This window comes from Trinickia violacea (genome assembly GCF_005280735.1).
Lineage (GTDB): Bacteria > Pseudomonadota > Gammaproteobacteria > Burkholderiales > Burkholderiaceae > Trinickia_A > Trinickia_A violacea.
In genome coordinates, this window is sequence record NZ_CP040078.1 from 3,426,978 (window position 1) to 3,484,648 (window position 57,671).

The window sequence follows — 57,671 nt, forward strand, 5'->3', positions numbered from 1 at the left end:
TGCAGGTTACGGCAGCTCTGACATAATTAACAGATATCAATGCTGATTTCATCCATTTCAATCAGAAATGAAAGTGCTCGATCTCGACGCGGTTCGCGCGTTCGTGCTGGTCGCGGATTTGCGCAGCTTCACGCGCGCCGCCGATTCGCTCGATACGACCCAGTCGGCCGTCAGTCTGAAGCTGAAGCGGTTGGAGGCGCATCTCGGCAAGCCGTTGCTGGAGCGCACGCCGCGCTCGGTGCGCCTGTCGGCGGAAGGCAGCGCGTTTCTCGACGCCGCGCGCGATTTGCTGAGCGCGCACGAGCGCGCGCTCGGGTCGCTCGCCATCGAATCGCGGCGACTGACGCTCGGATTGAGCGAGCATGTCGCGGGCCCCGAGCTGCCGGCGTTGCTCGCCACGCTGCACCGGCACGATCCCGGGCTGGTGATCGAAATGCATCTGGGCACGTCGTCCGTCTTGCTCGATCAGTTCGACGCGCGGCAGCTCGACGCGATCATCGTGCGCTTCGAGCCCGACGAGGAACGTCCGCGCGACGGCGGGCAATGGCTCTTCACCGAGCCGATTTCCTGGCTCGCCGCGCCCGGCTGGGAGCCGCGAGCCGGCGAACCACTGCCGCTCGCGGTGCAGACCGAGCCTTGCAAAGTCAGAGCCGTGGCGCTGCGCGCGCTCGAACGCGAGGGCATCGCGTGGAACGAAGTGTTCGTCGGCGGAGGCGTGGCGGCGGCGGGGGCCGCAGTCGCGGCCGGACTTGCCGTGTCGGCGCTCGCCAAGCGCGTGGCGCCGCGCGGGCTCGTCGATGTCGGCAGCCGGCTAGGGCTGCCGGTGTTGCCCGATTCGCACGTCGTGATGTATTCACGGGTGCGCGAGCCGCGCGGCATCGAAACACTGAGAGTGCTGATCAACGCGCTGAAACAGGGCTAGCCAAATGGAAATCGATCCCCGGCAAACGGCCGCCGTGCGCGCGGTCATCGAAACCGGCAGCTTCGAGCAAGCCGCGATCCGTCTGAACGTGACGCCCTCGGCGGTCTCGCAGCGCGTGCGCGCGCTTGAAACGCGGCTTGGCAATCCGCTGATCGTCCGCACCCGTCCGTGCCGCGCCACGCCGATGGGGCAGCGTCTCTTGCAGTACCTGCGCCGCGCGGCGTTGCTCGAAAGCGACTTCGCGAGCGACGTCGCCGGCGCCAACGACGCGCTCTTGCACGTCGTCGCCGCGGTCAACGCCGATACGCTGTCGACGTGGTTCTTCCCCGCGCTGTCCGAAGTGCTGCTCAAGGAGAACGTGCTGCTCGATCTCACCGTCGACGATCAGGACCACACGCACGCGCTGCTCGCGACGGGTCTCGCGATCGGCTGCATCACGACGGAGCCGCGGCCGTTACGCGGCTGCTTCGCCGAACGGCTCGGCGCGATGCGCTATCGGCTGGTGGCGTCGCCGGCATTTGTCGAGCGGTGGTTTGCGAACGGGTTCACTCGCACGCCGGCGCGCGTGACCGTGCGCCGCATGAATCGCCCTACTTCCCCAGTCGGGCGCGCAGCACCCGCCGTCTTTCGAGACTCTCCTCGGGCCAGTACTGTTTGGCGTCGTAATACGCCTCGACCGCAGGCGTGTCCTCCGGCAACACCACCCACGGCTGCTTCGATGCGGTAAAGATATGGATATCGGGCGGCAGGCGATCCGGATTTTCCAGCGTGCCGACGCGGATAAAGCGCACCGCATCGCCGCCGCCTGCGTAGTGGCTCCAGACCGCGATACGGCACGTTGGACAGCGCGCGATCTTCTGCCCTTTCCCACTGTTGGACGGCGTCACGACGATCTCCGGCTCGCCCGCCAGCAGCTCGACGCGCTCCGCTTCGATCATCGCGTTCAGCGCAAACGATGCGCCCGTTTCGCGCTGGCACCAGCGGCAATGGCAACAGTGGACGAACAGCGGGGCGCTCAAAAGCCGGTAGCGAATCGCGCCGCAGGTGCAGCGTCCGTCGATCGGGTAGCCGTTCATACTGGTCTCCGTTGGGTTCATCTCGTTCGAATCATGCGGCCGGGGATCGGCGCATCGTAGGACGCCACATCCCATGACGCAACGCGCGTCGCCGCGTCGCATCCATCCGGCCTTGCTAAAATCCAAAAATGGACTAATATTCACGCATAGTTTATTTAGAGATTACACTATGTCTTCCGCCGCCCACCTGTCGCCGTCCGCGCGAGCCCCGTCGCCGCGCTCCGCGGCGTCGCTCGCCGAGATGTCCGCGGCCGGCCTGCGCGCATTCTTCAACATCGCCCGCGATTGGGATTTGTCGGTCGAGGATCAAATCGTCCTGCTCGGCTCGCCGGGCCGCTCGACGTTCTTCAAGTGGAAGTCCGCGCCGCAAACCGCCCGCCTTGGCCGCGATACGCTCGAGCGGCTGTCGCTTTTGCTCGGCATTTACAAGGCACTGCAGATCCTGCTGCCGCAACCGTCGGCGGCCGATGGCTGGATCAAGCGTCCGAACAGCGCGCCGCCCTTCGGCGGCAAGCGCGCGCTCGACCGCATGCTCGCCGGCAACATCAGCGATCTCGTCGCGGTGCGCCAGTATCTCGATGCGATGCGGGGCGGCTGGGCGTGACGGACACGAACTGGCAGGACCGCTGGCGCGCGTTGCCCAACTCGTTGACGATCACGCCGCTCGACTGGTCGCCCGCGTATCGCGTGATCCCTACGCGCTTTCCGGCTGTGAACCTGTTCGATCGCGTCGCGTCGCCCGAAGATTTCGACGCGCTCTACGCGCTCGAAGCGATGACCAACGACCGCCTGCGCACCGAAGTCGGCGAGCTCGACCTCGTGCCGCTCGAAGAACGCCGCTTCGGGCCGGGCTACGGGCCGATCATGGCTGCCTTCACGCACCTGAATCCGCTCGGCAGCCGCTTTTCGGACGGCTCGTACGGCGTGTTCTATTGCGCGCGCGAACGCCGCACGGCGATCGCCGAAACACGCTTTCACACCGGCAACTTTCTTGCCGCGACCCACGAGGCGCCGATGCGGCAGCAGATGCGGCTCTATACGGTGATCGCGCAAGGCGATGCCGTCGATTTGCGCGGCAACGCGGCGCTCGACCCTGGGGGCGGATTTCCGTCCGTGCTGTCGCCGACCGACTACACGGCTGGCCAAGCGCTCGGGCGCGCGGCGCGGGCGGCGGGTGCGGAAGGGATTGCGTATCCGTCCGTGCGCGATGCCGAGGGCGGCGAATGTCTCGCGGCATTCAAGACGACGATCCTGCGCGATTGCCATCACGCGGCGTATCTGGAATACAACTGGAACGGCAGCGCGATCGACAGCGTGTTCGAATTGAGCCAGGTGGGGTGATCAAGGCAACGCGATCTGCGCTGCGCCTTCGGCCTGCGCGGTATCGACCGACACCGACCACACGCGCGGCGTCAACGCCTCGGTGATCGTCAGCTTGCCCGTCAGCGCAAAGGCGCCGGTATCGACGAACACTTGCGAGCCGATACGCCCCATGTCGCGCATCGGCGTGTGTCCGCAGTAGGTAATCGAGAGCCCGGCCTGCCGGCCTGGGTCGCTATTGCCGAGCGCCAGCTCGCGGCCCCACAGCATTTGCTGTCGCACGTGGTCGGTGAAATCGGCGGAATCGAGCTCCGCATCGCTGCCGAAAAATTCGGCATGCAGAATATTGAAGCGCGCCGCGCCCGCCCCTACCACGCGCACGAGCGGCAACTCCCTCAGACGCTTGGCATACAGGATCAACTGCTCCTCGCTCAACGCGTCGGCCCACGCGCCGCCGATCCCGTACCACCAGTTGCGCCGCATCGTGCCTTCGACAACCGCGCACAGCGCTTCCTCGTGATTGCCGAGCACCGCGTAGAACCAGGGCTTGTCGAGCAGGGCGAGCGCATCCTCCGACTGGCTGCCGCGATCGATCAGATCGCCGACCGAAAACAGACGATCGCGTGTGGGGTCGAACGCGATTTCCCGCAGCAAATAGCGCAGCGCATCGACGCAGCCATGCAGGTCGCCCACCACGAAATCGCGTCCGTTGCTATTGGACGCGTGGCGGCAAACGACAGGGAAGAGTTCGGTATCCATAAGCGCATCATAGTGCGGGCCGCGTGACACGTCTGCGGCGCGCCGAGCGTTCGAAACATCTGGAAACGTTTAAGCGGTGGCGGAAAGCGGTTTGTCGCTTGATTCACGATTTTTGCGCAGGCCATGTAGGCTCTGCGCAACACGTGTGCCTTAAGAAAACCTTAATCGTGCGGCGCGACGCGGCCCCGCAGATTGCGCGGGACCGCGTTGCGGCATGCTCGCCCGAGCCGTCACTGTTGCTGTGCGCGCAGCTTCGCGACTTGATCGACGGTGATCGTCGAGCCCGGGTTGCCGAACTGCCTGGTCACGTAGTTCGAGATAGCGGCCACCTGAGCGTCGGAGAGTTGCGATGCGAACTCCGGCATCAGCACGTCGGCATCCTTCGTCGTCCGCTCGACACCGTGCAGGATCACCATCGCGAGATTGCTCGCATCGGCTGCGCCCGCGACGCTGTTATGGATCAGCGACGGATACGCCCCCGGCGCGCTCGCGCCGACACCCTGCCCGCTCCAGTTGTGACACGTCGCGCAGTTCGCGATGAACAGCTGTGCGCCGTTGACGCCCGCGATCTTCGTGCCGCGCAGGGTCGTCACATCGTCGTGAGCGGGCGCGCCCCATTGGTCGCGGGCACGCGTCTCGCCGCCCGCGACCGGCGGCAACGAACGCAGGTAGGTGCCGATCGAGCGCAGGTCTTCGTCCGTGAGGTACTGCGTGCTGTCCTCGACGACCTGCGCCATCGGCCCTGCCGCGTTCGCGCGGCCCGGCGCGACGCCCGTCGACAGATAGCTTGCGAGGTCCGCGCCCCCCCATGCGCCGATGCCGCTCGTCTTGTCGGGCGTGATGTTGAACGCGTGCCAACCCGATACCGTCGCGCCCGAGAAGCGGTCGGTCGATTTCAGCCCTTGCATGAAATTGCGCGGCGTGTGGCATTCCTCGCAATGCGCGAGACCTTCGACCAGATACGCGCCGCGATTCCACTCCGGGCTTTGCTTCGGGTCGGGCACGAAGCGGCCTTCGTCGAAGTTGAAGAGGTTCCAGACGACCATCAGCCAGCGCAGATTGAACGGGAACGAGAGCGCGTTGCGCGGCGGCGCGTAGTGAATCGGTTCGACCGTCTTCAGATAGGCGCGGATCGCGAGCACGTCGCGCTCGGTTACGCGCGTGTATTCGGGGTACGGAAACGCCGGATACAAACGCTCCCCGCTCTTGCCGATGCCTTCGTGCATCGCGCGCACGAAGTCGGCGTCGGTCCAGCGGCCGATGCCGGTATTGGGGTCCGGCGTGATGTTCGGCGTGTAGATCGTGCCGAACGGCGTCGAGATCGGCACGCCGCCCGCGAACGGGCGCGCCTTGTCCGCGGTGTGGCAGGCAATGCAATCGCCCGCGCGCGCGAGATATTCGCCGCGCTTCACGAGGCTCGCGCCCGCCGCGTCGCTTGGCAACGCGGCCTCGGTGCCCGATGCCGGCGAGCCGCTCGCGGGGCCCTCGGCGGCCGCGAGCGCGATCGGCGATTCGTCGGCCGGCGACGGGTCCGGCTCGGCCGACGCGTGCCACGCGAGATACAGCGCAAACAGCGAAAACGCCGCGGCGAGGCCGCCCATGCGCTTGGGCCAGCGGCGAGGGTCAGCGGGCTTGCCGCGAGACCTGGGGTTCGTCATCGAGTGTCTCCGTCAAGTCTCACAGTTCGCGCTTGAGCTTGTCGGCGAGCTTCAGCGACAGCGCCGCAATCGTCAGCGTGCAGTTGACGGACGCAGCGGACGGCATCACGCCGCTGCTCGCGATAAAGAGGTTCTGATGATCGTGCGTGCGGCAATCGGCGTCGACGACCGAATCGCCCGCGTCGTTGCCCATGATCGTCGTGCCCATGATGTGATTGTTCGGCGCGAAGGTATCGTCGAACGCGACCTCGGTGCCGCCGAACAGCGCCGCGATCTGCGCGTAGAGCTCGTGCGTGTTCGCCGCGCTCTTCGTCACGTAGTCGTTGATCGAGTAGTAGATCTCGGGTTGCGGAATGCCGAGCGCGTCTTTGTGATCGGCCGACGGCACGATGCGGTTCCCGGGCTCCGGCAGGTGCTCGTGGAAGCTGTTGATCGTGAGCAGGCGCGCGGCGCGGTCGCGGATCTGACGGTCCAGTTCGGCGCCCGTCAGGCCCTGTTGCAGCAGCGCGGCGGTGATCGCCATCGTCGGTACGCCGTTCGACAGATGCAGCTTCTTCGCCGCGTAATCGGAGCGGAACGCGCCGTCGCGGAAGCTCACGATCGATGTCATCTCCATCGGCCCGCGCCCCGGCCACAGCGCCTCGTTCGCCAGAAAGCTCACACCGGTGCCGGGATGGTCCATCAGATTGCGGCCCACTTGATCGGAGCTGTTGCCGATGCCGTGCGGGAATGTGTCAGTGGTCGACATCAGCATCAGCTTGGGGGTTTCGATGCCGTTCGCGGCCAGCACGAAGAGCTTGCCTGTGATGCGTGTCGTCGCGCCGCTGGGGTCCTTGTAGTGGACCGCGGTGATGAGCCCCTTGTCGTCGGCCTCGACGCGGTAGACCACCGCCTGCGCAATCAGCTTGGCGCCGGCCTGCTCGGCCTTCTCGGCGTGAATCGCGCCGTTGTACATCGCCGCGATCGGGCAGATTGGCATGCAATTGTTGTTGCCGCAGCAGGTCGGGCGAGCGTCGTAGGGACGGCTGTTGCGCGCGACCGGCTCGGGCACGACCTTGAAATTCTGCGCGTTGAGGACATCGGAGAAGCGCTGATCCATGTACGACAGCGGCAGCGCTTTCATCGGGTATGGCTTGCTGCGCGGCGAACCCAAGTCGATCGACGCATCGGGACCGGAAACGCCCAACTGCACTTCAGCCGCGTAGTACCAGGGCTCCAGCGTCTCGTACGGATAGGGCCAGTCGCGGCCGACGCCGTACATCGTCTTCAGCTTGAAATCCGACGGCAGCAGACGCCAAGTCGCCGCCGCCCAATGCCACGTCGTGCCGCCGACGAGCCGGATGTACTGCGAGTTGTACGGATACACGCCCTTCTGAATCAGATAGCCGTTCGGCGGCGAGTACTCGGGATGCGGTGCGTAAGGCGCCGAAGGATACGGCGTCGCGAAATCGGCCTTGGCGGGCGAGTTGCGGAAATTTTCGACGATCTGCCAGCGCGGGATGCGCGGCCCCGCTTCGAGCAGGATCACCGACGCGCCCGCGAGTGCGAGCTGATGCGCGATCAAACTGCCTGCGACGCCCGAGCCGACTACGACGACATCGGCTGAATTGTTGACTGCCATGTTAGCTTTCACCCGATCGACGGTTTCTGCGCCCAATAGAACGGCACGTCTCTGCAGTACGAGGGGATCGTCAGCACGTCCTTGACCGGATCGAACATCAGCGCCCGCTCGTAGGCGACGACCTGCACCTTCGGCATGTCGCCGACGAGGCCCAGATACCACGCGCGCATGACCTGGCCGACCGTCTTCGCGAGATTCGGCTGGTCGACCGCGAGCGCCTGCGTGACGGTATCGCTGGGCACCGAGGCGTGCCCTTGCAGCCACGTGTTGAGGGCGGCGACGTTCTGCGTGAATTGGCTGTCGGCTTTCGAGAGCGCGTCGTAGACGCGCTTGCCGAGAATCGAATCGAAGCTCGTGCGGCCGGTCAGTTGCTGCGAGAGCGCGAGGAAGGCGTCGAGGCCGCCGCCCGCGGGCGGCGTGTACGCAAACGCGGGCGAAACGCCGAACGGCAACCCGATGCTTGCCGCCGCGCCGAAGGCGAGCGCAACCGCCGACGCGCATGTTCCGAGCACGAACTGCCTGCGAGAGACCGCGGATGACGCCGTCTCTGGCGCGTCGTCCGCTTGGGGATCTGTCATGTGGGCTCCAGATGATGTCTGGTGTGATTCAGCCGGCCTGGTCCGGCTGTCCGCCCCCGAGTTGGTCTTGTCGCCGCCGTATGGCGGTCTTGTGCACTCTGGCGGTAGCAACGGCCCCACATCGGCCGCCGTTTCGCTGGCTGAAACTATAGCGGTGATGGGGTCATTTCACAATTCTTGACCTTCGCGGTTTTTTCCCGCTCGGCCGTCACAGCGCCGGCTTCATCGATCTTGTCGTTCTATTTCGACGTGGCCGCGCTGGGTATTACCGGGCCGCGAGGCGCATGCAATCGTCGGTTTCCGGTGACGCACAGGCCATCGTGTACTCGCCGGTCCAGCGCAGTGCGTCCTTGCCGTACTGCAGGCCGTTTTGGAACGCGTCAGGGTGGTCTTCGTACGCGATCAGCAAGGTGCAGCCGAGCGCGAACATCACGACCAGCGTGAACGCGATCCGCTCGAAAACTCGAAAACGATAAGGCATGGCTCGTCCGTCCGCTCGAGCATCACCACTGGCGGCGCGACTCGACGCGCACGCGGCGCTCATGCGCCTCGGCCACGATGGCGCACGTTTCCAGATGCAGCGTCAGCGCACGGCGCGCTTCGCGACGGAGCGCAGCGGCAAATTCGGCCAGGGCTTTGGAGAGCGAGGATTCCACGACGAAGGAGGTCAGGGCTTTCATGGCGATTAGGGTTTTGTCCTAGGTGATAACCCTAATTATAGAGATAGGGCTGCTGCGTCGCAACAATCCAATATTCGTTGTTGCCAATTTGCGTCGATGCGTCGCGCGGGTCGCCGTCTCGCACCGGCCACACAAGGAAAACGAGGCAGCCGTGGCGAAAATAAATGGGGTCACCTTTTTTATCCGCCTGTCGCCGCCCGCCATGTAAAAAAGCGGTGCCGCCGGATGTCACTTTTACAGACCCATGCCATCGATTCGCGGGCCGCGCAATCATCCGATCAAATCCCTGGCGTAACGGAGTGCAATCCTCTCCTCACCTTTCCCGCATCACGCGCATACACTTCTCTGAGATACCGAAATCCGCCGCGCCAAGTCAGGCGCAATCGATCGTTTCGATCGATTCGATCGATGCATGACGACGCCAACGCGCCCGATCCCGTCGCCCGACGATGAGGATCGGCGCAACGCCTGCCGTCGGGTTTCGTCGAGTACGGCATGCAATCTGCTTGGGCTTCGGGGACTCGCTCCCTGCGCCGCAACGATGCAGCACCGCGCGCGCGGAGGTACCAGCCGGAGGTAACGGCTCTAGAAGCCTGATGTGATCGCACCTTGCCGTGCATCCACACCGCAGGACGAATCTGGAACAGACCGATGGAACTTCGTCACGCGTATGCGCCGCGGATCTATTTCCTTCATCCCCTTCTCGTCGGGCCGCTCGGTGCCTGGCCCGCGCAGTTCGAGCATGCTGCCGCGCTTGGCTTCGATCACGTCCTGATCGGCTCGCCGTTTCTGCCGGGGCATGCGGGCCATCTGCAAGTGATCGCCGATCACGAGCGCCTGCATCCCGCGTTCGAATCGGCATTGCCCGCGCGCGACGCGCTCGGCATGCTCGCCGAAGTCGCGGGCAAGGCCGGGCTCGCGTTGCTGCTCGACGTGATCGTCGATCGCGTGGCGGCCGATAGCGCGCTGCATCTGCACAACCCGCAGTGGTTCCAGCCGTTCGAGCCCGAGGATGCGCGGCTCGATCCGCGGCACGCCCGGCGCGAGGACAACGTCGCGTATGCCAACTTCAACGGCGGAGAAGCGTCGTCACGCTTGACCGAATGGTGGGCGAACCAGTTGCTCGCGCTCGCCGATGCGGGCGTCGCGGGCTTTCGCTTCGATTCGCCGCATCGCGTGCCGGCGCACGTGTGGCGCGAGCTCGGTGCAAAGGTGCGCGAGCGGCACGCGGAGGCACGCTTTCTCGCAGCGACGCCCGGGCTCGCGCGCGGCGATCTTGCGCCGCTCGAAGGCGCGGGGTTCGACAGCGTGTTTTCTTCCGTGCGCTGGTGGGATTTCCGTGCCGATTGGCTGCTCGACGAGCACGCCGCGCTCTCGCGCATTGGCGCGCCGATCGCCTTTCCCGAGGCGCCGTACGGCGCGCGCCTCGCCAGCGACTTTGCCGGCGCGAGCGATGCCGCCATCGTCGAGCGCGGCTATCGGCGCTCGCTATGGACGGCGGCTGCGCTCGGCACCGGCTGGCTCGTGCCGATGGGCTTCGAATACGGCGTCGGAGAAGCACTGTCGTACACGTCGGGCAACGCCGATCGATACGCGGCCGCTTGCACCTCGCCGCGCTTCAATCTCTGCGTCGAACTCGAACACGCGAATGCGCTGCGGCGCGAAACGCCGGCGCTGGCGTCGACCGGCGAGCTGCGCGCGCTGTCGCCCGCAGGAGCAAACGTCGCCGTGCTGCTGCGTGGCGCGTGCGCCGACCTGCGCGATGCCGAAGACGCGGTCCTCTTCGTCGTCAATCCCGAACTGACCACAGCCGCCTTCGTCGACCCCGAGCGCTTCCTCGACGGCGCGCCCGGCAATCTGACGCGCTTCAAGCCGCTGGAAAGCCCCTGCACCGATGCCGCCGTCGCGCTCGAACCGTTCGTGCTCGCGCCCGGCGGCACGCAGCTCTATCGCGCGATGCCCGGCGCGCCGGTCGTCGCCCGGATGGGCAGCGGCAAGCACGCCGCCGCCTTTGCCGCCGCCGCGATTCACGACGCGCTCGAAGCGCCGCGCGTCGCGATCGAGAGCGTGTCGCCGTCGGTCGATCAGGGACGGTTCGTGGTGAAGCGGGTCGTCGGCGAGCGCGTCGAGATCAGCGCCGCGATCTTCGGCGAAGGCCACGACAAGATCGCCGCCGCCGTGATCTGGCGCCCCGCCGACGAGACCGCGTGGCACGAAACGCCGATGGCCCCCGCGCAACCGGCCGGGCTCGACCTGTGGAGCGCGCGCATTCCGCTCGAACGGCTCGGCAGGCACGAATTCACCGTGATCGCGTGGCGCGACGATTTCGCATCGCTCGTCGATCACATGCAGAAGAAGCTGAACGCAAATCAGACGGTCGATCTCGAAGTCGAGGAGGCGCGCCATCTGTTCGCGCGCGTGCTTGCCGAAGTGGAAACAGCGGAAACCGGCGACGGCTCGAAAGACGCAACCGATGCGAGCCAACACCACGCCGCCCACGAGCACCACGACCACGCCTCGCAGCACGCCGCCATCGGCCAACTGAGGCACCTCGTCACGCAGTTCACGCACGCGAGCCCGCAGGGCAGGTTGAGTCTCGTGCTCGCGCCATCGACGGCGGACACGATCGCGGCGGCCCGCCACCGTCCGTTCCTCACGCGCGACGCGACGATCTACCGAATCGACGCCGAGCGCCTCGCCGCGCGCTTCGCGAGCTGGTACGAGATCTTCCCCCGCTCGATGAGCGACGACGCGCACCGCCACGGCACCTTCGACGATGTGATCGCGAAGCTCCCGCGCATCCGCGACATGGGCTTCGACGTGCTCTACTTCCCGCCGATCCACCCAATCGGCCGGATCAACCGCAAGGGCCGCAACAACACGCTCGAGGCGCGGGAGGGCGACGTCGGCAGCCCGTATGCGATCGGCGGCAAGGAAGGCGGCCATACGGCGCTGCATCCGCAGCTCGGCACGCTCGACGACTTCAAGCGCATGCTCGCCGCCGCGCACGATCACGGCCTCGAAATCGCGCTCGACTTCGCGATCCAATGCGCGCCCGATCATCCGTGGCTCACCGAGAACCCTGCGTGGTTCGCATGGCGCCCCGACGGCACGCTGCGCTACGCCGAGAATCCGCCGAAGAAGTACCAGGACATCGTCAACCCGGATTTCTACACGCACGACGCGAAGCCCGCGCTCTGGTTCGCGCTGCGCGACGTCATCCAGTTCTGGATCGACGCGGGCGTGCGCATTTTCCGGGTCGACAATCCGCACACGAAGCCGCTGCCGTTCTGGGAATGGATGATCGCCGACATCCGCTCGCGGCAGCCCGACGTGATCTTTCTCTCCGAAGCGTTCACGCGTCCGCGCCTCATGTACCGGCTCGCGAAGCTCGGCTTCTCGCAGTCGTACACGTATTTCACGTGGCGAGAATCGAAGCGCGATTTCACGGAGTATCTGACCGAGCTGACGACGACCTACGTGCGCGATGTCTTCCGCCCGAACTTCTTCGTCAACACGCCGGACATCAACCCGCGCCATCTGCAAGCGCAGGGACGCGCGGGCTTCATGATCCGCGCGGCGCTGGCGTCGATGCTGTCGGGCCTGTGGGGTATCTATTGCGGCTTCGAGCTGTGCGAGGCGGCGGCGCTGCCCAACAGCGAGGAATATCTCGACTCCGAGAAGTACCAGCTGCGCGTATGGGACTGGAACCGCCCCGGCAACATCGTCGGCACGATCACGGCGCTCAACCGCATCCGCCGCGCGAACCCCGCGCTGCACACGCATCTCGGACTCACGTTCCTGCCCGCGTACAACGACCATATCCTGTGCTTCGAAAAGGCGACCGAAGCGCGCGACAACGTGATTGTCGTCGCGATCAATCTCGATCCGTTCAACGAGCAAGGCGCCGATATCGAGTTGTCGTGGCATACCCACCATCACTGGCGACTCCACGACGGCGATGCGCTTGCCGTCACCGATCTGATGACGGGCGAGCGCTTCGAATGGCATGACCGCCGCCAGCACGTGCGGCTCGATCCGAATACGCGGCCGTTCGCGATTTGGCGGATCGCGCCGGCCGCAGGGCTGCCGCGCGACGAACGCGCCGACACCACCCATACCCATGCCACCGCATCCGGCTCCGCAGAGGTGCACGATGAAGCGTGACGCTCAGCACGAACAGATGAACCCAGCCGCCTCCGAAGCGCACGCGCAGAAAGCCCCGCGCGCGGCGCGCCGCGGGAAACCGGCGCTCTTGTCCGACGACGCGCTCTGGTACAAGGACGCGATCATCTACCAGGTCCACATCAAGTCGTTTTTCGACGCCAACAACGACGGCATCGGCGACTTCCCGGGCCTGCTCGCCAAGCTCGACTACATCGCGGAGCTCGGCGTGACCGCGATCTGGCTGCTGCCGTTCTACCCGTCGCCGCGCCGCGACGACGGCTACGACATCGCCGACTATCGCAGCGTCCATCCCGACTACGGCTCGCTCGCCGACGTGAAGCGCTTTATCCAGGCCGCGCACTCGCGCGGCATCCGCGTGATCACGGAGCTCGTCATCAACCACACCTCGGACCAGCACCCGTGGTTCCAGCGCGCGCGCCGCGCGAAGCCGGGCTCGAACCATCGCAACTACTACGTGTGGTCCGATACCGATACGAAGTACGCGGGCACCCGCATCATCTTCATCGATAGCGAACCGTCGAACTGGACGCACGATCCGGTCGCGGGCGCGTACTTCTGGCACCGGTTCTATTCGCACCAGCCCGACCTGAACTTCGACAACCCCGCCGTGATGCGCGAAGTGCTGCAGGTAATGCGCTTCTGGCTCGACATGGGGATCGACGGCCTGCGGCTCGACGCGGTGCCGTACCTCGTCGAACGCGAAGGCACGATCAACGAAAACCTGCCGGAAACGCACGCGATCCTGAAGAAGATCCGCGCGACGATCGACGCCGAGTATCCGAACCGGATGCTGCTCGCCGAAGCGAACCAATGGCCGGAGGACGTGCAGGAATACTTCGGCGACGAAGACGAATGCCACATGGCGTTCCACTTCCCGCTGATGCCGCGCATCTACATGGCGATCGCGAGCGAAGACCGCTTCCCGATCACCGACATCATGCGGCAGACGCCTGACTTGCTGCCGTCATGCCAATGGGCGATCTTCCTGCGCAACCACGACGAACTGACGCTCGAAATGGTCACCGATTCCGAGCGCGACTACTTGTGGAACACCTACGCGAGCGACCGGCGCGCGCGCCTGAACCTCGGCATCCGCCGCAGGCTCGCGCCGCTCATGGAGCGCGACCGGCGCCGCATCGAGCTGATCAACTCGCTGCTGCTGTCGATGCCGGGCACACCGGTCATCTACTACGGCGACGAACTCGGCATGGGCGACAACATCCACTTGGGCGACCGCGACGGCGTGCGCACGCCGATGCAATGGTCGTCGGACCGCAACGGCGGCTTCTCGCGCGCGGACCCCGAGCAGCTCGTGCTGCCGCCCGTGATGGGCTCGCTCTACGGCTTCGATGCGGTCAACGTCGAAGCGCAGAGCCGCGACCCGCATTCGCTCTTGAACTGGACCCGCCGCATGCTCGCGACGCGCCGCGCGAAGCACGCTTTCGGGCGCGGCACGATCCGCTTCTTGAAGCCGAACAACCGCAAGATCCTCGCGTACCTGCGCGAGATGGAGGGCGAGGCGCCGATTCTGTGCGTGGCGAACCTGTCGCGCGCGCCGCAGGCCGTCGAGCTCGATCTGTCCGAATTCGCGGGACACGTCCCGATCGAAATGACCGCCGATTCCGTGTTCCCGCCGATCGGCCAGCTCACTTATCTGCTGACCTTCCCGCCCTACGGCTTCCTTTGGTTCCTGCTGTGCACGGGCGATGCGCGACCGGCGTGGAGCCAGGCGCCGTCGCAGCAACTGCCCGAGTTCGTGACGATCGTGATCCGCGTCGGGCAGTCGGGGCCGACGCCGGAAAACGTGCGGCTGCTCGAATCGGAAGTGCTGCCGTCGTATCTGAGCCGGCGCCGCTGGTTTGCTTCGAAAGACCTGAAGCTGCACGGCGTGCGCCTCGCCGCGCTGACGACGATCCCCGACGCGGGCTTCGCGTTCACCGAAGTCGAAGCCGACGTCGGCAGGCACACCGAGCGCTACGTGCTGCCGATCGCGATCTCCTGGGGCAGCGACACCACCGTGCCGCTCTACATGCAGCTCGCGCTCGCGCGCGTGCGGCGCGGCCGCCACATCGGCCACCTGACCGATGCGTTCGCGGTGCCGCAATTCGCGCACGGCGTGCTCAAGAAAATGCGCGAGCACGCCGTCGTGCCGACCGTGCAGAAAAGCGAGATCCGCTTCGAGCCTACCGCGCGCTTCAGCGAACTCGACGACCTCGACCTGCACGACGAGCCGCCGGAAATCCGCTGGATCGCGGCCGAGCAAAGCAACAGCTCGCTCGTGATCGCGGATCGCGCGGTATTGAAGCTCGTGCGGCGCGTGGTCGGCGGCGTTCATCCCGAGGTGGAGATCAGCCGCCATCTGACCGAGATCGGCTTCGCGAATACCGCGCCGCTGTTGGGCGTGGTCGTGCGCGTCGATCCGGCCGGCGTGCCGCACACGCTCGCGATCCTGCAAGGCTTCATCGACAACCAGGGCGACGCGTGGAACTGGGCGCTCGACTATCTGCGCCGCACCGTCGACGAGCTGGCGCTTGCGGCCGACGCAGAGGCATTCTCCGACGAAGACGTCGAGAAGATCGCGGGCTATCAGACGATGATCGGCATCATCGGCAAGCGCCTCGGCGAGCTGCACGTCGCGCTCGGCAAGCCTAGCGACGACCCGGCGTTCGCGCCCGAGCGCGCCACGCGCGAGGACGTGAAGGCGTGGATCGGCGGCACGCAAACCATGCTCGCGAGCGCGCTCGACCTGCTCGCCGAGCGCCTCGCCAAATTCGGCGATGACGACCCGCTCGGCGAAGACACGCGCCTGCTCGCGCAAAGCCTGATCGATCGCCGCGCGCTCTTGGTCGAGGCGGTCGAAAAACGCGTGCCGCTCGATGTCGACGCGTGGCGCATCCGCATCCACGGCGACTTCCATCTCGGCCAAGTGCTGATCGCGCAGGGCGACGCCTTCCTGATCGACTTCGAGGGCGAGCCCGCGCGGCCGCTCGACGAACGCCGCCGCAAGGCGAGCCCGCTGCGCGACGTCGCGGGGCTGCTGCGTTCGCTGTCGTATGCGAGCGCCGCCGCGCAATCGACGATGGAAGCCGCGCCGCCGCAAGTGGCCGATCGCAAGCGCGCGCTGTTCGACCGCCTGCGCGGCTATGGCGAGGAGAGCTTCCTGCGCGAATACCAGATCGCCGTCGGCGAGATGGCGCAGCCGCTCGTCGCGCCGGAGGCCGAGGCCGCGCTGCTCGATCTGTTCCTCGTCGAGAAGGCCGCGTACGAGATCCGCTATGAGGCCGCCAACCGGCCATCGTGGCTCGGGCTGCCGGTGCGCGGCCTCGCCTCGATTGCGAGCCGCATGCTCGGCGACACGGGCACCCCGAATGGAGCCCGGCCGGCCGCCGCGTCAGAGGGAGCCCCCGATGAGTGAAAACGAACGGTCCACGCAGACGGCCGGGCAAGCTCAAAGCGACGCGGCTCACGAAGGCCTCGTCAAGCCGATCGCCGGACGCGATCCGCGCGCGGGCTTGAACGAGCTCGACATCGAAGCCATCGTCGACGCGCGCCACCCCGATCCGTTCTCGCAACTCGGCCCGCACCGCACCTCGGACGGCCCCGCGGTGCGCGCGATGCTGCCCGGCGCGGCGCAAGTCGAAGTGATCGAGCGCGAGTCCGGCGCATCGCTCGGGCATCTGACGCAGGTGCATCCCGGCGGCTTGTTCGCGGGCGTGATCGAGCGCGCGGCGCCGTATCGCTTGCGCGTCGATTGGCACGGTGCGCAGCAGGAGATCGAAGATACGTATGCATTCGGCCCGGTGCTGTCCGAAGACGCGCTGCAGCGCCTCGCGCACGCGGACCCCTACGCGGTGCTCGAATGCCTCGGCTCGCGACCATGGGAGATGGACGGTGTGCCGGGCGTGCGCTTCGCGGTGTGGGCGCCGAATGCAAGGCGCGTGTCGGTGGTCGGCGACTTCAACACCTGGGACGGGCGCCGCCATCCGATGCGGCTGCGCCACGTGGCGGGCGTGTGGGAGCTGTTCGTGCCGCGCCTCGCCGCCGGCGCGCGCTACAAGTACGAAATCGTCACGCGCGACGGCCACACGCTGCCGCTCAAGGCCGACCCTTGCACGATGCAGACCGAGCGCCCGCCCGCGACGGGCTCGATCGTCGCCGACGCCGCGCGCATCGAGCAGTTCCCGTGGACCGACGGCGCCTGGATGACAAGCCGCGCCGGCCGGCAGACGCCGCACGTGCCCGTCTCCATCTACGAAGTGCACGCCGAATCGTGGCTGCGCGTGAACGAAGAAGGCCGCCGCAATCTCGATTGGTCCGAACTCGCCGACCGCCTGATTCCGTACGTGCTCAGCATGGGCTTCACGCACGTCGAATTCCTGCCGCTCGCCGAACATCCGTTCGGCGGCTCGTGGGGCTATCAGCCGCTCTCGCAGTTCGCGCCGTCGGCGCGCTTCGGCAATCCCGAAGGCTTCGCCGCGTTCGTGAACCGCGCGCATGAAGAAGGGCTCGGCGTGATTCTCGACTGGGTGCCCGCGCACTTCCCGAACGACGCGCACGGCATGATCGCGTTCGACGGCACGCCGCTCTACGAGCACGCCGATCCGCGCGAGGGGTTCCATCAGGACTGGAACACGATGATCTACAACCTCGGGCGCAACGAGGTGAGCGCGTATCTGATCGCGTCGGCGCTGGCGTGGCTGTTGCGCTATCACGTCGACGGGCTGCGCGTCGACGCGGTGGCGTCGATGCTGTACCGCGACTACTCGCGCGGCGAGGGCGAATGGGTGCCGAACCTCTACGGCGGCCGCGAAAACCTCGAATCGATCGCGTTCTTGAAGCGCATGAATCACGAAGTCGCACACGCGCCGGGCGTGGGCGGCGCGATCACCGTCGCAGAGGAATCGACGGCGTGGCCGGGCGTCACCGCACGGCTCGAAGACGGCGGCCTCGGCTTCACGTTCAAGTGGAACATGGGCTGGATGCACGACACGCTCCACTACATGCACGAAGACCCGATCCATCGCCGCTACCACCATCACACGATGACCTTCGGCATGGTCTACGCGTACTCCGAGCGCTTCGTGCTGCCGCTCTCGCACGACGAGGTGGTGCACGGCAAGGGGTCGCTCCTCGGCAAGATGCCGGGCGACCGCTGGCAGCGCTTCGCGAATCTGCGCGCATATTTCGGCTTCATGTGGACGCATCCCGGCAAGAAGCTCATGTTCATGGGCGGCGAGTTTGGGCAGATGGCCGAGTTCGATCACGACGGCTCGCCGCACTGGCACTTGCTCGACGACCCGATGCACCACGGCGTGCAGACGCTCGTGCGCGACCTGAACCGGATGTATGCGGAGGAGCCCGCGCTCCATGCGCTCGATAGCGACGCCGCCGGCTTCGAATGGATCGTCGGCGACGACACGGCCAACAGCGTATTCGCGTACCGCCGCATGGATGGCGTGGGGCATGAGGTCGTCGTCGTCTGCAATCTGACGCCGGTGCCGCGTCAGGGCTATCGCATCGGCTTCGCGCGCGCGGGCCGCTGGAGCGAGATTCTCAACACCGATGCGAGCGTCTACGGCGGCTCGAACATGGGCAACGCGGGGCAGATTCATACGGAGGGCATCGCAAGCCACGGCAGGCCGCAATCGGCGGCACTGACGCTGCCGCCGCTCGCGACGATCGTGCTGCGCGCGGACTAAAAAAGCCTCCTAACAAATCGAACCAATCACATGGCCAATTCCCTACCCGACAAGCTCGAGCCCGGCATGCCCTACCCGCTCGGCTCGACCTGGGACGGCCTCGGCGTCAACTTCGCCGTGTTCTCCGCGAACGCGCAGAAGATCGAGCTCTGCCTGTTCGATACGATGGGCCGCAAGGAACTCACGCGCCTGCCGCTGCCCGAGTGCACCGACGAGATCTGGCACGGCTACCTCCCAGGCGCGCATCCGGGCGCCGTGTATGGCTTTCGAGCCTACGGCCCGTATCAGCCGCAACACGGCCACCGCTTCAATCCCTACAAGCTGCTGCTCGACCCGTACGCGAAGAAGCTCGTCGGCCATTTCCGCTGGTCCGATCCGCTGTTCGGCTATCGCGTGCATTCGAACCGGCAAGACTTGTCGCTGGACCGTCGCGACTCGGCTCCGGCGCTGCCGAAGTGCGTCGTCATCGACGAAGCGTTCGACTGGTCGCTCGACGTGCGCCCCAACGTGCCGTGGTCCGAAACGATCATCTACGAAGCGCATGTGAAGGGCGTGTCGATGCTGAACCCGGAGTTGCGTCCGCACGAACGCGGCACGTTCTCCGCGCTCTGCTCGCCGCGCTTTCTCGACCACCTCCGCGAACTCGGCATCACCGCGATCGAACTCTTGCCCGTGCATGCGTTTCTCAACGAACGCTTTCTGGTCTCGCGCGGGCTCACCAACTACTGGGGCTACAACACCGCGACGTTCTTCGCGCCGGACCCCAGCTACCTGTCGACCCGCCGCTTGAACGAAATGCGTATCGCCGTGCGGCAACTGCATGCCGCGGGCATCGAAGTGATTCTCGACGTCGTCTACAACCACACCTGCGAAGGCAACGAACTCGGCCCGACGATCGCGTGGCGCGGTCTCGACAACGCGAGCTACTACCGGCTGATTCCCGGCGACGAGCGCCACTACATCAACGACACCGGCTGCGGCAACACGCTGAACCTCTCGCATCCGCGCGTGCTGCAGATGGTGATGGATTCGCTGCGCTACTGGTCGACCGCGTACAACATCGACGGCTTCCGTTTCGACCTCGGCGTCACGCTCGGCCGCGAAGGCTCCGGCTTCGATCCCGGCTCGGGCTTTTTCGACGCGATCCGGCAAGACCCGGTGCTGTCGACGCGCAAGCTGATCTCCGAGCCGTGGGACATCGGCCCGGGCGGCTACCAGGTCGGCCACCATCCGCCCGGCTTCGCCGAATGGAACGACAAGTTCCGCGACAGCGTGCGCCGCTTCTGGCGCGGCGACGCCGGCATGCGGCCCGATCTCGCGGCGCGCGTCACGGGCTCGGCCGAACTCTTCAATCGCCGCTTTAGAAAGCCGTGGGCGTCGGTCAACTATGTCGCATCGCACGACGGCTTCACGCTCGGCGACGTCGTCGCGTTCGAGCACAAGCACAACGACGCGAACGGCGAGGAGAACCGCGACGGCCACAACGAGAACTGGAGCGCGAACTGGGGCGCCGAGGGGCCGACGGACGACGCGGTGGTCAACGCCACGCGTGTGCGCGTCGCGCGCTCGATCCTGGCCACCGTCTTCACATCGCTCGGCACGCCGATGCTCGCGGCCGGCGACGAGTTCCTGCGCACGCAGCAAGGCAATAACAACGCGTACTGCCAGGACAACGAGATTTCGTGGCTCGACTGGAACCAGGCGGCGACACCCGAAGGCCGGACGATGACGGCGTTCACCGCGCGGCTCATTGCGCTGCGCAAGCACCATCCGCTCCTGCGCGAGACGCGTTTTCTGCATGGCGACAAGGAAGTGCTGCCGGGGGTCAAGGACGTCGGCTGGTTCGACGAACGCGGCGAGCCCCTGACGAGCGAAGCGTGGCAGGACCCGGAGCGGCGCGCGCTCACGCTGCGCCGCGCGGGCCCTGGCCTCGACGGCGACATCGAGGTGCTGCTGATGATGCTAAACGGGGCGGCAACGCCGCTCAGCTTCAAGCCCCCCCAGCCGCATTGGCAGTGGACCATGCTGATCGACACGGCCGCGCCGGACGCGCCGCCGCACCCGCTCGGCGCGGCCGAGCTGACCGTCGGCGAACACGCGTTTGTCGTGCTGGCCGCGCGGCCTACCAGCTACGTCGCACGACCAGACGAGCCACCGGCCGCAGCCGGGCACGAAGCGGGCGCCACCGTTTACCCGACCGCGCCCGATGCAAACCGCCCTCGCCGTGGCCCCACGTAAACCTAAACTTCATGTCATCGACCGGTTGGCGCTCTTTCGAGGATAGAGAACCATGTCCGAATCTCCTTTCGATCCGCATGCACGCCACTACGTGCAATGCCTGCCGTTCGGCGCCCAATTGCTCGGCGCACAGGGCGCCTCGCCGCGCACGCGCTTTCGCCTGTGGGCGCCGAGCAAACGCACCGTGCAAGTCGAGATCGTCGGGACGGACGGCGCCCGGCTCGTCGACATGACGCCCACCGGCAACGGCTGGTTCGAAGCCGAGGCCGCATGTGGCGCGGGCACGCACTACCGCTACCGGCTCGATGACACGCTCGCCGTGCCCGACCCGGCCTCGCGCTTCCAGCCCGGCGACGTGCACGGCCCGAGCGAAGTCATCGACGCGCGCGCCTACGAATGGCAGCACACCGGGTGGCGCGGCCGGCCCTGGGAAGAGATGGTGCTCTACGAGCTGCACGTCGGCGCGCTCGGCGGCTATGCGGGCGTGCAAAAGCGGCTGCCGCGCATCGCCGAGCTCGGCGTGACCGGCATCGAGCTGATGCCGCTCGCCGACTTTTCCGGCGCGCGCAACTGGGGCTACGACGGCGTGCTGCCCTACGCGCCCGATTCGTCGTACGGGCGGCCCGACGACCTCAAGGCCATGATCGACTGCGCGCACGGGCTCGGGCTCGCCGTGTTCCTCGACGTCGTCTACAACCACTTCGGCCCCGACGGCAACTATCTGCACGAATACGCGAAGCCATTCTTCCGCGACGACATCGCGACGCCCTGGGGCCCCGCGATCGACTTCTCGCGGCCCGAAGTGCGCGACTTCTTCTGCGACAACGCGCTTTACTGGATCAACGAATATCGCTTCGACGGACTGCGGCTCGACGCGGTCCACGCGATCGGCGACGCCGATTGGCTGCGCGAACTCGCGGATCACGTGCATGGCTCGGTCAAGCACGGGCGGCACGTGCACCTCGTGCTCGAGAACGAGCACAACGAGGCCAATCTGCTCGAGACGCACTTCGACGCGCAATGGAACGACGACGCCCACAACGCGCTGCACGTGCTGCTGACGGCCGAGAAGGAGGGCTACTACCGCGCGTTCGCGGACAAGCCGATCGACAAGCTCGCGCGCGTGCTCGCGGAGGGCTTCGCGTACCAGGGCGACGCGTCGCCGGCCCACGACGGCAAGCCGCGCGGCGAGCCGAGCGCGCATCTGCCGCCGACCGTCTTTGTGATGTTCCTGCAGAACCACGACCAGATCGGCAATCGCGCGTTCGGCGAGCGGCTGCGATCGCTGTGCGCGCCGCAGGCGCTCTTGGCCGCGACCGGCCTTCTGCTGCTCTCGCCGCACATCCCGCTCTTGTTCATGGAGGAGGAATACGGCTCGGCACAGCCGTTCCTGTTCTTCACCGATTACAGGGGCGAGCTCGCCGACGCGGTGCGCGAAGGACGCCGGCGCGAGTTCGCGAAGTTCGCCGCGTTCAGCGACGAATCGATGCGCGCGCGCATCCCCGATCCGAACGATCCGCAGACGTTCGCGCTCTCCTCCCCCGCCGACGACGAAGCAGGCGACACGCGCGGCACGGGCGACCGCGACGCCTGGCGCCACTTCTACAAATCGGCGCTCGCGGTGCGCGCGAAGCTGATCACGCCGCGCCTTGCGCCCGTGCGCGCGCTCGGCGCGACCGTCCTGCCATCGGCGAGCGGCCACCCGATGAACGCACTCGTCGCGCGCTGGCGGCTCGCGGACGGCGAGACGCTCGCCATCGCGCTCAATCTGACGCCCGACGCGCTGCCTTTCACCGAACGCCCCGACGGCATGGTGATCTTCGAAACGCCGCCGCGCGCCCGCGACCGCGTGAACGAGTACGCGCTGCCGCCCTACTCGTTCGTCGCGTGGATGACGGGCGACGTGAACAGCTACGCGCTCAGGCACGACGCGCGCATCGCCGAAGAACGGGAGCGCGAGGCGTGAACCAAGTCAAATCGCCCGCGCCGGCCGGAACGCATGCCGAGCTGATCGAACGCCTCGCGGAGCACGCCGGCTTCGAGATCCAATGGGACGACGCGCACGGCATGTCGCGCCACGTGCCGGCCGGCACGCTCGCCGCGCTGCTCGAGCGCATCGGCCTGCCTTGCGCGACGACCGCCGATGCGAAGCACAGCATGGCCACGCTCGATGCCGAGCTGTCGGGCCGCAAGCTGCCGCCGCTCATGACCGCCGAGTGCGAGCGCGCGATCGCGCTGCCCGCCGCCGCGGTCAAGTCGGGAAGCCGCTACCGGATCGAACTCGAAAGCGGCTCGCTGATCGACGGACGCTTCACCGCGCCCAAAGGCGAAGCCGCGCTGCTCGCGCCGATCAGCGAAGCCGGCTATCACACGCTCGTCATCAACGATCAGCACGTCCGTCTCGCCGTCGCGCCGCACCGCTGCTATACGGTCGACGACGCCTGGCGCGCGTTCGCGGGCGACGCCGCGCCGCCCGCGACGCTGTGGGGCATCGGCGTGCAGGCCTACGGCTTGCGCCGGGACGGCGACGGCGGGATCGGCGATTACTCGGCACTCTCGGCGTTTGCGATCGCGAGTGCGAAGCACGGGGCGCACGCGCTCGCGATCAGCCCGATGCACGCGGCCTTTAGCGCCGATCCGCACAAGTACAGCCCGTATGCGCCGTCGTCGCGTCTCTACCTGAACGTCGCGCATATCGATCCGGGCGCCGTGTTCGGCGCGGCCGCCGCGCGCGCGGCGCTCGACCAGGCCCACATGAACGACGAATGGGCCGCGCTCGAAACGCTGCCGCTCATCGACTGGCCGCGTGCGGTGCCCGCGAAGCTCAAAGTGCTGCGCGTGCTGTTCGAGCAGTTCTGCACGCATGAGCGCGCCCAGGACACGCCGCGCGCACTCGAATTCCACACGTTTTGCGCGAACGGCGGCGCGCCGCTCGAAGACCACGCACGCTTCGAAGCGCTGATGGCCGCGCAGCTCGAAGCCGGCGGCGACGGCCATTGGCGCCACTGGCCCGCGCCTCTCGCCGATCCGCGCAGCGCCGAAGTGGCAGCGTTCGCGCAGGCGCATCGGCACGACGTCGAGTTCCATCTGTTCCTGCAATGGCTCGCGGCGAAAGGGCTCGCGCACGCGCAGCACGCGGCGCGCGATGCGGGCATGGCGATCGGACTCGTCGCCGATCTCGCCGTCGGCTGCGACAGCGCGGGCAGCCACGCCTGGTCGTATCGCGACGACATGCTGCAGAGCGTGTCGGTCGGCGCGCCGCCCGACATCTTCAATCAAGCCGGCCAGTCGTGGGGACTCACGACGTTCTCACCGCGCGCGATGCGCACGCAAGGCTTCGCCGCGTTCATCGACATGCTGCGCGCCGCGTTCGCGCACGCGGGCGGCATCCGCATCGATCACATCCTCGGCTTGCGGCGATTGTGGCTCGTCCCTGACGGGGAACTTGCGATGAACGGCGCCTACTTGCGCTATCCAGCCGAAGACCTGCTGCGGTTGATCGCGCTCGAATCGTCGCGCCATCGCGCGATCGTGATCGGCGAGGACCTCGGCACCATTCCGCCCGGCTTCCGCGAGCGTCTCGCCGATCGCGGCCTGCTCGGCATTCGCGTGCTGTGGTTCGAGCACGCGCATCACGGCGCCGCGTTCAAGCCGCCCGGCGAATGGGGACGCTCCGCACTCGCCACCACGACGACGCACGATCTGCCGACTATCGCCGGCTGGTGGCGCGGCGCCGACATCGACTGGCGCAACCGCATCGGCCAAACCGCCGCGCGCGCCGACGGACGCGACCCGGTCGCGCTCGCGCAAGCCGAGCGCGCGGCCGACCGCGACGCGCTGTGGCATGCGTTTCAGCGCGCGCATCTCGCGCCGCAGAACGTCGGCGCGCCCCCGGTCGATCACGCGCCCGTCGACGAAGCGCTGGCGTTCGTATCGGCAACGCCGGCGCCGATCGTCACGTATCCGCTCGAGGACCTGCTCGGGCTCGTCGATCAGCCGAACCTGCCCGGCTCGATCGACGAACATCCGAATTGGCGGCGGCGCATCGCTCAAGCCGTCGACGAGCTGTTTGCGGACGCGGTCTTCGCCGACCGGCTGCTGGCCGTCGCGCGCGCACGTTCGGACGCATCGTCATCCCACCCACGGCCCAACTCCGCCCGCACGCCATGACCGTCCCGCGCTCCACGCTCAGGCTTCAACTGCATCGAGGCTTCACGTTCGACGACGCCGCAGCGCTTCTGGACTACTTCGCCGCGCTCGGCGTGAGCCACCTGTACTTGTCGCCGATCACGGCGGCAGTGCCCGGCTCGACGCACGGCTACGACACCGTCGACTACTCGCGCGTGAATCCCGAGCTCGGCGGCGAGAGCGCGCTCGTGCGGCTGGCCGATGCCGCCCGCGCGCACCAGATGGGCCTCATCGCCGACATCGTGCCGAACCACATGGGCATCGACGGCGCGCACAACGCGTGGTGGCTCGACATCCTCGAATGGGGACGGCATAGCGCGTACAGCCGCTATTTCGACGTCGACTGGCATTCGCCTGATCCCGCGCTGCGCGGCAAGGTGCTCGCGCCGTGCCTTGGTGCGCCCTACGGCGAGGAGTTGGAAGCGGGACGGATCACGCTTCAGTTCGATCAGGATGCCATACGATTCTTCGCCGGCTACGCGCATCACGTGTTTCCGATTTGTCCGGCGGACTACGCGTCGATCCTGCAAGCCGCGGAGCACCCGGAGCTGGCGGCGCTCGCCCAAGGCTTCACCGCACTCACGCCGCAGCCTGCCGATCAACCTCGCGCGGAGGACGCCCGCAAGACGCTGCGCGAGTTCATCGCGCACGAGCACGGCATGCCGGCCATCGGCGCGCTCTTGGCCACCTACGCTCCGGATACGCCAACGGGACGCGAGCGCCTGCATCGCCTGCTCGAACGGCAGTTCTTCCGCCTCGCGTGGTGGCGCACCGCGGCGGACGAAGTGAACTGGCGGCGCTTCTTCGACGTCAGCACGCTCGCGGCCATGCGCGCGGAACGTCCGGAAGTCTTCGAGGCGACCCACGCGCTGATCTTGAGGCTGTTCTCGCTTGGCGTAATCGACGGGGTTCGCGTCGACCACGTCGACGGTCTCGTCGAGCCGCGCGAATACTGCCAGCGGTTGCGCCAGCGGCTCTCGGAAATCGAAGCGGACAGGCCGCCGCAGCTCGATGGCCAGCGCGCGTATCTGATCGTCGAAAAAATTCTGGGCCGCGGCGAAGCGCTGGCCGACGACTGGGGCGTCGACGGCACGACCGGCTACGACTTCATGAACGACGTCGGCGCGCTGCTGCACGACGCCGACGGTGCCGCGCCGCTCACCGCGGCATGGGCCGAGATCAGCGGCAGCAAGCGTTCGTTCGCCGCCGAAGCGCTCATCGCGCGGCGCAAGATATTGACCGAGCATCTGTCGGCGGAACACGATCGCGCGACGCGCGCGCTCCATCGCATCGCGCGCGAAAACCCGGCGACGCGCGATTTCACGTTCACGGCGATACGCCGCGCGCTCGGCGAATTGGCGGTGCGATTTCCGGTGTACCGGATCTATCCGCAGAGCGGCATCCGCAGCACGACCGATGACGTCTACTTCAACCAAGCGCTTGACGCTGCGCGGCAGGCGCTGCCGCGCGCCGACTATGAAGTGCTCGAGCGCATTGGCGGATGGCTCGGCGGCAAAGCGCCGGATGAAGGGGCCGCGCAAACGCCATCGGGCGCGAACGCCCCCGCCCCTCAGCGGCGCACCGCTCCCGCGCTGTTTGCCCAGCTCACCGCGCCGCTCGCCGCGAAAGCGATCGAGGACACCGCCTGCTATCGCTATGGGCGCTTGCTGTCGCGCAACGAAGTCGGCTCGGACCCGGGCGAGTTCGCGCTATCGCTCGACGACTTTCACGCCGCCAATCTAGCGCGCGCCCAGCATTTCCCACACGCGATGCTCGCGACGGCCACGCACGACCATAAGCGCGGCGAAGACACGCGCGCGCGTCTCGCGGTGCTGAGCGAAATCGCAGCGGAATGGAGCGCCACGCTGCACGCGTGGTCCACCTTGAATACGCCGCAACGGCGCGTGCTGAACGGCAACGATCGCGACTGGGCGCCGGGCCCGGCTGCGGAGGCGATGCTGTATCAGACGCTCGTCGGCTGCTGGCCGCTCGACCTCGACCCGAGCGACGAAGGCGGCGTGAAGGCGCTCGCGGAGCGCGTCGCCGCGTGGCAGGAGAAGGCGCTGCGCGAGGCGAAGCTGCGCACGAGCTGGTACGCGCGCGATGAAGCGTACGAAGCGGCGTCGCGCGCGTTCCTGTTCGACATCCTCGCGCCACAGCGGCGCGACGGCTTTCTGCAAGCGCTGCCCGAGTTCGTTGCGCGCATCGGGCGCGTGGGGGCGCTCAATAGTCTGCTGCAGACGGTGCTGCGATTGACGTCGCCGGGCGTGCCGGACTTGTACCAAGGCACCGAGCTATGGGACTTCAGCCTCGTCGATCCGGACAACCGCCGCGCGGTCGATTTTGCACAGCGTCAGGCGTGGCTTACGGGCTCGCCGCCGAGCGAGCAGCTGGCGAACTGGCGCGATGCGCGCGTCAAGCTCGGCATCGTGCATCGCGCGCTCACGTTGCGCGCGGTGTCGCCCGCGCTGTTTTTGGAAGGTTCGTATATTCCGCTGAGCGTGCGCGGCAAGCTCGCTCGTCACGTGATTGCATTTGCGCGCCGGCATGGCGATGCGTACGCGATCGTGATCGGGACGCGGTTCTCAGCCACGCTCCTCGACGCTGACCGCGATGTGCCGCATGTCGATCCGGTCAAGTGGGAAGACACCGTGGTGACGCTGCCGAAGCCGCTTGGCGCGCGCGCGTTGTTCGACTGGCTGAGCCCGGCCGCGCCGAAAGCGGATGACGCGGGCGAGCTGTTGGTGAGCGATGCGCTGTCGGCGCTGCCGGTGGCGATATTGGTGGAGGAAGGGGTGCCGCGGGGGTGATCGGGCGGTCTACGTCACCCCCCCTCATCCTCAAACGCCTTCGGATACACCCGCACGAGCACGATCCGCGGCCCGTGCATCTTCTTCACGACGACATCGAAGTGTTCGAACTCGACGCGCTGTCCTTCGGACGGCAAATCATTGAGCGCATGAATCACCAGGCCGCCGACCGATTCCGCCGCCCCCTCGTCGATATCGATGCCGAGCACGCGCTCGAGCGACACCACCGGCAAGCTCCCCTTGCCCATCAGCGTGCCGTCGTCCATGCGCGTCCAGTCGGCGTCGCCCTGGCGGAATTCGTCGTGAATCTGGCCGACCAGCGCGCCGAGCAAGTTGTCGAGCGTGAGGAAGCCGATCGGCTTCTGATGCTTGCGGCCGACCAGCGCAAAATGCGGCGCACCGCGGCGAAAGCGGCGAAAGAGCTCGAGCGCGGGCGCATCGGGCCTGACGTATTGAACGGGGCGCACGTAGTCGGACAGATCGTCGAGCGTCGAGCCCGCGTGGCGCGCGAGCAGCAAGTCCTTCAAGTGGATCAGGCCGGCGACGCGCTCGCCCGACGCGTCCTCGAACAACGGATAGCGGCTGAAGCGGTGGCGCGCGACGACCTGCATGTTGTCGCGCAGCGGCACGTCGCGGCGCAGGCCGATCATCTCGTGCGCGGGGCGCATCAAGTCCGACACCGTCATCGACGAGAAGTCGAGCGAATGCGCAAGCGTGTTCCATTCGTCTGCGTTATAGGCGACGCGCGGCGTCGGGCCGCTCGCGCCGCGGCGGCCGCGCAGGATGAGCTTGAGCTCGTCGGTCGAGTAGTGCGAGTCGCCGCCGTGATCCGCCGACAAGCCCGCGATCTTGAGCACCCAGTTCGCGCTCGTGTTGAGCACCCAGATCGCCGGATACATCGCCCAATAGAAGCCATAGAGCGGCACCGCCACCCACAGCGCGACCTGCTCGGACTGCCGGATCGCCATCGACTTCGGCGCCAGCTCGCCGACGACGATGTGCAGGAACGAAATTACGGAAAACGCGAAGAAGAGCGAGATCGCATGCGTCAGATTGGGCGACGTGATGCCAAGGAGGCTGAAGACCGGCGACAGCAGATTCGCGAAGGCCGGCTCGCCGATCCAGCCGAGACCGAGGGAAGCGAGCGTGATGCCGAGCTGGCACGCTGACAGGTAGGCATCGAGCCGCCCATGCACCGTGCCGAGCAGACGGCCGCGGATGCCGTTCTTGCGCGCAAGCGCCTGCACGCGCGTGGACCGCAGTTTGACGAGTCCGAACTCGGCCGCGACGAAAAAGCCGTTGAGGGCAACCAGCAACAACGCGCCGATCAAGGCGACGATCTGAATCAAAGCGAGGGGCTCCGGAAATGAAAGGCTCTCAGTATAGGGCCCGGCAGCCGGAGCCGAAAAAACGGCGACGTCGATGAGATGCGAAGAGTGTGTCGGCCGGCCCCCATCCTCGATGCACGGCTGGCGCGCTCAAGCGGCGAGCGGAACGCGCAGCGTCAGCGTGGATTGTTCGCCGTCGGCGGCTTCGCCCTGTTTAAACAGGCCGCCATGCGCCGTCGCGACGCGTTGCGGCAGCGCAAGCACCCACGCAATACGTCCGGCTTCGCGCGGGTGCGTCGCTTGTTTGCAGGCGAACGGCTCGAAGGCGTGCGGCAGCTCGCCGTTGCCGAGCGCGGCGAAGCTCATGGTGTGCGTGACCTCGACCTGCCAATGCCCCCCCTCGATCACGCTCGCGACCCTCACCGCCGCGGCGGGTGCGCTCGCTTCGACCGCGAACGTCAGCATCGTCCACAACGCCTGCGCTAGACGCTCGCGGTCGCCGTCGAGCGTTTCGCCGTCGAGCGGCGACTCGATCGAAAGCGAGACGCGCCGCGCGTCGGCAAGCATCGCCCGCCCTTCGTAGGCGACGCGCTCGACGAGCGCCCGCAGCGCAAACGGTTCGCGCACGAGCGGGAGCGTCTTGGTCTGCGCGCGCGTGCTGTCGACCACGTCCTCCAGCAGCTTCACCTGCTGATCGACGCCGGAGCGGATCCCCGTAAGCGCGCGCTGCGCGGATGCGTCGCCCGCATCGAGCTTGCGCTCGAGCACATACGCCCAGCTATGGATCGCGTTCAGCGGGCTGCGCACATCGTGCGACACGAGCGACAGCACATGGTCGCGCATGAAGAGCGCCGCCTCGGCGGACAGGCGCGCGAAGCGCTCGTCAAGCGCGGCATCGTCGGCAGGAGAAGGCATCGTCACAGTCGATCCTCGTACGCTCGAAGGAAAGAAAAAACCATTATAGGCACGGCAGCACGCGCGGCGGCCGCGTACTGCGGCCCGAACGCCTACAATGACGGTTTCCAATATTTACGGGAGGAATCCATGTCGATCGTCACCACCGAATCCGGCCTCAAATATGAAGATCTGACCGAAGGCACGGGCGCCGAAGCGGTCGCCGGTAAAACTGTCAGCGTCCACTACACGGGCTGGCTGACCGACGGTCAAAAGTTCGATTCGAGCAAGGACCGCAACGACCCGTTCGCCTTCGTGCTCGGCGGCGGGATGGTGATCAAGGGCTGGGACGAGGGCGTCCAGGGCATGAAGGTAGGCGGCGTGCGACGCCTGACGATTCCGCCCCAACTCGGCTATGGCGTGCGCGGCGCGGGCGGCGTGATTCCGCCGAACGCGACGCTCGTGTTCGAAGTGGAATTGCTCGACGTTTGAAACGCGTGTCATGAATCCCGCCCACTCCCACGAACCGTTGCTGTCGCCGGCCGTTTCGCTGCGCCGCTATGGCGTCGTTGAAGCGTCGGACGTGCACGACTATCACCAGATCGTGCTCGGGCTCGACGGTTCGATGGAGATGGCGGTGGACGGCATCGGGCAACGCATCGATCGCCGTTCCGCGTGGCTCGTGCCGGCCGGCGCGCGCCACGACTATGCGGGCATCGGCGAGAACCGCCAGCTCGTGCTCGACTTGCCGGCGGCATCGCTCGCGGTGCCCGAGCGGCTGTTCGATCGAGCCCGCGCCGTGACGATCGACGCGTCGCTGACCCTGCTCGTGCGCAACGTCGCGGCGAGCGCGGCGGGCCGCGCTCCGACCAGCCACGCGCTCGACGCGCATCGTTTCCACTGGGATGCCGCTGCGCGCCTGTGCGCCGCACTCGTCGCCGATCCGAACACGACGCTGCCCGCCGCCGGGCTCGCGGGGCTGGATTACGCGCGCATCGACCGATGGTTGCGCGCGCATCTAGCGGAGCCGCTGCGCATCGCGGACCTCGCCGCGCATTGCGGCTTTGGCATGCGCCGCTTCCATCAGTTGTTCATCGAGGCGTTCGGCGAGACGCCGCATCGCTACTTGCAGCGCCTGCGGCTCGATACCGCGCTCGCGCTGCTCAACGATCCGCGCAATACGCTCACCGATGTCGCACTGCAAGTCGGGTTCGGCGATCAGAGCGCGTTCACGCATGCGTTCACGCGGCGTTTCGGGCGCGCGCCTGGACAGTGGCGAACCGGGCGGCATTAAAGCGCGCCACCGCCCAGGGCTCCGGTCTCAGCCCTCGAGCCCACGCGCCAGATCACGGCAAATGTCGCCCGCATTCTCCAGCCCGATAGCGAGCCGGATCACGCCTTCGGTGATGCCCGACGCCTCGCGCGCCTCGGGCGTGACGCGGCTGTGCGTCGTCGTCGCGGGGTGCGTGATCGTCGTGCGCGTATCGCCGAGGTTAGCCGTGATCGAGCAGATCTTGGTGCCGTCGATCACGCGCCACGCGTTCTCGCGCTGCTTCTCGGGCGTATCGCCCTTCAATTCGAGCGCGACGACCGCACCGCCCGCGCTCTGCTGACGCTTCGCGATCTCGTACTGCGGATGCGATTCGAGCCCCGGATACCAGACGCGATTGACCGCCGGATGCGACTCGAGGAAACGCGCGACTTCGAGCGCACTCGCCGACTGACGCTCGACGCGCAGCGACAGCGTCTCCATCCCCTTGAGCAGCACCCACGCGTTGAACGCGGAGAGCGTCGGCCCGGCGCTGCGCACGAACGGGAACACCTTCTCCATGATGAATGACTTGGTGCCGACGAGCGCGCCGCCAAGCACACGCCCCTGCCCGTCGAGAAACTTGGTGGCCGAATGCATGACGACATCGGCGCCGAGCTTGATCGGCTGCTGCAGCGCCGGGCTGCAGAACGAGTTGTCGACGACGAAGATCGCGTTCGACGCCTTCGCGATCTTGCCGATCGCTTCGATGTCGGCGAGCTCGCAGAGCGGGTTCGTCGGCGTTTCGAGGAAGAACATCTTCGTCTCGGGACGCACGGCGTTCTTCCATGCGTCGAGGTCGTTCGGATCGACGAAGGTCGTCGTGATGCCGAAGCGCGAGAAGATCTGCGAGAACATGCCGAGCGTCGAGCCGAACAGGCTCTGCGAGCTGACCATGTGATCGCCCGCGTTCATCGCGGCCATCACGACCGACAAAATCGCGCTCATCCCCGAAGCCGTCGCCATGCACGCCTCGCCGCCTTCGAGCGCGGCGAGACGCTCTTCGAACATCGTCACCGTCGGATTCGTGAAGCGCGAGTACGTGTAGTAGTCCTCGGAGTGCTTGAAGCGCTCGGCTGCCTGCGCCGCGCTCGTGAAGCAAAAGCTCGACGTGAGGAAGAGCGCTTCCGAATGCTCGTTGTATTCGGTGCGAAGGGTGCCCGAGCGCACGGCGAGGGTGTCGAAGTTCAGGGAGTCATCCATGTTCGTTGTCTTTCCGCGTTGTGTTTCGTTCGTGAACTGCAAACTGCGCTGCAACTGAGCTGCAAACTGAGCGGCCAACAAAAAGCCCGCTTCGCGTCGGCATAAGCGGGCTTCGGGGGTGTCACGGCGGAAAGCGTCGGGCGGCGGTGCCACCCTTTCGCTTTAGCTGTTTTCGGGTTGCCCCGCGTCCGCAAGCTGAAATCAAATCGACGCTGAATCGCATCCTAGCATGGCGGCGGCATCCTTGCGGTGATGTCGCGCATCGATGCCGCCTCATGCTCGCCTCATGCCGAGGCTCGCGCTTACTCCACCGACAACTGCAAGTGCAATTGCGAGCGCGACGAGCCGCCGTCCACCGCATCGCTTGCCGCGTCGCGGTCCGACAGCGAGTCCGGCGCGAGCCGCGCGCGTTCGATCGCGTCGAGATACTCGGACGTCACGTCGCCGGTGATGTAGTCGCCGTCGAAGCACGACGCCTCGAAGTGCGACAGCGCCGGATTGATGTCGTGCACCGCTTGCTTCAACGCGTCCACGTCCTGATAGACGAGGTAGTCGGCGCCGATGATTTTCGCGACTTCGTCGTCCGTGCGGCCGTGCGCGACGAGCTCGCCACGCGTCGGCATGTCGATGCCGTAGACGTTCGGGAACTTCACAGGCGGCGCCGCCGACGCGAAGATCACCTTGTTCGCGCCCGCATCGCGCGCCATCTGCACGATCTCGTGCGAAGTGGTGCCGCGCACGATCGAATCATCGACGATCAGCACGTTCTTGCCCTTGAACTCGATCGCCATCGCATTGAGCTTCTGGCGCACCGATTTCTTGCGCACCGCCTGGCCCGGCATGATGAACGTCCGGCCCACATAGCGGTTCTTGAAGAAGCCCTCGCGATACTCGACGCCGAGCTTCGCCGCGACCTGCATCGCCGCGGGGCGCGACGAATCGGGAATCGGCATCACGACGTCGATCCCGACGTCCGGCAATTCGCGCTTGATCTTCTCGGCGAGATAGTCGCCCATGCGCAGACGCACGTTGTAAACCGGCACGCCGTCGAGCACCGAGTCCGGCCGCGCCAGATACACGTATTCGAAGATGCAGGGGTTCAGGCTCGGCTTCTCGGCGCATTGCTGGCTATGCAGGTTGCCGTCGATATCGATGAACACCGCTTCGCCCGGCGCCAGGTCGCGCACGAATTCGAAGCCGATGCCTTCGACCGCCACCGATTCCGACGCCACCATCCACTCGACGCCGTGCGCCGTTTCCTGCTTGCCGATGCAAAGGGGGCGGATGCCGAACGGATCGCGGAACGCCAGCAGACCGTAGCCCGCGATCAGCGACACGATCGCGTACGAGCCGCGCACGCGCCGATGCACGCCCGACACCGCCTTGAACACCGCCGCCGGATCGAGCTGCAGGCCCGAGCTGGAGAGCTGCAACTCGTGCGCGAGCACATTCAGCAGCACTTCGGTATCGGAATTGGTGTTGATGTGGCGGCGGTCGATGCGGAACATCTCGTCTTTCAACTGCTGCCAGTTCGTCAGGTTGCCGTTGTGCGCGAGGATGATGCCGAACGGCGCGTTCACGTAGAACGGCTGTGCCTCCTCTTCACTCGACGCGGAACCCGCGGTCGGGTAGCGCACCTGGCCGATGCCGGCCGTGCCTGGCAGGCTGCGCATGTTGCGCGTGCGGAACACGTCGCGCACCATGCCGTTCGCCTTGTACATATGGAAGTTGCTGCCGTTCGCCGTTGCGATGCCGGCGGCGTCCTGACCGCGGTGCTGCAGAAGCAGCAGGCTGTCATAGATCAGCTGATTGACGGGGGACTGGGAAACTACGCCTACGATGCCGCACATGGCATGTCCTTCAAAAATACGAAAAGGGGACTGCGGAATCGCTGCAGGCTGCCGAATCAAACCCGAACGTAATCGGCAAGCGGTTCGGGAAGCAGCGATTTCAATTCGCGCACGCCCTGCTCGGCATAAGGCCGCAGCAGCGCATGGCGCCAGAATTCCTGTTTTGGCAGCTCGGTCAAGCCTGCGAGGGCGACCAGGAGCACCACCAAAATGACCCCGCGCGCGAGGCCGAACATCAGTCCGAGCGAGCGGTCGACGCCGCCCAGGCCGCTCACTTCGACGAGCCGCGCCAGCAGCGCATTCGCGACGCTCGCCACGAGGACAACGCCGATGACGATCAAGGCAAACGCGAGCACCCATTGTGTCAATGCGCCGCCCGGCCAGTTAGCTGGAATATAGGGCACCACGAGCCCAACACAATGGCACGCGATAAAAAAAGCCACGATCCAGCCGATCAATCCGAATACTTCCGACAGCAAGCCGCGCCACGCGCCGCGCAGTGCCGACAAGCCGATCACCGCCATCAGGGCGTAGTCGAACGCGGTGAACATCGGTGCCGTTGCCCTATTGGTCGGAGCCGGCGGCACCACCGCCCGCGTTCGCGGTCAGGCCCGCCTCGCGCACCTTCGCGATGGCTGCCGATGCTGCCGCGCGATCCGCGAACGGTCCGGCGCGCAACAGGATGCGCGTCGAGCCGTCGGCCTGCTTGCGATGTTCGGTGTACGCGGGCACGCCCGCTGCCTTCAGCTTGGTGACCCAATTGCGCGCGCTGGCGTCGTCCGCAAACGAGCCGAGCTGCACCGCGAAACGCGCGCCGGGCGGCGCGGCGGGCGTGCCCAAATCGGCATCGGCCGGGCTCGGCGTCGCGGCTGCCGTGTTGGCAGCCGATTGCTGCGCCGCTTGTGCGGCAGGCGTAGGCGGTTTTGCGGCGGCCGCCAGTGCTGGCTGCGTAGCCGGCTTCTTTGCCTGCGCCTGAGCGGCCGGCGCGGTAGCGGTCTGTTTCGTCGATTGACTGCTGCTTAGTGCGGACGACTGTGCGGACGATGGCGACTTCGCTTGGCTCGAAGCCTGCGGCGTGACCTGGCCGCTTGTCGCTGCCTTATCAGCCGGAGCGCCGCCGGCCACGATCGGCGCGACGCCGGACGCCGCAGCCGTCGCCTCGGGCGCCGGATTGTCGGGCGCGACGCCCGCTTGCGTATCGTCGTCGCGCGCGGCTTGCGTATCGTGCGCCGGGCGGTTCGGAATATCGATCGAGATGTCGTCGGTAACGGGCTTCGGGTGCGAGTCAAGCACCATCGGAAGCACCACGACCGCGGCAATCACCAGCGCGATCGCACCGACGAGCCGCCGCCGCGCACGCTGTTTTTCCGGAAGGGTGGGATCGAGCATCATCGCATCGACATCGCCCGCGCGCTCCGTGCGCCGGGTTCGCCGCTCAACACGCTCTGTGCGCTCCGCACGCGTATTACGTCCTGCGCGGGTATTCGCGCCGCGCCGGGTAGGCGCGTCGTCGTCTTTTTTGCCGAACGAGAAAAGTCCCATGAATCCTGGCTGTGTTCGAGGCTGACGCGTCAGTGTTGCTGCGATTTTCGGTAGGCCATGACGCCCGCTACCGTATAGAAACTGCCGAAAACCACGATTCTATCATTGTCGGATGCCCGTTTTAGTGCATCTTGAAATGCGTCCGCAGGCGTTGAAAAGCGCGTCACGCTGCTGTCGGAGGAGTCGGCGACGCCCGCTTCGCGCAGCGCGGCTTCGAGATCCGCCGCCGCTGCCGCGCGCGGCAGCGGCAGGTCGGTCACGCACCAGTGGTCGATCTCGCCCTTCAGATGCGCGAGCACGCCGGCGATGTCCTTGTCGTGCATCGCGCCGAATACCGCGTACGTATAGGGGAAATAGCCCATGTTGCCGAGATTCTGCGCGAGGACCGCTGCCGCATGCGGGTTATGGGCCACATCGAGCACGATCGACGGCTTGCCTGGCAGCACCTGGAAGCGCCCCGGCAATTCGACGTTCGCGAGCCCGAGGCGGATGTCCTGCGCCGACACCGGCAGGCGCTCGCGCAGCGCCTCGAGGGCCGCCAGCGCCGCCGACGTGTTGATCAGTTGATTCGCGCCGCGCAACGCCGGATACGCGAGCGCCGAGCGCCGCAGCGTGCGGCCGACGTAGCTCCACTGCTGGCGCTCGCTGCCCGCCTGCCCTTCGTAGCGGAAGTCGCGCCCGAAGAGCCACAGATCGGCGCCGATGCTCTCGGCGTGATCGATCAGCGTCTGGGGCGCGCTCGGATCGCCGCACACGGCGGGCTTGCCCGGCCGGAAAATGCCGGCTTTTTCGAAGGCGATTTCCTCGCGCGTATCGCCGAGGTACTCGGTGTGATCGATATCGATGCTCGTGACGATCGCGCAGTCGGTATCGATGATGTTGACCGCGTCGAGCCGCCCGCCCAAGCCCACTTCGAGAATCACGGCGTCGAGCCCGCGCGATGCGAACCAATGCATGATCGCCAGCGTCGTGAATTCGAAGTACGTCAGCGAAACCGGCTCGGGAAAGCGCGTGCGCGCCGCCTCGACGGCTTCGAAATGCGGCAGCAGGTCGGCATCGGTCGCGATCTGGCCGTTCACGCGCGCGCGCTCGTTGAACGCGAGCAGATGCGGCGACGTATGGCAGCCGACGCTATACCCCGCGCGCAGCAGGATCGATTCGAGGATCGCGCAGGTCGAGCCCTTGCCGTTCGTGCCGCCGACCGTGATGACCGGACACTCGAACGACAGCCCGAGCGCCTCCTTGACCTTGCCGATGCGGGTGAGCCCCATGTCGATGCCGACCGGGTGCGCGGTCTCGAGATGCGCCAGCCAGGCGTCCAAGGTAGGGAATGTGGTCATGGGATAAATCGGCATACGGCTTTTCACAAGGCCGTAATTATCGCGGAAATGACAGCGCGCCGCTTGAATTCGCTTCAAGCGGCGCGCGGGGTTTGCTCGGGTTTTGCCGCTAGCGTCTGCGCGTTTTCCGAGTGACAGATCGCCACAGCCGGCGACCAGGCGAGATGGCTCGCTCAGGCCACCGCGTCTGCAGGCTGGCGCGTCAGCAGCGCGATCAACTGCGCGATTTCTTCGCGCAGCTTGCGACGGTCGACGATCATGTCGATCGCGCCCTTTTGCAGCAGGAATTCGGCGCGCTGGAAGCCTTCCGGCAGCTTCTCTCGCACCGTCTGCTCGATCACGCGCGGGCCGGCAAAACCGATCAGCGCCTTCGGCTCGGCGATCACGACGTCACCCAGGAACGCGAAGCTCGCGGACACCCCGCCCATCGTCGGATCGGTCAGCACCGAAATGAACGGCAGCTTGGCATCGGACAGCTTCGTGAGCATCGACGTGGTCTTCGCCATCTGCATCAGCGACAGCAGGCTCTCCTGCATGCGCGCGCCGCCCGAGGCCGTGAAGCAGATAAACGGCACTTGCTGCTCGAGCGCGTTCTGCGCGCCGCGCACGAAGCGCTCGCCGACCACCGAGCCCATCGACCCGCCCATGAACGCGAACTCGAAGCACGCGACCACGACCGGCAGCGTGTGAATCGCGCCGCCCATCACGACCATCGCGTCGGTCTCGTCGGTTTCGTCCATCGCTTCTTTGATGCGATCGGGGTACTTGCGAAGGTCCTTGAACTTGAGCGAATCGACCGGGACGATTTCCTGGCCGATCTCATAGCGGCCTTCCGCGTCGAGCAGGCCGTCGAGGCGCTCGCGCGCGCCGATACGCATGTGATGGCTGCACTTCGGGCAGACATGCAGATTGGCCTCGACGTCGTTGCGGTACAGCACCGCTTCGCACGACGGGCACTTGACCCACAGGCCCTCGGGAATCCCCTTGCGGCTCTTCGGGTCGGTCTGCTTGATTTTCGGCGGCAACAGTTTGTCGAGCCAGCTCATCGTTTGTCCTTTCTGTGTGTTACTTACGCGGCAGTTGCGCCGATGCTGTCCAGAGCACGCCGGACTTCGGCAATGAACTGGGTCAGCTTTTCGACGGCGGCTTCCGGCGCCGTTTCCTCGAGCAACTGCACGATACGGCTGCCGATCACGACGGCATCGGACACTTCGGCCACCGCGCGCGCCGTCTGGGCGTCGCGAATGCCGAAGCCGACGCCGACCGGCAGCGGTACGCGCGACTTGATGGCCGGGATTTTACTCGCGATATTGGAAACGTCCAGATTTGCGGCGCCGGTCACGCCCTTTAGCGACACGTAATAGACGTAGCCGCTCGCGATCTTGCCGACTTCGGCGATGCGCTCGTCGGTCGATGTCGGCGCGAGCAAAAATATAGGATCGATACCGGCAGATCGCATCTGTTCAGCGAAATTAGCCGATTCTTCAGGCGGATAATCGACGACCAGCACGCCATCGACGCCCGCTTCCTTGGCCGCCGCAGCGAACGCTTCAGCGCCCATCCGCTCGATCGGGTTCGCGTAACCCATCAGCACGACGGGCGTCTTGTCGTCGCGCTCGCGAAAGCGCTTCACGTCGGCGAGCACCTGGCGCAGCGAGACGCCGCGCGCCAGCGCCCGTTCCGACGAGCGCTGGATGACCGGGCCGTCCGCCATCGGGTCGGAGAACGGCACGCCCAATTCGATGACGTCCGCGCCGCCGGCGGCGAGCGCGTGCATGAAATCGACGGTTTTCGCCGGGTCCGGGTCGCCCGCGGTGATGAACGGGATCAGCCCTTTCTTGCCTTGCGCGGCGAGCGCCGCGAGTGTGTTCTTGATTCGGGACATGGAATGTTCTCTGGATTCGTTGGCTGCGCGGTTCGGGTCGGGGGCCTAGTCCTCGACGGCCGCGGGTGCGAGCGGCGCGCCGAGCCTGCCGGAGACGGCGCTGACGCGTTCTCGCGCTATCGCGCAGTAACTTTCATTGATCTCATAGCCGACAAACTCGCGCGCGTGGCGCGCGCAGGCGACTGCCGTGGTGCCGCTGCCCATGAACGGATCGAGGACTCGACCGCCCGGCGGACAACTCGCGAGCACCATGCGCTCGACGATCTCCAACGGTTTTTGCGTCGGATGGTCGACGCGCTCCGCATGCTGACGATGCAGGCGCGAGACCGACCAGACATCCTTTGGATTGTAGCCAAGCTCCAGCCACTTGCTGCCCTCGAACAGCTTGCGCGAGCGGGCCTTCTTGGTGACGGCGTCGTATGGGATGCGGACCGGGTCGAGATCGAAGTAGTAGTCCTTCGATACCGCGAAATAACCGATGTTGTCGTGCACCGACGTGAAGCGGCGCGTCGTGCCGCCCATGCTCGGCACGCGCCGGTCCCAGATGATCTCGTTGACCATCGTGAGCTTCGTCTTCAGGAACGAGAAGATTTCGGGCGCGTATTGCCAGGTGCAGAAGATGTAGAGCGAGCCGGACGGTTTCAGCTTCGGGACAGCGAGGTCGAGCCAGCCGCGCGTCCACGCGAGGAAGGCTTCGCCCGTGAGCATGTCCGAATCGTTGCCGTAATCCTTGCCGAGCCCATACGGCGGGTCGGCGACGATCAGGTCGATCGAAGCATCCGGCACGTTCTCCATGTCGGCCAGGAAATCGCGGTTGCGGATATCGATGCCGCGCGGCACAGCGGGCAGCCTGGATACCGCCGACGGCCGCACCACAGCCTCGGGCTCCGCGGCCAAGGCCGATTGCAGGATCGGCTCTGGTTCCGCGGCGAGAACCGGCGCCGAAGGCGGCTCAACGGCTAGGGCTGCCGCCTTCGGTTTGGCCATCGCTTTCGCCGACGGCCGCTCGGCCGCCCCAGCGGCGGCCGGTTGCGGCTCGTCGAATTCGTCGAACAGGTCGCGCATCGTGGCGGCGCTCAGAACTGGATGCCCGATCGCTCGGCGACCGTGTGCATGTCCTTGTCGCCGCGACCGGACAGGTTGACGAGCAGATGCTTGTCACGGCCGAGCGTGGGCGCCAGTTTCGCCGCGTACGCGAGCGCATGGCTCGACTCGAGCGCCGGGATGATCCCTTCGATCCGGCAGCAGTCGTGGAACGCCTTGAGCGCTTCGTCGTCGGTGATCGTCACGTACTGGGCGCGGCCGCTGTCCTTGAGCCACGCGTGCTCGGGGCCGACGCCCGGGTAGTCGAGGCCCGCCGACACCGAATGCGTCTCGATGATCTGACCGTTCTCGTCCTGCATCAGATACGTGCGGTTGCCGTGCAGCACGCCGGGGCTGCCCGCCGTCAGCGACGCCGCGTGGCGGCCCGTTTCGATGCCGTCACCCGCCGCTTCGACGCCGATCAGCTTGACCGACGTGTCGTCGATATACGGATAGAAGATGCCCATCGCGTTCGATCCGCCGCCGACGCACGCGATCACCGCGTCCGGCTGCCGCCCGGTCAACTCGGGCATCTGGACCTTGCATTCGTCGCCGATCACCCGCTGGAAGTCGCGCACCATCATCGGGTACGGGTGCGGGCCCGCCACCGTGCCGATGATGTAGAAGGTGTTTTCAACGTTCGTGACCCAGTCTCGCATCGCTTCGTTGAGCGCGTCCTTGAGCGTGCGCGAGCCGGACTCGACCGGCACGACCGTCGCGCCGAGCAGCTTCATCCGGTAGACGTTCGCGGCTTGGCGGCGCACATCCTCGGCGCCCATGTACACGACGCATTCCATGCCGAAGCGCGCGGCAATCGTCGCCGTGGCCACGCCGTGCTGGCCCGCGCCCGTCTCGGCGATCACGCGCGGCTTGCCCATGCGCTTCGCGAGCAGCGCCTGGCCGATCACGTTGTTCACCTTGTGCGCGCCGGTATGGTTCAGGTCTTCGCGCTTCAGGAACACCTGCGCGCCGCCGAGCAGCTCGCTCCAGCGCTGCGCGTGATAAATCGGCGACGGACGGCCGACAAAATACTTCAACTCGCGCTGATATTCGGCGATAAAGTCGGGATCTTTCTGGAATTTCTCGTAGGCGAGACGCAGCTCGTCGATTGCCTTAACCAGTGTTTCGGCGACGAACGTGCCGCCATAAGGGCCGAAATGGCCGCGTTGATCGGGTAAGTTGTACATGTTGTCACTCTCGCAGGGGCGGCGCGGCGACGTGTTCGAAACGTTCAAGCCGTGCCGCTTCAATCATCCGGCGTCCGCTTCGCGCACTGCGCGTACGAACGCCGCCATCCGGGCGTGATCCTTCACGCCCTTGGCGCCCGGCACTTCGATGCCGCTCGAGACATCGACCGCGAACGGGCGCACGCGATGGATCGCATCACTGACGTTTTGCGCGTTCAACCCACCACTCAAAACGGCCCGATGCCCGAGCTCTGCTGGAATAAGTGACCAATCGAAAATCTTCCCGCCGCCGCCGTAGCCCTCGACGTGTGCGTCGAGCAGCAGGCCGCTGGCTGATGAATAGTTAAGTGCAGATTCTACCAAATCGGCTTGCCGAGTATCGGCGGCAACGCGGATTGCGCGCAACCATGGCAAACCCGCGAGATTGGCGAGCTTCTCGCACTCTTCTGGCGTTTCGTCGCCGTGAAATTGCAGCATCGTGAGCGGAACGTTGCTCGTGACCTCGCTGAACCAGTCGGGGGTCGGATTCACGAAGAGCCCCACTACGGAGACGAAAGGCGGGATATCGTGCGTTAAATCAACCGCATCGGCCACGCCGACCGCGCGCGGGCTCGGCGGGTAGAACACCAGGCCGATGGCATCCGCGCCCAGATCGATGGCGTACGCGATGTCTTGCTGGCGCGAGAGTCCGCACAGCTTGATACGTGTGCGATGCGGTGCCGCGCCGGTTTGCTGGGATGAGGCTTCGTTCATGGTGTCGGTCGGTCGTTCCATACGTCGCTCCACGGCACGCTGCCGAGATGTGTGGGCGGCACGGCAAAGGTCTCAGGATAGCCGACATGGGCGACGTAGAGCCCCTCCGGCATGAACGTCGGCGCGGCGCGGTTGCGGTCGCGGCTCGCGAGCACCTCGGCAAGCCACTCGACCGGGTACCGGCCGCGGCCGACCGCGACGAGGCAGCCCATCAGGTTGCGCACCATGTGGTGCAGGAACGCATTCGCTCGGAAGCGGAAATGGATCAGATCGCCCTGGGGGCGGATGTCGATCTGATACAGATGCTTGACCGGTGTCTTCGCCTGGCATTCCGACGAGCGGAACGCCGAAAAATCGTGTTCGCCGATCAAGCAGGCGGCGGCGGCGCGCATGGCGTCGACATCGAGCGGCGTGTGAATCCAGCCGGCGCGGCCGGCGAGCATCGGCGAACGCACCGGATTGACGTAGAGCGCGTAGTAATAGGTGCGCTCGAACGCCGAGAAGCGGGCATGGAACGTTTCCGGCATGACCTTCGCCCATTGGACGGCAACCGTCTCGGGCAAAAACGCGTTCGTCCCGCGCACCCATGAGAACTCCGTGCGATCGAGCTCCGTATCGAAGTGCACGACCTGGCCGAGCCCGTGCACGCCGGTATCGGTGCGGCCGGCGACGACCGTCGAGAGCGGCGTCTGCGCGAATTCCCGCAGCGCCCGCTCGAGCTCGTCCTGAACCGTCTTGCCGTGCGGCTGGGACTGCCAGCCGCAAAACGCCATGCCGTCGTACTGGATGCCGAGCGCAATACGCGTCAGGTTAGGCATCGGGCTCGGCATCAGGACAGCGGCGCGAGCGTCGACAGCATGGCGCGGGCGTCGTTGCGCGTGGCGGCGTCGTTCGACTCGATCACTTCGTTGATCAGCGTGCGCGCACCCGCAATGTCGCCGAGCTCGATGTATTCGGCGGCGAGGTCGAGCTTGTTGCGGGCGATCTTCGCAAGCTCCTCCGGCGTGAACGTCGGCAGCGGCGACGTGGAGGCCGGCAGGTCCAGATCGAAGTTGAGATTCAGCGCACCGAAGCGCGCGGCGCCGAGGCCTGCCACCGACGCTGAGCCCGCGATGCCGGCCTCGATCGCATCGGCCGCGTGCGGCGGCTCCGGGACGAACGGCGGCACGGCCTGCTGCTCGGTGATCTCGGGCGCGACGACGGGTTGCGTCGTCAGCGAAACAGGGGACGGCACGGCGATATCGTCATGCGAAGCGCGCAAGGGCTCGGCCGGCTCGGTTTCCAAACGCGGCGGGAGCGACAAATCCAGGCTGTTCAGCGCGGAAATCGCTTCGGACGGGAACGGCGGAGGCGGGGCGAACGCGTCGGTCAGCGCAGGCGGCACCTCGCCCGCATGCGTGTCCGGCTCGTCGTGCGGCCAGGTGAGTTCGGGGGCGGGCGAGGTCGCCGCCTCGCCGTGCGGCGCGGTTTCGCTCTCACGCGATTTGGCTGCCTCGACCTGCGCCGCCATCGCTTCGAGACGCGCCGCAATCGCATGGGTCCGCGACGCGGCATCGTTGGCGCGGGACTCGGCGTCGGCGGCATGCGGCGCGGCATCGGCTGTGGAGGGCGTGCTCTCCTCCGTCGCTGCAGGCGTGGGCTCTTCTGCCTGCGGCGCGGCTTGCGCGTCGTGGGGTATTTCTGCTTCGGCGTGGACGGTAGGCGGTACCGCCTCTTGTTCGCCGGGCGCGGCCTCTTCGGCTTGTGCGGTGGCCGACGGCGGCTCGATTTGCGCACCGTCTGCGCCAGCGTCCGCCTCCTTCGCCTCGGCCAAAGGCTCGCCAGCTTGCGCTGAATCGACCGCACCGGTTACCGGCTTCGCACCGCTTTCGCCGGTAACGCCCGACGCATCGGCTGCAGCCGCGCCATCGTGCGCGTCTGCCGGCGCCTTCTCCGGCACATCGACCGAAGCCATCCCGCCGCCACTCGATTCGAGCGGCGCAAGGTTCGCACCGGGCGCCGCGCCCGCCTCGGCATACAGGGGATTATGAGCATCCAGCTGACGCCCGAGCGACGCCACGTGGCGCCAATTGGGCCCGCGTCCACCGGACAAGTGCCAAACGCGCTGCGCGACATCGGCGAAGCGAGCGACATCGCGCCGCTCGGCGTAAATGCCGACCAGGCCCATCAGCGCGCCCTTGCTGTTCGGGCTCTCCTTGAGGGTGGCGATGTATTCGGCTTCGGCAGCCTCGTCGGATAACGTCGTCGCGGCGTCGTGGGATGCGTCGCGGCCTTGCTGCGAGATCGTGACATCGGTGCTCGCCTCGTCGGCGGCTTGCTCGGCGGCGGGCTTTTCGGCTGGCGCGGAATCGGTCGAATCGGCTGCCGCGCGCACGCGTTTCTCGATCCTCTCTTCTGCCGCTGCGGCCGCGGCCGCAGCTGCAGCTGCGCGCTTGCGGCTGCGCATGAACCAACCGACGATCAGAACGAGCAGCGCCGCGACAGCCGCCGACAGCGCGCCGATATTGATCTCCCAGCCGTTGAAGATCAGTTCGCCCCCTGCCACGTGCGGCGCAGCGACCTCTGCCGGGCGGCTGACCACTTCGGGAGTGACGGCGGCGGCGACAGCACCGGACGCGCCGCTCGCCGCCAACGTTTGCTGGCCAGTCGAAACGCTCGCACCGGCGGCAGGCGCGCGATGGCTCGCTTCCGGATGTGCCGGACCGAAGCCATGCGCTTGCAGCGCCATCAGGACCCGATTCTTGAGCGCGAGCAACTGCTGAAGACTCGAGACATGCGGCTGCGCGGAGGACGCTGCCGGCGCCATCGCGACAGCCGGCACCGACGCCCCGCTCTCGCTCGCCAACGTCTCGCCAGGCACGCTGGCCGATTGCTGGATCGCGCCGGTCCAACCGTGCTGGCCGGTCGCTCCAGCCGATGCGGGAACCGCCGCGCTCGCCGCGCCCGGATTCGACGCCGCCTGCGCGGTAGTGGTAGCCGAAGCCGAAGCGCCGCCCGTTTGCGCAGCGACGCTGCTCGCGGGCACAACGGCGCTCGCGGCGGCCGCCGTCGAAGCCGCCACGCCCGACGCCGCCCCGACAGCCTCCGCACCCGATGCAGCGACATTCCCCGTCGCATCGAGCGACGGCACGTTCAACACCGCTCCGACCCTCATGCGACTCGGATCGCCGCCCATGAACGCTTTCGGATTCGCGTCGAACAGCGCCTTCGCGGCACGCGCCAACACCGACCGGTCATGTGACTGCGTCACGTCGATCGCGACGTCGTTCAGCGACTGCCCCGCCTTGACCGTGTACTGCGTCCCGGAAAGCGGCACCGTCTCACTTGCGGCGGCCGGAGCGCTCGCCGCCGCACTGGCGGACGCAGCGGCATCAATCGTAGCGGCATTCGCTGCCGCGCCAAGCAGCGCGCACGCGATCGCGACCGCAGTCGCTTTGCCGAACGCAAAACGAGCGGACTGGCGCACGAAATCATGCGAGATAAGTCGTACGATCATTGGGTCTTTCGGCGCGCTAAAGCGCGGCCCTGGGTGGCGTTTGGGAGAGGACAAGTTGGAGCCAAATGAAAAAAGCGCCGCGGGACCCGCGACGCTTTTGGTTTTCTACGCGTCTTGAGCGCGTAGTTTACTTTACTTGTCGAGCAGAATGCGAAGCATGCGGCGCAGCGGCTCGGCAGCGCCCCACAGCAGCTGATCGCCGACGGTGAACGCCGACAGATATTCGCCGCCCATCGCAAGCTTGCGCGTGCGGCCGACCGGCACCGTCAGCGTGCCCGTCACGACGGCCGGCGACAGATCGCGCATCGACGCTTCACGCGTGTTCGGCACGACCTTCACCCAATCGTTCGCCGACGCAAGGATGCTGTCGACTTCGTCGAGCGGCACGTCCTTCTTCAGCTTGATCGTGAGCGCCTGGGAGTGGCAGCGCATGGCGCCGATCCGCACGCACAGACCATCCACCGGCACGCAACCGGGCGTACCCATCGCCGGCTTGCCGAGGATCTTGTTCGCTTCGGCGCCGCCCTTCCATTCTTCCTTCGACATGCCGTTGCCGAGATCCTTGTCGATCCACGGAATCAGCGAGCCCGCGAGCGGCACGCCGAAGTTGTCGATCGGCATGGTGTCGCCGTTCATGGCGGCGAGCACTTTGCGGTCGATGTCGAGAATCGCCGACGACGGATCAGCCAGCTCCGGCTTCACCGCGCCGTGCAGCGTGCCCATCTGGGAGAGCAGTTCGCGCATGTTCTGCGCGCCCGCGCCCGATGCGGCCTGATACGTCATCGCCGTGATCCAGTCGACGAGGTTTTCGCGGAACAGGCCACCCAGCGCCATCAACATCAGGCTGACCGTGCAATTGCCGCCGATGAAATTCTTCGTGCCCTTGACGAGCGCGTCCTTGATCACGTTCAGGTTCACCGGATCGAGAACGATGACCGCATCGTCCTTCATGCGCAGCGACGAAGCGGCATCGATCCAGTAGCCGTTCCAGCCCGCCGCGCGCAGCTTCGGGAAGACTTCGTTGGTGTAGTCGCCGCCCTGGCACGTGATGATGACGTCGCACTTCTTGAGGTCGTCGATGCTCGACGCGTCTTTGAGCTTGGTCTCGTTCTTCGCGAACGACGGCGCATTGCCGCCTGCGTTGCTGGTGCTGAAGAACACCGGTTCGATCAGATCGAAATCGCGTTCCTCTTGCATACGTTGCATCAGGACGCTGCCGACCATGCCGCGCCAACCTACGAGACCTACGTTCATGACTAACCCTTGGAGTGGACGCTTCCCCGCAACTTTGCCCGGCGTGACCGCGCGGGGAAGACGAGCGGGCACGACGGACGATCAGCTTTTCGTGATCGTTTTACGGGTAATCGATTTAATGACGGTAATGGCGAATGCGCTCGCACGGGCCGTTTCGCCGTGGAGTTTTGCAATCGAAGAGATTTTGGAAATCTGCGCCATCGCGACAATATACACGAAAACCTGGATTGGGCGACCCATCGCAAAACATGACGTTTGCGTAAAGTCACACCCTGTATAGCGTATTTCGTGCGAACGGACCGCTTTGCCGGGCGGTCCGTTCGCGGTTTGATGCGCCGCCCTTTGCGCGTCTGGCGACGCTTTCGGGACTACGGGCCGGGCGCCCAGGGCTAGGCGCCCCAGCTTGGCGCCCCCCGAAAAACTTACAGCGCCGCGACCACCGCGTCGCCCATCGCCGCCGTGCCGACCTGCTTGCCGCCCGGCGTCGCGATATCGCCGGTGCGGTAGCCCTGCTCCAGCACCTTCTTCACCGCGTTCTCGATGCGATCGGCCTGCTCGGCGCGGTTCAGCGAATAGCGCAGCATCATCGCGGCCGACAGAATGGTCGCGAGCGGATTGGCCACGCCCTTGCCCGCGATGTCCGGCGCCGAGCCGTGCGACGGCTCGTACAAGCCCTTGTTGTTCGCATCGAGCGAAGCGGACGGCAGCATGCCGATCGAGCCCGTGAGCATCGCGGCCTCGTCCGACAGGATGTCGCCGAACATATTGCCCGTGACGATCACGTCGAATGCCTTCGGCGCCTTCACGAGCTGCATGGCCGCGTTGTCGACATACATGTGCGAGAGCTCGACGTCCGCATATTCCTTCGACACGTCGATCATCACGTCACGCCAAAACTGCGACGTTTCGAGCACGTTGGCCTTATCGACCGACGTCAGCTTCTTGCCGCGCTTCTGTGCCGCCTGGAACGCGACGTGCGCGATGCGGCGCACTTCAGGCTCGGAATAGCGCATCGTGTCGAAGCCTTCCTTTGCGCCTTCGAACGCGCCGTCCGGCGACGAGCGAACGCCGCGCGGCTGGCCGAAGTAAATGTCGCCGTTCAGTTCGCGCACGATCAGGATGTCGAGGCCCGACACGATCTCGGGTTTCAGCGACGACGCATCCGTCAACTGCGGATAGCAGATCGCCGGGCGGAAGTTCGCGAACAACTGCAGATGCTTGCGCAAACCGAGAATCGCCTGCTCGGGACGCAGCGCGCGCTCGAGCGAGTCGTACTTCCAGTCGCCCACCGCGCCGAACAGGATCGCGTCCGCTTCCTTCGCGAGCGCGAGCGTCGATTCCGGCAGCGGATGCCCCTTCGCCTCGTAACCCGCGCCGCCGACGGGCGCCTCTTCCATTTCGAACTTCTCGCCAAGGGCGTTGAGCACCTTGACCGCTTCGTTGACGATTTCCGGGCCGATGCCGTCGCCGGGCAGCACTGCGATCTTCATGTGCGTTTTCCTTTTGTCTGTAGTGAGTTCGTTGCGGTGAACGTGCCGGGCATCACGGGCCCGGCACGTTCAAGGACGCGGCACGGCGAGCCACGCGGCGCGCCGTGCGCCTGGATGACTTCAGCCGACGATCCGATGGTTGAGCCAAGGCTGCTTGGCGAGCCGCTCGGCTTCGAACTGGCGGATTTCGTCCGCGTGACGCAGCGTGAGGCCGATATCGTCGAAGCCGTTCAGCAGGCAGTACTTGCGGAACGCCGCGACTTCGAACGGATATTCACGGCCGTCCGGCGCGCGCACGACTTGCGCCTCGAGATCGACGGTCAGCTGATAGCCGTTGAACGCATAGGTTTCGTTGAACAGATGATCGACTTGCTGCTCGGTCAGCACGATCGGCAAGACGCCGTTCTTGAAGCAGTTGTTGTAGAAAATATCCGCGAAGCTCGGCGCGATCAGCGCGCGAAAGCCGTATTGCTGGAGCGCCCACGGTGCGTGTTCGCGCGAGCTGCCGCAGCCGAAGTTCTTGCGCGCGAGCAACACGGACGCGCCTTGATAGCGCGGCTGGTTCAGCACGAAGTCCGGGTTGAGCGGACGCTTCGAGTTGTCCTGACCCGGCTCGCCGTGATCCAGATAACGCCACTCGTCGAACGCGTTCGGACCGAAGCCCGTGCGCTTGATCGACTTCAGAAACTGCTTCGGGATGATCGCATCGGTATCGACGTTCTCGCGATCGAGGGGCGCAACGAGGCCCGTGTGCACAACGAATTTATCCATGATCTATCACTCGACTCGTATTGCCATCAACCCAACTTGCGGATATCGACGAAGTGGCCTTCGATCGCCGCTGCCGCGGCCATCGCCGGGCTCACCAAGTGCGTGCGGCCGCCGGCCCCCTGACGCCCCTCGAAATTGCGGTTCGACGTGGACGCGCAGCGCTCGCCCGGCTCGAGCCGGTCGGCGTTCATCGCGAGGCACATCGAGCAGCCCGGCTCGCGCCATTCGAAGCCGGCTTCCGTGAACACCTTGTCGAGCCCTTCGCGCTCGGCCTGCGCCTTCACGAGACCCGAGCCCGGCACGACCATCGCGAGCCGGATGTTCGACGCGACGCGGCGGCCGAGCGTCTTCACGACATAGGCGGCGGCGCGCAAGTCTTCGATGCGCGCGTTCGTGCACGAGCCGATGAAGATCTTGTCCGGCTTGATCGATTCGATCGGCAGATTCGGTTCGAGCGCCATGTATTGCAGCGCGCGCTCCATCGCGTCGCGCTTGACCGGATCTTTCTCTTTCTCCGGGTCCGGCACACGGCCGTCGATCGACGTCACCATTTCCGGCGACGTGCCCCACGTGACTTGCGGCACGATCTCGGCGGCGTTCAGCTCGACCACGCGATCGAACGTCGCGCCCGGGTCGGTTGCGAACTGCTTCCAGTACGTGACCGCCTGATCCCACTCGACGCCTGTCGGCGAGAACGGACGGCCCTTCAAGTATTCGACCGTGGTGTCGTCGACGGCCACCATGCCCGCGCGCGCGCCCGCTTCGATCGCCATGTTGCAGACCGTCATGCGGCCTTCCATCGACAGCGCGCGAATCGTCGAGCCGCCGAATTCGATCGCGTAGCCCGTGCCGCCCGCGGTGCCGATCTTGCCGATGATCGCGAGCACGATGTCTTTCGCCGTGCAGCCGCGCGGCAACTGGCCCTCGACCTTCACGAGCATGTTCTTGCTCTTCTTTTGCAAGAGCGTTTGCGTGGCGAGCACGTGCTCGACTTCCGAGGTGCCGATGCCGTGCGCGAGCGCGCCGAACGCGCCGTGCGTGGACGTGTGCGAATCGCCGCAGACGATCGTCATGCCCGGCAGCGTCGCGCCCTGCTCCGGTCCGATGATGTGAACGATGCCCTGGCGCATGTCGTTCATCTTGAACTGCGTGATGCCGTACGAATCGCAGTTCGCATCGAGCGTATCGACTTGCAGCTTCGAGACGGGATCGGCGATGCCGTGGCTGCGGTCGGTGGTCGGCACGTTGTGGTCCGACACCGCGAGGTTCGCGCTGATGCGCCACACCGGGCGCTGACTCAGCTTCAGACCTTCGAATGCCTGCGGGCTCGTGACTTCATGCAGCAGATGACGGTCGATGTAGAGCAGGGTCGTGCCGTCTTCTTCCGTGTGGACGACGTGCGAATTCCACAATTTGTCGTAGAGAGTCTGTGCCATGGTATGCGGGGTAGTAGTGACATCGGGCAATCCCGGTGCGGTCGATTATGCCACGCATAGTGCCGGCACGGCACCATGGAGTTCGCAAAAAAGCGATTAAAAACAGGGAGTTACAGTGGTAGTTTCGGTACCTGGATCGCGACTGCCAGGCAAGCGGCGCGGCGCTTTTTTCATCGTTTTATTGCGCCTGGATTGGATACGGAGACCACTCCGCATCCAATCGCGGGTCCAACGAACTTACTTGCTATCGCCCTTCAGTTGCGGCAGCGCGGACGCCTCGCCCGGCGTCAGCAGGCCTGCCTTCGCGTAGATGCGCAGCTTGTCGCGCGTATCGGAGATGTCGAGGTTGCGCATCGTCAGCTGGCCGATGCGGTCGGCCGGCGAGAACGTCGAAGCGACCTTCTCCATCGACAGACGCTCCGGCTGATACGTCAGGTTCGGCGAGCTCGTGTTCAGGATCGAATAGTCGTTGCCGCGGCGCAGCTCGACCGTCACTTCGCCAGTCACCGCGCGCGCCACCCAGCGTTGCGCCGTTTCTCGCAGCATGATCGCTTGCGAATCGAACCAGCGGCCCTGATACAGCAAACGCCCGAGGCGGCGGCCATTTTCGCGGTACTGCTCGATCGTGTCTTCGTTATGGATGCCGGTGACGAGGCGCTCATAGGCGATATACAGCAGCGCAAGCCCCGGAGCCTCGTAGATGCCGCGGCTCTTCGCCTCGATGATGCGGTTCTCGATCTGGTCGCTCATGCCGAGGCCATGACGGCCGCCGATACGGTTCGCTTCCAGCAGCAATTCGACCGGATCCGAAAACTCGACGCCGTTCAGCGCGACCGGCTGGCCCGCTTCGAAGCGGATCGTCACTTCCTCGTGCTTGACCGGCACGTCTTCGCGCCAGAACGCGACGCCCATGATCGGCTGCACGATCTTGATGCCGCTGGAGAGGCTTTCGAGGTCCTTGGCTTCGTGCGTCGCGCCGAGCAGGTTCGAATCGGTCGAGTACGCTTTTTCGGCCGACATCTTGTACTCGAAGCCCGAGCGGCGCATGAAGTCCGACATCTCGGCGCGGCCGCCCAGCTCGTCGATGAACGTCTGGTCGAGCCACGGCTTGTAGATCTTGAGGTCCGGGTTCACGAGCAGGCCGTAGCGATAGAAGCGCTCGATGTCGTTGCCCTTGTAGGTGCTGCCGTCACCCCAGATGTTGACGCCGTCCTCCTTCATCGCGGCGACGAGCATCGTGCCCGTGACCGCGCGGCCGATCGGCGTCGTGTTGAAGTACGTGACGCCGGCCGTGGAGATGTGGAACGCGCCGCTTTGCAGCGCCGCAATGCCCTCCGCCACCAGCTGCGCGCGGCAATCGATCAGCCGTGCGCCTTCGGCGCCGTACTGCAGCGCGCGCTTGGGAATCGAATCGTAGTCGTCCTCGTCCGGCTGCCCCAGATTCGCGGTGTAGGCGTACGGGACGGCCCCTTTGAGTTTCATCCAGTGCAGCGCCGCACTGGTGTCGAGGCCGCCGGAGAACGCGATGCCGACCTTTTGACCGGCCGGAAGATTCGGAAGAATGGTGCTCATGAGGAAAACCGTTTAATGGAAGTCAGGAGAAAGTTCGCGTTGAAGTATTCAACACGACCCGGTGTCGAGGCAAGCCCTCATGGAGCCGGGCGCGCCCTTTCGGCAGCGAGCGCACCCTGGGTGACATGCCGGAATTCCCGCCATTTTAACAACCTGGTGAAGCAAGCCCCATTTGTTCGCGGCCGAGCGGGCTCAGGTCGCTCTCCTGCGCGCGTTCTGCGCACCGCACAACTCGGCGCGCTCCACGCGGCGCCCAAAAAACAAAACACCCCAACGGCTCTCGCCATTGGGGTGTTTGCATAAGCCCTGCGTCATCGCCGAGCTTCGCGCGAGCACACGACTCAATCGTGCGCTCTGCGCTCGCTCAGCAGCCCATCAACGCTGTGCCAGCGGCTTCGCCGTGCGCGGCGTTTCGCCGATGAACAGCTGACGCGGACGGCCGATCTTCTGCTCGGCTTCCGAGATCATTTCGTTCCACTGCGCGATCCAGCCCACCGTACGCGCCATCGCGAAGATGCAGGTGAACATCGAGGTCGGGATGCCCAGCGCGCGCTGCACGATGCCCGAGTAGAAGTCGACGTTCGGGTACAGCTTGCGCGACACGAAGTATTCGTCTTCGAGCGCGATCTTTTCGAGCTGCATCGCGAGCTTGAACAGCGGATCGTCGTGCAGGCCCAGCTCTTCGAGCACTTCGTGGCACGTTTCGCGCATCAGCTTCGCGCGCGGATCGTAGTTCTTGTACACGCGGTGACCGAAGCCCATCAGCTTCACGCCCGAATTCTTGTCCTTCACTTGCTTGATGAATTCGGGGATGTTGTCGACCGAGCCGATCTCCTCGAGCATGTTCAGCGCGGCTTCGTTTGCGCCACCGTGCGCCGGGCCCCACAGACATGCGATACCGGCCGCGATACACGCGAACGGGTTCGCGCCCGACGAACCGGCCAAGCGAACCGTCGAAGTCGACGCGTTCTGCTCGTGGTCGGCGTGCAGGATCAGGATACGGTCGAGAGCGCGCACGAGCACGTCGTTGACCTTGTACTCTTCGCACGGGTTCGAGAACATCATGTGCATGAAGTTCGCGCTGTACGACAGTTCGTTGCGCGGGTACACGAACGGCTGGCCGATGCTGTACTTGTACGCCATCGCCACGAGCGTCGGCAGCTTCGCGATCATGCGGATCGCCGAGATATCGCGGTGACGCGGGTTATTGATATCGAGCGAGTCGTGATAGAACGCCGAGAGCGCGCCGACCGATGCGACGAGAATCGCCATCGGGTGCGAATCGCGACGGAAGCCGCGGAAGAAGAACTGCATCTGCTCGTGGACCATCGTGTGCTTGGTGACGGTCCCCACGAATTCCTTCTTCTGCGCGGCGCTCGGCAGCTCGCCGTTCAGCAGCAGGTAGCAGGTTTCGAGGAAGTCGGCGTTTTGCGCCAGGTTGTCGATCGGATAGCCGCGGTATAGCAGCTCACCCTTGTCGCCGTCGATGTAAGTAATCGCCGAGTTGCACGACGCCGTCGACATAAACCCCGGGTCGTACGTGAATTTGCCGGTTTGGCCGTAGAGCTTGCGGATATCGATCACATCCGGGCCCATCGTGCCCTTGTAGATCGGCATCTCGACGCTCGGCGAATTGTCGCTGAACGATAGCGTGGCTTTAACTTCTGACGGGGTCATAGCATCCTCAATCGAAGGTTTTATTACGGGTTTTCGATAAATTGCACGCGGCGCCGCTGACAACCGGCGCTCAAACAGCGCGCAACAGCCCCAAGATCCGGTTCACATCCGGTCCGGCAAGGTCGCCTTCCGGTTCCTTGCGCGAGAGAAGCAAGTCCATCAGGTCGTTATCGCTCAGCTCGAGCAGGCGCGTGAGCGCGCCTACGTCGTCATCGCTGAGATCATGCTCATATCGGCTGAAGAAACGCTCGAAGATGAGGTCGTTTTCCAGCAATCCACGCCGGGCGCGCCATCGAAGGCGCGCCCGGCGAAGCGGGTCGGATTGATGCGAAGTACTGTCCATCTCAGACCGCGCGGCGCACCATCAATTCCTTGATCTTGCCGATCGCCTTCGTCGGGTTCAGGCCCTTCGGGCACACGTCGACGCAGTTCATGATCGTGTGGCAACGGAACAGACGGTACGGATCTTCCAGATTGTCGAGACGCTCGCCGGTCGCCTCGTCGCGGCTGTCCGCGATGAAGCGATAGGCTTGCAGCAGGCCCGCGGGACCCACGAACTTGTCCGGATTCCACCAGAAGCTCGGGCACGACGTGGAGCAGCTAGCGCACAGAATACACTCGTACAGGCCATCCAGTTCGTCGCGCTCTTCCGGCGACTGCAGGCGCTCTTTCTCGGGCGGCGGCGTGTCGTTGATGAGGTACGGCTTGATCGAGTGGTACTGGTTGAAGAACTGCGTGAAGTCGCAGATCAGGTCGCGCACGACGGGCAGGCCCGGCAGCGGACGCAGCACGATCTTCTGCGGCAGGTCGTTCAGGTTCGTCAGGCACGCGAGGCCGTTCTTGCCGTTGATGTTCATCGCGTCCGAACCGCACACGCCTTCGCGGCACGAGCGGCGGAACGACAGCGTTTCGTCGAGCGCCTTCAGCTTGACCAGCGCGTCGAGAAGCATGCGCTCGTGCGAATCGATTTCGATTTCGTACGTCTGCATGCGCGGGGCCGCGTCCTTGTCCGGATCGTAGCGGTAGATTTCAAAAATTCGTTTTGCCATTTCAGAGTCCTTTATTTGGCTCTCTAGGAGTCCGCCGGGCCGCCTCTTGCTGGCGAGCCCCGGCGTCAAGCAACAAGTACGAGGAAAGCGCTTAGAACGTACGCGCCTTCGGCGGCACCGATTCGACCGTCAGCGGCTTCATGTGCACCGGCTTGTAGTCGAGGCGATCGCCCTCGCTGAACCACAGCGTGTGGCGCAGCCAGTTTTCGTCGTCGCGATGCTCATAGTCGTTGTGCGCATGGGCGCCGCGGCTTTCCTTGCGGGCTTCCGCCGACACCATCGTCGCGCGCGCCACCTCGATCAGGTTCGCCAGCTCGAGCGCTTCGACGCGCGCGGTGTTGAACACCTTCGACTTGTCCTTCAGGTGCACGTGATCGACGCGCTCCTTGAGCTCGTTGATCTTCTCGACGCCTTCGGCGAGCAGCTGCGAGTTGCGGAACACGCCGGCATGCGCCTGCATGTTCTTGCGGATGTCGTTGGCGATCACTTGCGTGTACTCGCCCGAGTTCGACTTCTCGAGCTTGGCGAGGCGCGAGAGCGCGAAATCGGCGGCGTCAAGCGGCAGCGGCTTGTGCTCCTTGATTTCCTTGACGTGCTTGACGATGTGGTTGCCGGCCGCGCGGCCGAACACCACCAAGTCGAGCAGCGAGTTCGTGCCCAGGCGGTTCGCGCCGTGCACGGACACGCACGAGCATTCGCCGACCGCGTAGAAGCCGTTGACCGGCTCTTCGTGGCCGCGCGACGTGCCCACGACCTGGCCGTGCATATTCGTCGGAATACCGCCCATCTGATAGTGGATGGTCGGCACGACCGGGATCGGCTCTTTGATGCAGTCGACGTTCGCGAACTTCAGCGCGATTTCGCGGATCGACGGCAGCCGCTTCATGATCGTCTCGGCGCCGATGTGCGACAGGTCGAGCAGCACGTGATCCTTGTTCGGACCCACGCCGCGGCCTTCCTTGATTTCCTGGTCCATCGAACGCGAGACGAAGTCGCGCGGCGCCAGATCCTTCAGCGTCGGCGCGTAGCGCTCCATGAAGCGCTCGCCGTCCGAGTTGCGCAGAATGCCGCCTTCGCCGCGCACGCCTTCGGTGATCAACACGCCCGCGCCGGCCACGCCGGTCGGGTGGAACTGCCAGAACTCCATGTCTTGCAGCGCGATGCCCGCGCGCGCCGCCATGCCGAGGCCGTCGCCCGTGTTGATGAACGCGTTGGTCGACGCCGCGAAGATCCGGCCCGCGCCGCCCGTGGCGAACAGCGTGGTCTTGCCTTCGAGGATGTAGACGTCGCCCGTTTCCATTTCGAGCGCGGTCACGCCGAGCACGTCGCCGTCGGCGTCGCGGATCAGATCCAGCGCCATCCATTCGACGAAGAACTGCGTCTTCGCTGCAACGTTCTGCTGATACAGCGTGTGCAGCAGCGCGTGACCGGTACGGTCAGCCGCCGCGCAAGCACGCTGCACGGGCTTTTCGCCGTAGTTCGCGGTGTGGCCGCCGAACGGGCGCTGATAGATCGTGCCGTCGGCATTGCGGTCGAACGGCATGCCCATGTGCTCCAGTTCGTAGACCGCGTGCGGCGCTTCACGGCACATGAACTCGATCGCGTCCTGGTCGCCGAGCCAGTCGGAGCCCTTGATCGTGTCGTAGAAGTGGTAGTGCCAGTTGTCTTCGCTCATGTTGCCGAGCGAAGCGCCGATGCCGCCTTGTGCGGCGACCGTGTGCGAACGCGTCGGGAACACCTTGGACAGCACGCAGACCGACAGGCCGGCGCGCGCCAATTGCAGCGAGGCGCGCATCCCCGAGCCGCCTGCGCCGACGATGACCACGTCGAAGCGGCGACGCGGCAGAGAATTCTTGATTGCAGCCATTCTTTTACACTCTCCAGAGAATCTGCGCAGCGTAGCCCGCACAGGCGAGCAACCAGACGATCGTCAGCGCTTGAAGGACCAGACGCACACCGACGGGCTTCACATAGTCCATCCAAATGTCGCGGATACCGACCCACGCGTGATAGAAGAGCGAGACCAGCGTGACGAACGTCGCGAGCTTCATCCACTGCGTGGCGAAGATCGACGCCCAGCCGTCATACGAAAACGCCTGTGCGCCGAAGAACCAGGCCAGCAGGATGACGGTGTAGATCGCCATGATCGTGGCGGTGACGCGCTGCGCGAGCCAGTCGCGCAGGCCGTAGTGCGCGCCGACGACCAGGCGCTTCGAGCCGATTCGGTTATTGGCTGACATGTTTTAGAAAGCTCCGAACAGTTTGAGCGCGAAGGCGATGGTGAGGATCGACGACACGACGAAGACGACGACCGAGGTCGACTTGCCCTTTTCCTTCGACACGGCGTTGTGGTTCGTATCCATCACGAGGTGACGGATGCCGGCGCAGAAGTGAAACAGGAAGGCCCACGCGAGAACCAGCGTGATGAGCTTGACGATGACGTTGGAGAGGAAGCCCTTGAAGACTTCGAAGCTGAGCTCGGAAGTGAGGCTTTGATCGAAGAGGTAAAGCAGGAACGGAAGGAATATGAAGAGCAACGCACCGCTGACGCGATGCAAGATCGACACGCGCCCCGCTAGCGGGAGACGATATGCCGTCAATATCTGACCGATACCGATGTTCCGGTACTCCGGCCTCGGTTTTTTTACGGCTTCTGCCATGCTAGACCCCTACTATGTAGTCACACTAATCCGCGATTTTAGCGCCTTTTTATATCGCAACGCAGCGAAAACCTACTCTGAAGTTTTGCACCACGCGCAACAATGGCGCCCCGAGACCCGCCTCCACTAAGGCGCTGCGGGCTCTGTTCAACTCA

General features: G+C 65.8%; 46 protein-coding genes and 1 pseudogene (1 of these 47 only partly in view). 13 read left to right on the forward strand and 34 right to left on the reverse strand.

Annotated elements, in window-relative coordinates; genetic code table 11:
• Window positions 1-67: 67 nt before the first annotated feature.
• Entirely contained in the window at window positions 68-922 is an 855-nt protein-coding gene (locus FAZ95_RS37535) for a LysR family transcriptional regulator (protein ID WP_137337343.1), read from the forward strand.
• Between the two features lie 4 nt (window positions 923-926).
• A pseudogene (locus FAZ95_RS37540) lies at window positions 927-1,466 on the forward strand (ArgP/LysG family DNA-binding transcriptional regulator); the annotation flags it as partial.
• Between the two features lie 46 nt (window positions 1,467-1,512).
• Here the strand turns inward: FAZ95_RS37540 and FAZ95_RS37545 are convergent.
• A complete protein-coding gene (locus FAZ95_RS37545) occupies window positions 1,513-1,998 on the reverse strand; it encodes a GFA family protein (RefSeq protein ID WP_137337344.1) in 486 nt (161 codons plus the stop codon).
• A 169-nt stretch (window positions 1,999-2,167) separates the two neighbouring features.
• Between FAZ95_RS37545 and FAZ95_RS37550 the strand changes: the two genes are divergently transcribed.
• Window positions 2,168-2,602: an MbcA/ParS/Xre antitoxin family protein gene (locus FAZ95_RS37550; RefSeq protein WP_175425872.1), complete on the forward strand. Its 435-nt coding sequence runs from the start codon at window positions 2,168-2,170 to the stop codon at window positions 2,600-2,602.
• On the forward strand, window positions 2,599-3,339 hold the full coding sequence (locus FAZ95_RS37555; protein WP_175425873.1) for an RES family NAD+ phosphorylase: 741 nt from the start codon (window positions 2,599-2,601) through the stop codon (window positions 3,337-3,339). The genes FAZ95_RS37550 and FAZ95_RS37555 overlap by 4 nt, the downstream gene beginning before the upstream one ends.
• On the opposite strand, the gene FAZ95_RS37560 is transcribed toward FAZ95_RS37555, so the two are convergent.
• The 7 genes from FAZ95_RS37560 to FAZ95_RS37585 all read right to left on the reverse strand — a co-directional run bounded on the left by FAZ95_RS37560 (window position 3,340) and on the right by FAZ95_RS37585 (window position 8,888).
• Window positions 3,340-4,077, reverse strand: a complete 738-nt coding sequence (locus FAZ95_RS37560) for a metallophosphoesterase (protein ID WP_137337345.1) — start codon at window positions 4,075-4,077, stop codon at window positions 3,340-3,342.
• 230 nt (window positions 4,078-4,307) lie between these two features.
• Window positions 4,308-5,735, reverse strand: coding sequence for a c-type cytochrome (locus FAZ95_RS37565; RefSeq protein WP_254700199.1), 1,428 nt, complete (start codon window positions 5,733-5,735; stop codon window positions 4,308-4,310).
• A gap of 19 nt (window positions 5,736-5,754) precedes the next feature.
• On the reverse strand, window positions 5,755-7,356 hold the full coding sequence (locus tag FAZ95_RS37570; RefSeq protein WP_137337346.1) for a GMC family oxidoreductase: 1,602 nt from the start codon (window positions 7,354-7,356) through the stop codon (window positions 5,755-5,757).
• An 8-nt stretch (window positions 7,357-7,364) separates the two neighbouring features.
• Window positions 7,365-7,934 (reverse strand): sugar dehydrogenase complex small subunit, encoded by a 570-nt coding sequence (locus FAZ95_RS37575; RefSeq protein WP_137337347.1) that lies wholly within the window; start codon window positions 7,932-7,934, stop codon window positions 7,365-7,367.
• A 265-nt stretch (window positions 7,935-8,199) separates the two neighbouring features.
• Window positions 8,200-8,415 carry a hypothetical protein gene (locus tag FAZ95_RS37580; RefSeq protein WP_137337348.1) on the reverse strand — a complete coding sequence of 72 codons (216 nt, stop codon included), beginning with the start codon at window positions 8,413-8,415 and terminating at the stop codon, window positions 8,200-8,202.
• 22 nt (window positions 8,416-8,437) lie between these two features.
• Window positions 8,438-8,614 carry a hypothetical protein gene (locus tag FAZ95_RS39690; protein ID WP_175425717.1) on the reverse strand — a complete coding sequence of 59 codons (177 nt, stop codon included), beginning with the start codon at window positions 8,612-8,614 and terminating at the stop codon, window positions 8,438-8,440.
• A gap of 31 nt (window positions 8,615-8,645) precedes the next feature.
• Complete coding sequence (locus FAZ95_RS37585) at window positions 8,646-8,888, reverse strand: hypothetical protein (RefSeq protein WP_137337349.1); 243 nt, start codon at window positions 8,886-8,888, stop codon at window positions 8,646-8,648.
• Between the two features lie 377 nt (window positions 8,889-9,265).
• Between FAZ95_RS37585 and FAZ95_RS37590 the strand changes: the two genes are divergently transcribed.
• From FAZ95_RS37590 to treY, 7 genes are read left to right on the forward strand one after another with little or no spacing between them, the layout of a single operon-like run.
• Window positions 9,266-12,781, forward strand: coding sequence for a maltotransferase domain-containing protein (locus FAZ95_RS37590; RefSeq protein ID WP_137337350.1), 3,516 nt, complete (start codon window positions 9,266-9,268; stop codon window positions 12,779-12,781).
• Window positions 12,771-16,217 (forward strand): maltose alpha-D-glucosyltransferase, encoded by a 3,447-nt coding sequence (gene treS, locus FAZ95_RS37595; protein WP_137337351.1) that lies wholly within the window; start codon window positions 12,771-12,773, stop codon window positions 16,215-16,217. The genes FAZ95_RS37590 and treS overlap by 11 nt, the downstream gene beginning before the upstream one ends.
• On the forward strand, window positions 16,210-18,501 hold the full coding sequence (glgB, locus tag FAZ95_RS37600; RefSeq protein ID WP_437437771.1) for a 1,4-alpha-glucan branching protein GlgB: 2,292 nt from the start codon (window positions 16,210-16,212) through the stop codon (window positions 18,499-18,501). Before treS ends, glgB begins: the two co-directional genes overlap by 8 nt.
• Window positions 18,502-18,531: 30 nt before the next feature.
• Window positions 18,532-20,739, forward strand: a complete 2,208-nt coding sequence (gene glgX / locus FAZ95_RS37605) for a glycogen debranching protein GlgX (RefSeq protein ID WP_137337352.1) — start codon at window positions 18,532-18,534, stop codon at window positions 20,737-20,739.
• A gap of 52 nt (window positions 20,740-20,791) precedes the next feature.
• The gene (treZ, locus tag FAZ95_RS37610; RefSeq protein WP_137337353.1) at window positions 20,792-22,705 is read left to right on the forward strand and encodes a malto-oligosyltrehalose trehalohydrolase; all 1,914 of its coding nucleotides are present in this window, start codon (window positions 20,792-20,794) and stop codon (window positions 22,703-22,705) included.
• On the forward strand, window positions 22,702-24,909 hold the full coding sequence (gene malQ / locus FAZ95_RS37615; protein WP_254700201.1) for a 4-alpha-glucanotransferase: 2,208 nt from the start codon (window positions 22,702-22,704) through the stop codon (window positions 24,907-24,909). Before treZ ends, malQ begins: the two co-directional genes overlap by 4 nt.
• Window positions 24,906-27,737 carry a malto-oligosyltrehalose synthase gene (treY, locus tag FAZ95_RS37620; protein WP_137337354.1) on the forward strand — a complete coding sequence of 944 codons (2,832 nt, stop codon included), beginning with the start codon at window positions 24,906-24,908 and terminating at the stop codon, window positions 27,735-27,737. Before malQ ends, treY begins: the two co-directional genes overlap by 4 nt.
• A gap of 14 nt (window positions 27,738-27,751) precedes the next feature.
• Here the strand turns inward: treY and FAZ95_RS37625 are convergent, their stop codons facing one another.
• The gene (locus tag FAZ95_RS37625) at window positions 27,752-29,086 is read right to left on the reverse strand and encodes a hemolysin family protein (RefSeq protein ID WP_137337355.1); all 1,335 of its coding nucleotides are present in this window, start codon (window positions 29,084-29,086) and stop codon (window positions 27,752-27,754) included.
• A gap of 129 nt (window positions 29,087-29,215) precedes the next feature.
• Complete coding sequence (locus tag FAZ95_RS37630) at window positions 29,216-29,980, reverse strand: sensor histidine kinase (protein WP_137337804.1); 765 nt, start codon at window positions 29,978-29,980, stop codon at window positions 29,216-29,218.
• A 129-nt stretch (window positions 29,981-30,109) separates the two neighbouring features.
• Between FAZ95_RS37630 and FAZ95_RS37635 the strand changes: the two genes are divergently transcribed.
• Both FAZ95_RS37635 and FAZ95_RS37640 read left to right on the forward strand, forming a co-directional pair.
• The gene (locus FAZ95_RS37635; RefSeq protein ID WP_137337356.1) at window positions 30,110-30,451 is read left to right on the forward strand and encodes an FKBP-type peptidyl-prolyl cis-trans isomerase; all 342 of its coding nucleotides are present in this window, start codon (window positions 30,110-30,112) and stop codon (window positions 30,449-30,451) included.
• A gap of 10 nt (window positions 30,452-30,461) precedes the next feature.
• Complete coding sequence (locus FAZ95_RS37640) at window positions 30,462-31,253, forward strand: AraC family transcriptional regulator (protein ID WP_137337357.1); 792 nt, start codon at window positions 30,462-30,464, stop codon at window positions 31,251-31,253.
• A 27-nt stretch (window positions 31,254-31,280) separates the two neighbouring features.
• Here FAZ95_RS37640 and FAZ95_RS37645 read toward each other — a convergent pair whose 3' ends face one another.
• The 24 genes from FAZ95_RS37645 to FAZ95_RS37760 form a co-directional block, all read right to left on the reverse strand.
• The gene (locus FAZ95_RS37645; protein WP_137337358.1) at window positions 31,281-32,471 is read right to left on the reverse strand and encodes an O-succinylhomoserine sulfhydrylase; all 1,191 of its coding nucleotides are present in this window, start codon (window positions 32,469-32,471) and stop codon (window positions 31,281-31,283) included.
• 302 nt (window positions 32,472-32,773) lie between these two features.
• Window positions 32,774-34,321, reverse strand: a complete 1,548-nt coding sequence (gene purF, locus FAZ95_RS37650; protein ID WP_137337359.1) for an amidophosphoribosyltransferase — start codon at window positions 34,319-34,321, stop codon at window positions 32,774-32,776.
• Between the two features lie 56 nt (window positions 34,322-34,377).
• Entirely contained in the window at window positions 34,378-34,872 is a 495-nt protein-coding gene (locus FAZ95_RS37655; protein ID WP_137337360.1) for a CvpA family protein, read from the reverse strand.
• Between the two features lie 13 nt (window positions 34,873-34,885).
• The gene (locus tag FAZ95_RS37660; protein ID WP_137337361.1) at window positions 34,886-35,863 is read right to left on the reverse strand and encodes an SPOR domain-containing protein; all 978 of its coding nucleotides are present in this window, start codon (window positions 35,861-35,863) and stop codon (window positions 34,886-34,888) included.
• Window positions 35,864-35,892: 29 nt separating this feature from the next.
• Window positions 35,893-37,203 (reverse strand): bifunctional tetrahydrofolate synthase/dihydrofolate synthase, encoded by a 1,311-nt coding sequence (gene folC, locus FAZ95_RS37665; RefSeq protein ID WP_137337362.1) that lies wholly within the window; start codon window positions 37,201-37,203, stop codon window positions 35,893-35,895.
• Between the two features lie 173 nt (window positions 37,204-37,376).
• Entirely contained in the window at window positions 37,377-38,249 is an 873-nt protein-coding gene (gene accD, locus FAZ95_RS37670; protein ID WP_137337363.1) for an acetyl-CoA carboxylase, carboxyltransferase subunit beta, read from the reverse strand.
• A 23-nt stretch (window positions 38,250-38,272) separates the two neighbouring features.
• Window positions 38,273-39,088, reverse strand: a complete 816-nt coding sequence (gene trpA, locus FAZ95_RS37675) for a tryptophan synthase subunit alpha (protein ID WP_137337364.1) — start codon at window positions 39,086-39,088, stop codon at window positions 38,273-38,275.
• 45 nt (window positions 39,089-39,133) lie between these two features.
• Window positions 39,134-40,144, reverse strand: a complete 1,011-nt coding sequence (locus FAZ95_RS37680) for a DNA-methyltransferase (RefSeq protein WP_437437805.1) — start codon at window positions 40,142-40,144, stop codon at window positions 39,134-39,136.
• 20 nt (window positions 40,145-40,164) lie between these two features.
• A complete protein-coding gene (gene trpB, locus FAZ95_RS37685; RefSeq protein WP_137337365.1) occupies window positions 40,165-41,358 on the reverse strand; it encodes a tryptophan synthase subunit beta in 1,194 nt (397 codons plus the stop codon).
• 63 nt (window positions 41,359-41,421) lie between these two features.
• Entirely contained in the window at window positions 41,422-42,132 is a 711-nt protein-coding gene (locus tag FAZ95_RS37690) for a phosphoribosylanthranilate isomerase (protein ID WP_175425874.1), read from the reverse strand.
• The gene (gene truA, locus FAZ95_RS37695; protein ID WP_175425875.1) at window positions 42,108-42,929 is read right to left on the reverse strand and encodes a tRNA pseudouridine(38-40) synthase TruA; all 822 of its coding nucleotides are present in this window, start codon (window positions 42,927-42,929) and stop codon (window positions 42,108-42,110) included. The genes FAZ95_RS37690 and truA overlap by 25 nt, the downstream gene beginning before the upstream one ends.
• 11 nt (window positions 42,930-42,940) lie before the next feature.
• On the reverse strand, window positions 42,941-45,607 hold the full coding sequence (locus tag FAZ95_RS37700) for a FimV/HubP family polar landmark protein (RefSeq protein ID WP_137337366.1): 2,667 nt from the start codon (window positions 45,605-45,607) through the stop codon (window positions 42,941-42,943).
• A 132-nt stretch (window positions 45,608-45,739) separates the two neighbouring features.
• A complete protein-coding gene (gene asd / locus FAZ95_RS37705) occupies window positions 45,740-46,861 on the reverse strand; it encodes an aspartate-semialdehyde dehydrogenase (RefSeq protein WP_137337367.1) in 1,122 nt (373 codons plus the stop codon).
• Between the two features lie 422 nt (window positions 46,862-47,283).
• Window positions 47,284-48,351: a 3-isopropylmalate dehydrogenase gene (gene leuB, locus FAZ95_RS37710; RefSeq protein ID WP_137337368.1), complete on the reverse strand. Its 1,068-nt coding sequence runs from the start codon at window positions 48,349-48,351 to the stop codon at window positions 47,284-47,286.
• A 120-nt stretch (window positions 48,352-48,471) separates the two neighbouring features.
• Window positions 48,472-49,122, reverse strand: coding sequence for a 3-isopropylmalate dehydratase small subunit (gene leuD / locus FAZ95_RS37715; RefSeq protein ID WP_137337369.1), 651 nt, complete (start codon window positions 49,120-49,122; stop codon window positions 48,472-48,474).
• 26 nt (window positions 49,123-49,148) lie between these two features.
• Entirely contained in the window at window positions 49,149-50,558 is a 1,410-nt protein-coding gene (gene leuC / locus FAZ95_RS37720; RefSeq protein WP_137337370.1) for a 3-isopropylmalate dehydratase large subunit, read from the reverse strand.
• Window positions 50,559-50,795: 237 nt separating this feature from the next.
• Window positions 50,796-52,130, reverse strand: coding sequence for an argininosuccinate synthase (argG, locus tag FAZ95_RS37725; protein ID WP_137337371.1), 1,335 nt, complete (start codon window positions 52,128-52,130; stop codon window positions 50,796-50,798).
• A gap of 375 nt (window positions 52,131-52,505) precedes the next feature.
• On the reverse strand, window positions 52,506-53,807 hold the full coding sequence (gene gltA, locus FAZ95_RS37730) for a citrate synthase (RefSeq protein ID WP_137337372.1): 1,302 nt from the start codon (window positions 53,805-53,807) through the stop codon (window positions 52,506-52,508).
• A 70-nt stretch (window positions 53,808-53,877) separates the two neighbouring features.
• On the reverse strand, window positions 53,878-54,150 hold the full coding sequence (locus FAZ95_RS37735; RefSeq protein WP_137337373.1) for an FAD assembly factor SdhE: 273 nt from the start codon (window positions 54,148-54,150) through the stop codon (window positions 53,878-53,880).
• Window position 54,151: 1 nt separating this feature from the next.
• The gene (locus FAZ95_RS37740; protein WP_136891923.1) at window positions 54,152-54,856 is read right to left on the reverse strand and encodes a succinate dehydrogenase iron-sulfur subunit; all 705 of its coding nucleotides are present in this window, start codon (window positions 54,854-54,856) and stop codon (window positions 54,152-54,154) included.
• A 91-nt stretch (window positions 54,857-54,947) separates the two neighbouring features.
• Window positions 54,948-56,723 carry a succinate dehydrogenase flavoprotein subunit gene (gene sdhA, locus FAZ95_RS37745; protein ID WP_137337374.1) on the reverse strand — a complete coding sequence of 592 codons (1,776 nt, stop codon included), beginning with the start codon at window positions 56,721-56,723 and terminating at the stop codon, window positions 54,948-54,950.
• Between the two features lie 4 nt (window positions 56,724-56,727).
• The gene (gene sdhD / locus FAZ95_RS37750) at window positions 56,728-57,096 is read right to left on the reverse strand and encodes a succinate dehydrogenase, hydrophobic membrane anchor protein (RefSeq protein WP_137337375.1); all 369 of its coding nucleotides are present in this window, start codon (window positions 57,094-57,096) and stop codon (window positions 56,728-56,730) included.
• Between the two features lie 3 nt (window positions 57,097-57,099).
• Window positions 57,100-57,516, reverse strand: a complete 417-nt coding sequence (sdhC, locus tag FAZ95_RS37755; protein ID WP_137337376.1) for a succinate dehydrogenase, cytochrome b556 subunit — start codon at window positions 57,514-57,516, stop codon at window positions 57,100-57,102.
• A gap of 147 nt (window positions 57,517-57,663) precedes the next feature.
• Window positions 57,664-57,671, reverse strand: partial view of a GntR family transcriptional regulator gene (locus FAZ95_RS37760; protein ID WP_137337377.1) — the final stretch only. 814 nt of this gene lie beyond the right edge of the window; only the last 8 of its 822 coding nucleotides appear in the window; its start codon lies beyond the right edge, outside the window; the stop codon is at window positions 57,664-57,666.

Excerpts from the sequence above, each read along its gene's own strand:
- FAZ95_RS37535 (WP_137337343.1), top strand. The coding sequence starts at position 68 with ATGAAAGTGCTCGATCTCGACGCGGTTCGCGCGTTCGTGCTGGTCGCG.
- FAZ95_RS37545 (WP_137337344.1), bottom strand. The coding sequence starts at position 1,998 with ATGAACGGCTACCCGATCGACGGACGCTGCACCTGCGGCGCGATTCGC.
- FAZ95_RS37550 (WP_175425872.1), top strand. The coding sequence starts at position 2,168 with ATGTCTTCCGCCGCCCACCTGTCGCCGTCCGCGCGAGCCCCGTCGCCG.
- FAZ95_RS37560 (WP_137337345.1), bottom strand. The coding sequence starts at position 4,077 with ATGGATACCGAACTCTTCCCTGTCGTTTGCCGCCACGCGTCCAATAGC.
- FAZ95_RS37565 (WP_254700199.1), bottom strand. The coding sequence starts at position 5,735 with ATGACGAACCCCAGGTCTCGCGGCAAGCCCGCTGACCCTCGCCGCTGG.
- FAZ95_RS37570 (WP_137337346.1), bottom strand. The coding sequence starts at position 7,356 with ATGGCAGTCAACAATTCAGCCGATGTCGTCGTAGTCGGCTCGGGCGTC.
- FAZ95_RS37575 (WP_137337347.1), bottom strand. The coding sequence starts at position 7,934 with ATGACAGATCCCCAAGCGGACGACGCGCCAGAGACGGCGTCATCCGCG.
- FAZ95_RS37580 (WP_137337348.1), bottom strand. The coding sequence starts at position 8,415 with ATGCCTTATCGTTTTCGAGTTTTCGAGCGGATCGCGTTCACGCTGGTC.
- FAZ95_RS39690 (WP_175425717.1), bottom strand. The coding sequence starts at position 8,614 with ATGAAAGCCCTGACCTCCTTCGTCGTGGAATCCTCGCTCTCCAAAGCC.
- FAZ95_RS37585 (WP_137337349.1), bottom strand. The coding sequence starts at position 8,888 with ATGATTGCGCGGCCCGCGAATCGATGGCATGGGTCTGTAAAAGTGACA.
- FAZ95_RS37590 (WP_137337350.1), top strand. The coding sequence starts at position 9,266 with ATGGAACTTCGTCACGCGTATGCGCCGCGGATCTATTTCCTTCATCCC.
- treS (WP_137337351.1), top strand. The coding sequence starts at position 12,771 with ATGAAGCGTGACGCTCAGCACGAACAGATGAACCCAGCCGCCTCCGAA.
- glgB (WP_437437771.1), top strand. The coding sequence starts at position 16,210 with ATGAGTGAAAACGAACGGTCCACGCAGACGGCCGGGCAAGCTCAAAGC.
- glgX (WP_137337352.1), top strand. The coding sequence starts at position 18,532 with ATGGCCAATTCCCTACCCGACAAGCTCGAGCCCGGCATGCCCTACCCG.
- treZ (WP_137337353.1), top strand. The coding sequence starts at position 20,792 with ATGTCCGAATCTCCTTTCGATCCGCATGCACGCCACTACGTGCAATGC.
- treY (WP_137337354.1), top strand. The coding sequence starts at position 24,906 with ATGACCGTCCCGCGCTCCACGCTCAGGCTTCAACTGCATCGAGGCTTC.
- FAZ95_RS37630 (WP_137337804.1), bottom strand. The coding sequence starts at position 29,980 with ATGCCTTCTCCTGCCGACGATGCCGCGCTTGACGAGCGCTTCGCGCGC.
- FAZ95_RS37635 (WP_137337356.1), top strand. The coding sequence starts at position 30,110 with ATGTCGATCGTCACCACCGAATCCGGCCTCAAATATGAAGATCTGACC.
- FAZ95_RS37640 (WP_137337357.1), top strand. The coding sequence starts at position 30,462 with ATGAATCCCGCCCACTCCCACGAACCGTTGCTGTCGCCGGCCGTTTCG.
- FAZ95_RS37645 (WP_137337358.1), bottom strand. The coding sequence starts at position 32,471 with ATGGATGACTCCCTGAACTTCGACACCCTCGCCGTGCGCTCGGGCACC.
- purF (WP_137337359.1), bottom strand. The coding sequence starts at position 34,321 with ATGTGCGGCATCGTAGGCGTAGTTTCCCAGTCCCCCGTCAATCAGCTG.
- FAZ95_RS37655 (WP_137337360.1), bottom strand. The coding sequence starts at position 34,872 with ATGTTCACCGCGTTCGACTACGCCCTGATGGCGGTGATCGGCTTGTCG.
- FAZ95_RS37660 (WP_137337361.1), bottom strand. The coding sequence starts at position 35,863 with ATGGGACTTTTCTCGTTCGGCAAAAAAGACGACGACGCGCCTACCCGG.
- folC (WP_137337362.1), bottom strand. The coding sequence starts at position 37,203 with ATGACCACATTCCCTACCTTGGACGCCTGGCTGGCGCATCTCGAGACC.
- accD (WP_137337363.1), bottom strand. The coding sequence starts at position 38,249 with ATGAGCTGGCTCGACAAACTGTTGCCGCCGAAAATCAAGCAGACCGAC.
- trpA (WP_137337364.1), bottom strand. The coding sequence starts at position 39,088 with ATGTCCCGAATCAAGAACACACTCGCGGCGCTCGCCGCGCAAGGCAAG.
- trpB (WP_137337365.1), bottom strand. The coding sequence starts at position 41,358 with ATGTACAACTTACCCGATCAACGCGGCCATTTCGGCCCTTATGGCGGC.
- FAZ95_RS37690 (WP_175425874.1), bottom strand. The coding sequence starts at position 42,132 with ATGGAACGACCGACCGACACCATGAACGAAGCCTCATCCCAGCAAACC.
- truA (WP_175425875.1), bottom strand. The coding sequence starts at position 42,929 with ATGCCTAACCTGACGCGTATTGCGCTCGGCATCCAGTACGACGGCATG.
- FAZ95_RS37700 (WP_137337366.1), bottom strand. The coding sequence starts at position 45,607 with ATGATCGTACGACTTATCTCGCATGATTTCGTGCGCCAGTCCGCTCGT.
- asd (WP_137337367.1), bottom strand. The coding sequence starts at position 46,861 with ATGAACGTAGGTCTCGTAGGTTGGCGCGGCATGGTCGGCAGCGTCCTG.
- leuB (WP_137337368.1), bottom strand. The coding sequence starts at position 48,351 with ATGAAGATCGCAGTGCTGCCCGGCGACGGCATCGGCCCGGAAATCGTC.
- leuD (WP_137337369.1), bottom strand. The coding sequence starts at position 49,122 with ATGGATAAATTCGTTGTGCACACGGGCCTCGTTGCGCCCCTCGATCGC.
- leuC (WP_137337370.1), bottom strand. The coding sequence starts at position 50,558 with ATGGCACAGACTCTCTACGACAAATTGTGGAATTCGCACGTCGTCCAC.
- argG (WP_137337371.1), bottom strand. The coding sequence starts at position 52,130 with ATGAGCACCATTCTTCCGAATCTTCCGGCCGGTCAAAAGGTCGGCATC.
- gltA (WP_137337372.1), bottom strand. The coding sequence starts at position 53,807 with ATGACCCCGTCAGAAGTTAAAGCCACGCTATCGTTCAGCGACAATTCG.
- FAZ95_RS37735 (WP_137337373.1), bottom strand. The coding sequence starts at position 54,150 with ATGGACAGTACTTCGCATCAATCCGACCCGCTTCGCCGGGCGCGCCTT.
- FAZ95_RS37740 (WP_136891923.1), bottom strand. The coding sequence starts at position 54,856 with ATGGCAAAACGAATTTTTGAAATCTACCGCTACGATCCGGACAAGGAC.
- sdhA (WP_137337374.1), bottom strand. The coding sequence starts at position 56,723 with ATGGCTGCAATCAAGAATTCTCTGCCGCGTCGCCGCTTCGACGTGGTC.
- sdhD (WP_137337375.1), bottom strand. The coding sequence starts at position 57,096 with ATGTCAGCCAATAACCGAATCGGCTCGAAGCGCCTGGTCGTCGGCGCG.
- sdhC (WP_137337376.1), bottom strand. The coding sequence starts at position 57,516 with ATGGCAGAAGCCGTAAAAAAACCGAGGCCGGAGTACCGGAACATCGGT.